41 protein-coding genes (2 of these 41 only partly in view) are annotated in these 57671 nt (G+C 71.0%); 18 read left to right on the forward strand and 23 right to left on the reverse strand.

Annotated elements, in window-relative coordinates; genetic code table 11:
• The 3 genes in view from WME82_RS26800 to WME82_RS26810 are tightly spaced (at most 3 nt apart) and all read right to left on the reverse strand, a layout consistent with a single transcriptional unit that may run on beyond the window.
• A protein-coding gene (locus WME82_RS26800; RefSeq protein WP_438037616.1) for a hypothetical protein crosses the window boundary here: on the reverse strand, nucleotides 1-48 show its start. Its footprint begins 972 nt before the window's first position; 48 of the gene's 1020 nt are visible here — the first part of the coding sequence; it begins with the start codon at nucleotides 46-48; its stop codon lies beyond the left edge, outside the window.
• A 3-nt stretch (nucleotides 49-51) separates the two neighbouring features.
• A complete protein-coding gene (locus tag WME82_RS26805; protein WP_438037617.1) occupies nucleotides 52-1350 on the reverse strand; it encodes a FecR domain-containing protein in 1299 nt (432 codons plus the stop codon).
• Nucleotides 1347-1982 carry an RNA polymerase sigma factor gene (locus WME82_RS26810; protein WP_437739324.1) on the reverse strand — a complete coding sequence of 212 codons (636 nt, stop codon included), beginning with the start codon at nucleotides 1980-1982 and terminating at the stop codon, nucleotides 1347-1349. Before WME82_RS26810 ends, WME82_RS26805 begins: the two co-directional genes overlap by 4 nt.
• A gap of 136 nt (nucleotides 1983-2118) precedes the next feature.
• Here WME82_RS26810 and WME82_RS26815 point away from each other — a divergent pair, with 136 nt between their 5' ends.
• Nucleotides 2119-3852 (forward strand): hypothetical protein, encoded by a 1734-nt coding sequence (locus WME82_RS26815; RefSeq protein WP_438037618.1) that lies wholly within the window; start codon nucleotides 2119-2121, stop codon nucleotides 3850-3852.
• A gap of 170 nt (nucleotides 3853-4022) precedes the next feature.
• Here WME82_RS26815 and WME82_RS26820 read toward each other — a convergent pair whose 3' ends face one another.
• Entirely contained in the window at nucleotides 4023-4817 is a 795-nt protein-coding gene (locus tag WME82_RS26820) for a hypothetical protein (RefSeq protein ID WP_438037619.1), read from the reverse strand.
• A 514-nt stretch (nucleotides 4818-5331) separates the two neighbouring features.
• Entirely contained in the window at nucleotides 5332-5598 is a 267-nt protein-coding gene (locus WME82_RS26825; RefSeq protein ID WP_438037620.1) for a hypothetical protein, read from the reverse strand.
• A gap of 325 nt (nucleotides 5599-5923) precedes the next feature.
• Here WME82_RS26825 and WME82_RS26830 point away from each other — a divergent pair, with 325 nt between their 5' ends.
• A complete protein-coding gene (locus WME82_RS26830) occupies nucleotides 5924-6898 on the forward strand; it encodes a GAF domain-containing protein (protein ID WP_438037621.1) in 975 nt (324 codons plus the stop codon).
• Entirely contained in the window at nucleotides 6895-7092 is a 198-nt protein-coding gene (locus WME82_RS26835; RefSeq protein ID WP_437707496.1) for a hypothetical protein, read from the forward strand. The genes WME82_RS26830 and WME82_RS26835 overlap by 4 nt, the downstream gene beginning before the upstream one ends.
• Before the next feature lie 228 nt (nucleotides 7093-7320).
• Here the strand turns inward: WME82_RS26835 and WME82_RS26840 are convergent, their stop codons facing one another.
• Entirely contained in the window at nucleotides 7321-8124 is an 804-nt protein-coding gene (locus tag WME82_RS26840; RefSeq protein ID WP_438037622.1) for a hypothetical protein, read from the reverse strand.
• On the opposite strand from WME82_RS26840, the gene WME82_RS26845 reads away from it, so the two are divergent.
• Both WME82_RS26845 and WME82_RS26850 read left to right on the forward strand, forming a co-directional pair.
• Nucleotides 8078-9046 (forward strand): glycoside hydrolase family 5 protein, encoded by a 969-nt coding sequence (locus tag WME82_RS26845; protein ID WP_438037623.1) that lies wholly within the window; start codon nucleotides 8078-8080, stop codon nucleotides 9044-9046. The two genes, WME82_RS26840 and WME82_RS26845, sit on opposite strands and share 47 nt — an antisense overlap.
• A gap of 654 nt (nucleotides 9047-9700) precedes the next feature.
• Nucleotides 9701-11869 (forward strand): cytochrome-c peroxidase, encoded by a 2169-nt coding sequence (locus WME82_RS26850; RefSeq protein WP_438044936.1) that lies wholly within the window; start codon nucleotides 9701-9703, stop codon nucleotides 11867-11869.
• 480 nt (nucleotides 11870-12349) lie between these two features.
• Here the strand turns inward: WME82_RS26850 and WME82_RS26855 are convergent, their stop codons facing one another.
• Nucleotides 12350-13168 (reverse strand): TetR/AcrR family transcriptional regulator, encoded by an 819-nt coding sequence (locus tag WME82_RS26855; protein ID WP_438037624.1) that lies wholly within the window; start codon nucleotides 13166-13168, stop codon nucleotides 12350-12352.
• A gap of 276 nt (nucleotides 13169-13444) precedes the next feature.
• Between WME82_RS26855 and WME82_RS26860 the strand changes: the two genes are divergently transcribed.
• From WME82_RS26860 to WME82_RS26875, 4 genes are read left to right on the forward strand one after another with little or no spacing between them, the layout of a single operon-like run.
• Nucleotides 13445-14293, forward strand: a complete 849-nt coding sequence (locus tag WME82_RS26860) for an urea amidolyase associated protein UAAP1 (protein WP_438037625.1) — start codon at nucleotides 13445-13447, stop codon at nucleotides 14291-14293.
• On the forward strand, nucleotides 14290-14964 hold the full coding sequence (locus tag WME82_RS26865; RefSeq protein WP_438037626.1) for an urea amidolyase associated protein UAAP2: 675 nt from the start codon (nucleotides 14290-14292) through the stop codon (nucleotides 14962-14964). The genes WME82_RS26860 and WME82_RS26865 overlap by 4 nt, the downstream gene beginning before the upstream one ends.
• On the forward strand, nucleotides 14961-18731 hold the full coding sequence (locus WME82_RS26870; RefSeq protein WP_438037627.1) for a 5-oxoprolinase/urea amidolyase family protein: 3771 nt from the start codon (nucleotides 14961-14963) through the stop codon (nucleotides 18729-18731). Before WME82_RS26865 ends, WME82_RS26870 begins: the two co-directional genes overlap by 4 nt.
• The gene (locus WME82_RS26875; protein ID WP_438037628.1) at nucleotides 18724-20289 is read left to right on the forward strand and encodes an APC family permease; all 1566 of its coding nucleotides are present in this window, start codon (nucleotides 18724-18726) and stop codon (nucleotides 20287-20289) included. Before WME82_RS26870 ends, WME82_RS26875 begins: the two co-directional genes overlap by 8 nt.
• 228 nt (nucleotides 20290-20517) lie before the next feature.
• Here the strand turns inward: WME82_RS26875 and WME82_RS26880 are convergent, their stop codons facing one another.
• From WME82_RS26880 to WME82_RS26890, 3 genes are all read right to left on the reverse strand, one after another.
• Entirely contained in the window at nucleotides 20518-22107 is a 1590-nt protein-coding gene (locus WME82_RS26880; RefSeq protein WP_438037629.1) for a hypothetical protein, read from the reverse strand.
• 523 nt (nucleotides 22108-22630) lie between these two features.
• Complete coding sequence (gene ssuD / locus WME82_RS26885; RefSeq protein ID WP_438037630.1) at nucleotides 22631-23770, reverse strand: FMNH2-dependent alkanesulfonate monooxygenase; 1140 nt, start codon at nucleotides 23768-23770, stop codon at nucleotides 22631-22633.
• Entirely contained in the window at nucleotides 23767-24057 is a 291-nt protein-coding gene (locus WME82_RS26890; RefSeq protein WP_438037631.1) for a hypothetical protein, read from the reverse strand. Before WME82_RS26890 ends, ssuD begins: the two co-directional genes overlap by 4 nt.
• Before the next feature lie 56 nt (nucleotides 24058-24113).
• Between WME82_RS26890 and WME82_RS26895 the strand changes: the two genes are divergently transcribed.
• Genes WME82_RS26895 through WME82_RS26905 form a run of 3 tightly spaced genes read left to right on the forward strand, consistent with a single transcriptional unit; the run spans nucleotide 24114 to nucleotide 26810 of the window.
• Nucleotides 24114-25157 carry a sulfonate ABC transporter substrate-binding protein gene (locus WME82_RS26895; RefSeq protein WP_438037632.1) on the forward strand — a complete coding sequence of 348 codons (1044 nt, stop codon included), beginning with the start codon at nucleotides 24114-24116 and terminating at the stop codon, nucleotides 25155-25157.
• Entirely contained in the window at nucleotides 25154-25966 is an 813-nt protein-coding gene (locus WME82_RS26900; RefSeq protein WP_437849876.1) for an ABC transporter permease subunit, read from the forward strand. Before WME82_RS26895 ends, WME82_RS26900 begins: the two co-directional genes overlap by 4 nt.
• Nucleotides 25967-25970: 4 nt before the next feature.
• A complete protein-coding gene (locus WME82_RS26905; protein WP_438037633.1) occupies nucleotides 25971-26810 on the forward strand; it encodes an ABC transporter ATP-binding protein in 840 nt (279 codons plus the stop codon).
• A gap of 110 nt (nucleotides 26811-26920) precedes the next feature.
• On the opposite strand, the gene WME82_RS26910 is transcribed toward WME82_RS26905, so the two are convergent.
• Nucleotides 26921-27457, reverse strand: a complete 537-nt coding sequence (locus WME82_RS26910; protein ID WP_438037634.1) for a hypothetical protein — start codon at nucleotides 27455-27457, stop codon at nucleotides 26921-26923.
• A gap of 403 nt (nucleotides 27458-27860) precedes the next feature.
• Between WME82_RS26910 and WME82_RS26915 the strand changes: the two genes are divergently transcribed.
• Nucleotides 27861-29843, forward strand: a complete 1983-nt coding sequence (locus tag WME82_RS26915; RefSeq protein WP_438037635.1) for a hypothetical protein — start codon at nucleotides 27861-27863, stop codon at nucleotides 29841-29843.
• Between the two features lie 161 nt (nucleotides 29844-30004).
• On the opposite strand, the gene WME82_RS26920 is transcribed toward WME82_RS26915, so the two are convergent.
• On the reverse strand, nucleotides 30005-31387 hold the full coding sequence (locus tag WME82_RS26920; protein ID WP_438037636.1) for a hypothetical protein: 1383 nt from the start codon (nucleotides 31385-31387) through the stop codon (nucleotides 30005-30007).
• A 166-nt stretch (nucleotides 31388-31553) separates the two neighbouring features.
• On the opposite strand from WME82_RS26920, the gene WME82_RS26925 reads away from it, so the two are divergent.
• Nucleotides 31554-32858, forward strand: a complete 1305-nt coding sequence (locus tag WME82_RS26925; protein ID WP_438037637.1) for a DUF6688 family protein — start codon at nucleotides 31554-31556, stop codon at nucleotides 32856-32858.
• Between the two features lie 446 nt (nucleotides 32859-33304).
• Here WME82_RS26925 and WME82_RS26930 read toward each other — a convergent pair whose 3' ends face one another.
• On the reverse strand, nucleotides 33305-34225 hold the full coding sequence (locus WME82_RS26930) for a transposase (RefSeq protein WP_438037638.1): 921 nt from the start codon (nucleotides 34223-34225) through the stop codon (nucleotides 33305-33307).
• A gap of 516 nt (nucleotides 34226-34741) precedes the next feature.
• Between WME82_RS26930 and WME82_RS26935 the strand changes: the two genes are divergently transcribed.
• Together WME82_RS26935 and WME82_RS26940 are read left to right on the forward strand one after the other, a co-directional pair.
• Nucleotides 34742-36928, forward strand: coding sequence for a DUF6055 domain-containing protein (locus WME82_RS26935; RefSeq protein WP_438037639.1), 2187 nt, complete (start codon nucleotides 34742-34744; stop codon nucleotides 36926-36928).
• Between the two features lie 7 nt (nucleotides 36929-36935).
• A complete protein-coding gene (locus tag WME82_RS26940; protein ID WP_437739353.1) occupies nucleotides 36936-37640 on the forward strand; it encodes a CTP synthase C-terminal region-related (seleno)protein in 705 nt (234 codons plus the stop codon).
• Between the two features lie 185 nt (nucleotides 37641-37825).
• Here the strand turns inward: WME82_RS26940 and WME82_RS26945 are convergent, their stop codons facing one another.
• From WME82_RS26945 to WME82_RS26975, 7 genes are all read right to left on the reverse strand, one after another.
• Nucleotides 37826-39523, reverse strand: a complete 1698-nt coding sequence (locus WME82_RS26945) for a hypothetical protein (protein WP_438037640.1) — start codon at nucleotides 39521-39523, stop codon at nucleotides 37826-37828.
• Nucleotides 39520-39912, reverse strand: coding sequence for a DUF4150 domain-containing protein (locus WME82_RS26950; protein WP_012237562.1), 393 nt, complete (start codon nucleotides 39910-39912; stop codon nucleotides 39520-39522). The genes WME82_RS26945 and WME82_RS26950 overlap by 4 nt, the downstream gene beginning before the upstream one ends.
• Nucleotides 39913-39964: 52 nt before the next feature.
• Nucleotides 39965-40690: a DUF3540 domain-containing protein gene (locus WME82_RS26955; RefSeq protein ID WP_437739355.1), complete on the reverse strand. Its 726-nt coding sequence runs from the start codon at nucleotides 40688-40690 to the stop codon at nucleotides 39965-39967.
• Nucleotides 40691-40883: 193 nt separating this feature from the next.
• Complete coding sequence (locus tag WME82_RS26960) at nucleotides 40884-41957, reverse strand: pentapeptide repeat-containing protein (protein ID WP_438037641.1); 1074 nt, start codon at nucleotides 41955-41957, stop codon at nucleotides 40884-40886.
• Nucleotides 41954-44626 carry a DUF2169 family type VI secretion system accessory protein gene (locus WME82_RS26965; protein ID WP_438037642.1) on the reverse strand — a complete coding sequence of 891 codons (2673 nt, stop codon included), beginning with the start codon at nucleotides 44624-44626 and terminating at the stop codon, nucleotides 41954-41956. The genes WME82_RS26960 and WME82_RS26965 overlap by 4 nt, the downstream gene beginning before the upstream one ends.
• 6 nt (nucleotides 44627-44632) lie before the next feature.
• The gene (locus WME82_RS26970; protein WP_438037643.1) at nucleotides 44633-47068 is read right to left on the reverse strand and encodes a type VI secretion system Vgr family protein; all 2436 of its coding nucleotides are present in this window, start codon (nucleotides 47066-47068) and stop codon (nucleotides 44633-44635) included.
• A gap of 296 nt (nucleotides 47069-47364) precedes the next feature.
• Nucleotides 47365-48159 (reverse strand): N-formylglutamate amidohydrolase, encoded by a 795-nt coding sequence (locus WME82_RS26975; RefSeq protein WP_438037644.1) that lies wholly within the window; start codon nucleotides 48157-48159, stop codon nucleotides 47365-47367.
• Nucleotides 48160-48231: 72 nt separating this feature from the next.
• Here WME82_RS26975 and WME82_RS26980 point away from each other — a divergent pair, with 72 nt between their 5' ends.
• The gene (locus WME82_RS26980; RefSeq protein ID WP_438037645.1) at nucleotides 48232-49377 is read left to right on the forward strand and encodes a hypothetical protein; all 1146 of its coding nucleotides are present in this window, start codon (nucleotides 48232-48234) and stop codon (nucleotides 49375-49377) included.
• Nucleotides 49378-49627: 250 nt separating this feature from the next.
• Here WME82_RS26980 and WME82_RS26985 read toward each other — a convergent pair whose 3' ends face one another.
• The 3 genes from WME82_RS26985 to WME82_RS26995 all read right to left on the reverse strand — a co-directional run bounded on the left by WME82_RS26985 (nucleotide 49628) and on the right by WME82_RS26995 (nucleotide 55047).
• The gene (locus WME82_RS26985; RefSeq protein WP_438037646.1) at nucleotides 49628-50389 is read right to left on the reverse strand and encodes a YbhB/YbcL family Raf kinase inhibitor-like protein; all 762 of its coding nucleotides are present in this window, start codon (nucleotides 50387-50389) and stop codon (nucleotides 49628-49630) included.
• A 343-nt stretch (nucleotides 50390-50732) separates the two neighbouring features.
• A complete protein-coding gene (locus WME82_RS26990) occupies nucleotides 50733-51398 on the reverse strand; it encodes a pectate lyase (protein WP_437873894.1) in 666 nt (221 codons plus the stop codon).
• 841 nt (nucleotides 51399-52239) lie between these two features.
• Nucleotides 52240-55047 (reverse strand): DNRLRE domain-containing protein, encoded by a 2808-nt coding sequence (locus tag WME82_RS26995; protein ID WP_438037647.1) that lies wholly within the window; start codon nucleotides 55045-55047, stop codon nucleotides 52240-52242.
• 808 nt (nucleotides 55048-55855) lie between these two features.
• Between WME82_RS26995 and WME82_RS27000 the strand changes: the two genes are divergently transcribed.
• A protein-coding gene (locus WME82_RS27000) for a c-type cytochrome (RefSeq protein ID WP_438037648.1) crosses the window boundary here: on the forward strand, nucleotides 55856-57671 show its 5' portion. It continues 110 nt past the right edge of the window; 1816 of the gene's 1926 nt are visible here — the first part of the coding sequence; its start codon is at nucleotides 55856-55858; the stop codon falls past the right edge of the window.

Below are 57671 nucleotides of genomic sequence, written 5' to 3' on the forward strand. Positions count from 1 at the left end.
GACGAGCAGCAGGAGCAGGACGAGGAGCGTTCGCGCCCGCCGGACCATGGATCAGGGCTGAGCGGCGAGCTGTCGAGCCGTCTTGGCGTGGACCCCGCTCGGATAGAGGCGCAGGTAGTCTTGCGCCACCACGCGCGCGGCGGCCGGTCCTTCGAGGCTCTGGACCGCGCGCATCTTCCCCGCGAGCGCTTCGGCGGCAAAGGCGCCGCCCGGCGCCTCGCGGAGGGCCGTCTCGTACCAGGTCCTGGCGCGCGCGGCGGCGCCGCGGCTCTCGTGAAGGCGCCCGAGCAAGAAGGCTGCACGGCTCCCCGCGGTCGATGCGTAGCGCGCGCGCAGGGCAAGCAGCGCCTGCTCGGCGAGCTCGTTCTGCCCCACGTAGCGAGCGGCGTCGGCCAGGGCGTTCAAGTCGGCGGCATCACAGGAGGTGAGACAGTTCTGGGTGCCCCGCGCCTCGGCCTCCTGGACGACGCGCCGGAACTCGCCCTGGGAAACGAGCTTGCTCCAGGGGGGTCTGGTGCTCGGCGAGGCGACCAGGGGCGCCGGGGTCTCAGCGGAGCTCGGCGCCGGGGGAGCAGCGGGCTCCGGCGCCGGCGCTGCGATCTCGGCGAGCTGTCCCTGCGCCGCGGGAGGCGCGGGCTCGGAGCCTTGCGCCGCCGTGTCGGGGCCCTGCGCCGCCGTGTCGGGGGCTCGAGCCGTCGTGTCGCTGACGTGCAGGGTCCTCGCCTGAGCGTCCCCCACGAAGCGCTGCCCCGCGCGCACGCTCACGGCGCCAGAGCCGGAGTAGCCCTCCACCTCGACCGCCCCCTCGCGCAGGATCACCTCGAGCCGCTCGCGGTCAGCGTCCCACAGGAGCTCGAAGCGCGTGCCCACCACGCGGACCACGAAGGGACCCGCGACGAAGCGCCAATCGCTGTGCCCGGTGTGCGTGACCTCGGCTTCGACCCGGCCGCGTTCGACCGAGATGCGGGCGCCACGCTCGTTCTTGGTCTCGTCGATACGAAGCCGCGTCCCTGCCGCGGCCCGGATCCGCGTTTGATCGGAGAACGTGATGGCGGCCGGGTGATCGACGGGTGCGCGCACATAGCCGCTCTCGTTCACCGCGCCCTCGACGACGTAATCGAGACCTCGCTCCGTTCGCCAGAGGAAGAAAACGACCATCAGCACGCTCGCGGCGAAGGCGAGCGGAGCCGCCCAGCGAACGACCACCCGCGTCTTGCTCACGCGAGCCTGCTCCTCGTCGACGCGGCGCAGGAAGGCGGCGCGCGCCTCGCGGCGCTCCGTCTCGCTCAGCTGAGCGGCGCGCTGCAGGAGGGCTGCGACGGGATCGAGCTGTCGTTCGGGTTCGCTCATGGCCAAAATCCTTCACACCGGGACAGGAACTCCTGGAGCGCTGGCTCGCGCGCCTTGAGCAAGAACGCGCGCGCGCTCTCGAGCTCACGGCGCACCGTCGACTCGGACACGCCGAGCGCCGCGGCGGTCTCGAGCATCTCGAGGCCTTGCACGTGGCGCAGCACGAAGGCCATGCGCCGGCGCGTGCTCAGCTTGTCGAGCACACGGTGGAGGGCGCTGAGCACCTCGCGATGCTCGAAGTCGACGCGCTCGAGGGCGCGCTCGGGGAGCTCGCCGCTCGGGGAAAGGCCCACCCAGCGGCGTATCTTGCGCTTCCGGATCTCGAGCGCTGCCTGCCGCGCCGCCATCGACGCGAGATAGCCACGGAGAGCCCCCCCGTCCTGGATGCGCGCGGCCCCCTGGATCAGCCCCAGGAAGACCTCCTGGACCAGATCTTCGAGGCTCGTATCGGGACCGAGGGCGCCATACAGCACACCTCGCACGAGACCCGAATACCTGTCCCAGATGACGGCGAGGGCCTCCCGCTCTCCAGCGGCGGCGCCAGCGACCAAGCTCGCGTCCGACCGCTTGTCGGCGGGGAAGCGGGCCAAGGTGGGTCCGGGCGGCGGGGCAGAGCGCGTGGGTTGAGCCACTCTCTCCTAGTTACTTGGGGGCGTCGCGAGCCTCCAGAAAAATTCGCCCGCCGCCAGGACGCTGGATCGGAGCAGGCGACTCGGAGCATTTGGGTTGCGCTCTCGGGCGTCGCCCCGCAGCTTTGCCCTGGTCGCCATGCGCCTCTCCTGCCGCACCTGGCTCCCCCGAGTCGCCGCGCTCTCGGCCTTGGCCTGGGGGCTCTCCTGTGAGGATCAGCTCATCCAGACGGCCACCCGCGCCCCGGGGAACGCGGGTGTCGGCGGCGGCTCTCCTACCCTCACGGAGCTCGCCTGCGACGGCGAGCCGCCCGCGGCGGAGCTCCCTCCGGGGGCCGCCTTCGGAGAGGGAGAGGAGCTCGCGAGTTCGCCGCTCGTCAGCGCGAGCTACGGCGCGCTCGAGGGCCCCGGTCTCTCCATCACGGGGCGCGATACCTTCCGCGTCCACGTCAACGGGGATCTCATCGCCGCGAGCGAGTCGGCGCGCGCTCCGATCTTCGTGCCCCTCTCCTTGCTTCCGGGAGAGAACGTGATCGCCGTGAGCGTTCATGCCGCAGCGGGGACCCCCGCGGCGCTCGTCCACCTCGACGAGCTCGAGCGCAGCCATGGGAGCGGCAGCGACTGGAAGCTGAGCACCGCGCCGGAAGGAGACTGGACCGCGCCCGGCTACGACGACAGCGGCTGGGCGGCGGCCCGCGAGCTGGGGAGCGCTGGAGATCTGCCGGGCTGCGATCCCGAGGCGGCCTTCCCCGCGAGCACGGAGGCTCGCTGGATCGGGCCCGCGCCGGGGGCGCGGGGGCCCATCGCCCTCCGCAAGGTGATACGGGTCGAGGCGATCGGCTTTGGCGAGGGCGCCACGGGGGGCGCGGGGGCGACGCCCGTGCTGGTCTCGAGCTGGACCGAGCTCGAGACGCTCGCCCGCTCGGACGAGCCGGCCGTGATCTTGCTCGCCGAAGGCCTCTACGACTTCCGCCGCACAGGCTCGGAGATCCAGGACATCGAGGTCTGTCCCAGCACCTGCTCGGAGGAGCCGGAGAAGACGTTCTATGAGGTCCTCACCGGGGATGCGACCTGCGAGCGTCCGCTCGTCGGGGCGACGCGGAACCATCGCGTCGTCCAGTTCGGTTCCAACAAGACCCTCGTCGGGCTCGGGCGCGGCGCGGCGCTGCCGGGCGTGAACATGGATCTCAACCAGAGCGAGAACGTGATCATCCGCAACCTCGCCCTCTACGATCTGAACTCGAACGTGCACGAAGCGGGCGACGCGTTCACGCTGACGCAAGCCTCCAGGGTCTGGATCGATCACACGACCGTCCAACGGATCAGCGACGCCTTCGCCGACGTCCACGCGGGCACGAGCGGGGTCACCTTCTCCTACGGCCACTTCGACGGCAGCAACGAGGCCGAGTGCGGCGGCCGCGAGCGCTGGGCCTGCACGATCACCGACGCCGAGGTGACGATACACCACTGTCGCTTCGATGAAGTGAGGACGCGCGCCCCCCTCGCCACCGGATCCCGAGCGCGCGCCCACCTCTTCAACAATGTGTTCTCGAACATCTCGGACTGGGCGGTCGGCGCCGCCTGTGAGGGGCAGGTGCTGCTCGAGGCGAGCGTGTTCGAGAACGCCGACGCGGCGACGCGGCGCTCGGACTGCAGCGACGCGACGGGCCGGGGACTCCTCCTGGCCGTCCCTGGCTCGAACCTCTACCGCGACGAGAGCGGCGTTCACCTGGGCGGAGACGGGGAGCCAGCGGATGACGTCTTCAAGCCCCCCTACGACTACGCGCCCGAGCGGGCGAGCGACGCGTTGCCCCAGGTGATCTCTCGCGCCGGCGCCGGAGGGCCCTGGGCCCTGCCGCTCGCACGCGAGTAGTCGGCGTGCACGTGGCGTGCGACTGAGTCGACCGAGCCTGGAGCACCGCGGATCCCTCGCCGCTTTCATGACGGGCATCGAGCTCGTGCTCGCCGGCGCGCGACCGCGCCTCGACGCTCACGCCCAGACAGCAGGTCAGCGTTCCCTGAGGTGAGCGCGCCGCTCCTTGCTTATTCGGGTGCCCAGGTCACGGTGGTGATGACCTGAAGATGGCCGAGGTCGCGGACGAAGGTATGCACGCGCCCGCTCGGCGACACGTCGACCGGATCGCCCCAATGCTCCATGTCGGTGGGGTCGACGCCGGCCAGGGCGGGCGGCGCCGCGCCGGCAGCGCCGACGGTCGTCATGCTGTCGAGGTGCTTGTAGATCGCCTCGAGCTGCGTGTAGTCATGCTGATTTGGGTGCTGGTTTTGCCCCGGATCGTTCGAGTAGTCCATGCACGTCCCGGTCGTCGTGCTGAAGTCCTCGTCGTTGTGAGCGAGCCCGAAGAGATGCCCGATCTCCTGGCACGTCACGGAGGCTCTCCATGCCGGCGTGTTGTACCTGGCCGTGTCGAAGTAGGTGTCGTTCAGCCTCACCGTGCCCTGGGTGATGTGCTCCCCGTCGGCCCAGACCGAGGCCAGTCCGAGCCACCCGTTGGCGCCATATCGCGCGTTGCAGACCTCAGCCCTCCCGCTGGTGGGCCGGCATCGCCTGCCGCCCCCGCCGGCAGCGACGGTGGCGTCGAGCACCGACGACCTGGACCAATCGCTGGCGGCGACCGAGAGGTGCTCGGCCCACGCGGAGGACACGTTGTTGCCGAGCTTGATGGTGAAGGGGTTGCTCGTTCGTGCCCAGTGGTATTTGCCCCAGGCGTGTGACGCCAGCGCGGCGCGCTCGACGTCCTCCACGTCGGCTGCGCAGCCGACGTGGAGGAGCGAGAGGACCGACACGGACAGGCGCAGGGCGAACCGCTTCTTGCTCATGTGCGAACCTTCCTGCCGAGGGCTCAGTCCGGCCGAGCTGGGCGCCGGCGAGCACTCGCCGTCGTGGCGTTTGCGCGGATCCCGGACGTTATCGTGGGCGAGGCGCAAACGTGGCCTGACGCAGCAGCAACGGCGTTGTTCGTCAGGAACGACCCTCTGCGCAGCGCGATGAAAGCGCTGTTTGACCTCGCGCGTCGCTCTCGAAAAACCGAATGAGCGACGGCGCACGATATCCTCTGTCGTGCCCCTGTCAAGGATGGCTTTCCCTGTTCGAGAGGCGCGATCACATCTGCACACCGGCATCGCGGTGATACGGCCCGACGCCGGTGTGGTCGCCTCGGACGTCCGGGGCGCGTCTCGACGAGATCACGCGTCCCTCCAGGACCACGCCCCAGGGAGCCCGCATGGAGGATCTCTGTCACATGAGCTGCCAGAGAAGCGGGATCTCCCAAGGGCGACACAGATGCGCCCCGCCATCGCCGCGGCCGCGGAGCGCATTGCTCCCGCTATTCGGTCACGATCGTGATGGGGTTGAATAGACCCTGACACCGGTCTTCGACCCCGCCTCATTTCCCTTCGTGTCGCCGACGTAGTCCAGCTTGTTGACGAGGCTCTCCGGCGCGAATGAGAAGATGTCATGGGCGTGGTCCGTGTCCGTGTAGGCGTGGTTGAAATCGACCGGGCCGTCGACATCCACGATCGGGGCGGGCGCGATGTGCAGGCGGTACCAGGTGGTCCCGGCGGCCCGGGTCCAGTCGCTCCTGGTCTCGAGCGCGTCCATGGAGACAGCGGCCCAGAGCTCGTTGCCGTTGAAGACGCTGAGCTCGGGTGGCCTTCACGCCGCCGTTTCCGCGCCTCACTCCGTCATCCGGAAGGCGGGAGAACAACCCGACAGAGGATCGATCGCGATCTGCGCCAGGGCGGGACAGCGAAGCCGCCGGCCCGCAGGTGGACACCGGTGCGGTCGTGTCTCCTGGAGCGCGGAGCCGATGAAGCGCTCGCGGGGGCAGCTCGAGGCGCCGGGTTGCGGTAAGGTCGTGGGCCGGGCGCAGGCACGGCGGCGCTCGCAGTTGAGCCCGCCCTGTCGCCCCGGCAAGAACACTTCCATGGCCGATTTGAACGATCCCGCGCGCCTCGCCGAGCTGCACCACGTGCTGCTGCGCGACGACGCGGACGCCATCCTGGACGCCTGCGTCGAGCGGGCGGCCGAGCTCGCCCGGGCGCCGATGGCGCTCGTGAGCCTGGTGGTCCGACACATCCAGCTGTTCCGCGCGCACCGCGGCCTGCCGCCCGACCTGAGCGTCAGCTGCGCGACCTCACGGAGCAGCTCGTTCTGTCAGCTCGTGGTGCGCCACGAGGCGCCGCTCGTGGTCGAGGACGCCGTTCACGACGAGCGCGTGCCCAAGGAGCTGGTGGAGCGTTATGGCATCCGCGCGTACGCGGGTGTGCCGGTGCGGGTGCGCCGGCATGTGGTCGGTTCGCTCTGCGTGATCGACCTCGTCCCGCGCACCTTCGAGCCGGGCGTCGTCGAGGGCCTCCATCGGCTCGCCGCCGAGGCCGGCGCGCGGCTCGAGGCGCTGGAGAGCGACGCGCCGCCGCCGAGCTGCACCGCGAGGGAGCGCCTCGCCCGGTTCGGGCAGACCGCGCGTACGCTCGAGCGCGCGCTCATGGCCATCGCTCCCGTGATCGCCGAGGCGCAGCGCGCGGCGGCGACGCTGCCGGAGGCGCCGCAGATCGCGCCGAGCCCGGACGATCTTCGCGCGGCGGTCGACTGCTACCGGGACATGTTCGCGATCGCGGCCGAGCTGGCCGACGACGCCATGGCCCTCTCGCGCTCCGCTCCGGCCGAGGCCGCGTCCGAGCTCGCCCAGGCGACGCGATCCCTCACGCGGGACATGGTCGAGATCAGCCCGCTCGTCCGGCTCGCCGAGAGCGTGCTCGGAGGCACGCTCGACGAGGGCGCCGCCGCGAGGGCAGCGCACGTCGTGCGGGACGCGTTCGCGGCGCACGAGACCGCGACCGCCGCGGTGCGCCGGATCATCACCACCGTCGAGCGCGGGCGGACAGGGGAGGCGTGGTGAAAGGCCGAGCGTACCAGCTGCTCCGCTCCTGCCTCGGCGACAAGGACCCTCCGAACGCGCGCGACGCGTTCATCTATGCGCGGGTCATCATGCGCGCGCGCGTCGTGCCCGAGGAGATCACGCCGGCGCTCGACGACCCCGCCATCGAGCGCCGACTGGAGAGCGCGCTGCAAGACATCGTCCGCCGCGCGTAGGGAGGGGCCGCCGGCCCCTCGCGCCGGCAGGGGCCGAGAGAGACGCCCACGAGTGGGGTGCAGGGTGATCCCGCGAGCGCGAGGAAGCGCGCGGATCGCGAGTCGTGCGGATCGCGCGTGCAGGCGTGCAGGCCTCGGTGGCTCTCCCACTTTCACCTTCACCCATCGCGCCAGGCCTGCTATGCAGCGGATCGCCTTCTTTGCCGATGTCCTTGCTTGATGCCCGCGCTAGAGGCCGGGCGCGCCGTGCGAGGCGCCTTCCTTGGAGATTACGATGAGCCATGACTTGACCCCTGGACTGTTCACCGGGCCGAAGTGGACGCGCGGTCTTCTGCAGCTCGCCTTGCCGGCGATGGTGCTGCTCGCGTGCGGAGGCCCGTCGGAAGACTCGGCATCAGGGGGCGGCGACGCATCGACCGTGGCGCCAGCGTCGGCCTCCTCCGGCGGCGGCGTCGACGCGACGGCGTCGGCCTCCTCGGGCGGCGATGGTGGTTCGGGCGGCAACGGCGGCTCAGGAGGCAACGGCGGCTCGGGCGGCAACGGCGGCTCGGGCGGCAACGGCGGCTCGGGCGGCAATGGCGGCTCGGGCGGCAACGGCGGCTCAGGAGGCAACGGCGGCTCAGGAGGCAACGGCGGCTCGGGCGGCAACGGCGGCGACGATGCGTCGACCGTGGCCTCGTCGTCGGCGTCCTCGGGCGGCACGAGCGGCGCTGGCGGCACAGGAGGTGATGACGCGTCGACCGCCGCGTCCTCGTCGGCGTCCTCAAGCGGTACCGGCGCGTCGACGTCGACCGTGGCCTCCTCGAGCAGCGCCGGTGGCACGGGCGGCGGCGATGCCTCGACGTCGACCGTGGCCTCCTCGTCGGCCTCGTCCGGCAGCGGCGGCGCGGGTGGCGGCGATGCCTCGACGTCGGCCGTAGCGTCCTCGTCGGCCTCCTCGAGCGGCGCTGGCGGCATGGGTGGCGGCGACGCCTCGACGTCGAGCGTGACCACCACCGCGAGCGGCACCAGCTCGACCACCTCGACCGGCACCGGCCCCCTCGCGAGAACGCCGGTGGAGCGGCACGGCCGCCTGAAGGTGATGGGCAACCGCGTCGTCGACGAGCACGGCGAAGAGCTCCAGCTCAAGGGCATGAGCATGTTCTGGAGCGTCTGGGAGGGCGAGAAGTTCTACAACGCTTCCGCCGTCGACACGCTCGTGAACGACTGGGATGCGACCGTCGTCCGCGCCGCGATGACCGCCAACACATCGGGGCTCGGCTACGTCAACAACCCGGACGCGGAGAAGCGGAAGGTCAAGGCGATCGTCGACGCCGCCATCGCCAGAGGCATCTACGTGCTCATCGACTGGCACGATCACGACGCGGTCCAGCCCCGGAACAAGGAGGCTGCGAAGCGCTTCTTCCGGGAGATGGCGACGGAGTACGGCGATGAGCCCGCCGTGATCTTCGAGGTGTTCAACGAGCCCGACACCGAGACCTGGGCGCAGGTGAAGGCGTATGCCGAGGAGGTGATCCGGGAGATCCGCGGCGCCGGCTCCGACAACCTCGTGATCGTCGGGTCGCCGAACTGGTCCCAGGACGCGGACGTCGCCGCCAACAGCCCGATCACGAGCTACGACAACATCGCCTACACGCTCCACTTCTATGCGGCGACGCACAAGGATGGGCTGCGCGCCAAGGCGACGACCGCGATGGCCAAGGGCCTCGCGCTGTTCGTCACCGAGTGGGGCACCTGCTCCTCCACCGGAGACGGCGCGCTGGATCTCGCCGAGGCGCAGCGGTGGCTCGACTTCATGGCCAGCAACAGCATCAGCTGGCTCAACTGGTCGATCGTCGACAAGGCCGAGTCCTGCGCCGCGCTCAGGCCCGGCGCGAGCGCCGGCGGCCCGTGGTCGGATGGCCAGCTGACCGAGTCGGGGCGCTGGGTGAAGCAGAAGATCCAGGCGCCTTGACGCGGGAAGCCCGCCGAGGAGCGCCGTCGAGGACGAGGGCGCTCCGCCCGGGTCGGTCGCGCGGCGCCACGTCGCCTCGGGCGCGGACACCGAAGCTCCCGCGGCGCGCTTTCCGTTCCTTCGAGGCCTCCTCGAAGACCAGAGTCTAGCTCTCTCGCCTTCGCCTCGTTCACCAGGCGATCCGCGCTCGATCGGCTCACTCCCGCGCCTCCTCATCGACGACATTGCCCGAACTCGGTGGATGAGTCAGGGTTTCGGCGACGCGCACGGCCGCGCCTGCTCGGCGCGGTGACGGCACGATGAAGGGATATGTCCTGTCCCTTCATCCCACTTCGTCCGGTCCTCGACAGAGGTCGTCTTCTCCCTCGAATCCCCCGCGCGAGCCGATGCGCTCGCGACACGGGGAGACGCCCGGCCTAGACGAGACAGGACGAGACGTCGATGCGCGCCCTGGACACGCGCTGTCTTTCTGAAGATCGGATGACTTGAAGAGACTCGAACGATGCCGGGCGGAACCCCGTCGAGCGTCGGCGCTCGCGACATCCGCTCATCGCAGGACGGACGAACATGACGGCGACCCGCGGTGTCCCGCGAGGACGCTGGCTCGCGCCGCCTGTCATTCACTCGCGCAGCAGCGAAGGAGGCTTCCTCGTGATGGTTAGAGCTCGTTCTGGAGACCCGCGCACGGGCGAGATCGGGGCGTGGATCCTCGGCGTCCTGATGGGTCTATCGTCAACCACCGGCTGCTGGCCCGAGGGACGCGAGCCTCCGTGCTCGGGGTGCGCGAGGCCCGGACCGTCTTCGTCGCTCGGGGACGGCGGGGCTTCGTCGCTCGGGGACGGCGGCTCATCGTCGCTCGGGAACGGCGGCTCATCGTCGCTCGGGGGCGGCGGGTCCTCGTCGCCGGTCACGCCCGGGAGCGGTAACCCGCCGCCGTCGGATCCGCCGGACGACGGCGCGACGCCCACGCCAGCCACTCCGCCGCCATCCCTCGGCTCGCTCCGAGGCGTCGCCGTCCCGGAGCCGCGCGAGCTGTCCCGGTACGTCAAGAGCAGGGAGACGGCCGTAGCGCTCGGAAAGGCGCTGTTCTGGGACATGCAGGTCGGCAGCGACGGCGTGGCGTGCGCGACGTGCCACTTCCACGCCGGCGTCGACCACCGCAAGAGAAACCAGATCAACCCGGGTATCAACAACCAGGATCCCGAGCGGCGCGCGCGGTTCGAAGCCACGAGGTCGGACGGGAAGGGCGGACCGAACTACGCGCTCGTGGCGAGCGACTGGACTTTCCGACGCGACTTCCCCGCGGATGCCGACGACGTCATCTCTTCGCAGGGGGTGTTCCACGCTCGATTCAACGGCATCGTGCCCGGGAGCGAGAAGGACGACTGCACGCTGCTGCCGGACGTCTTCCAGGTGCAAGGGGTGAACGTGCGGCGCGTCGAGCCGCGACAGACGCCCACCGTCATCAACGCGGTGTTCAACTTCCGCAACTTCTGGGACGGACGCGCGAGCAACCATTTCAACGGAGTGAACCCGTTCGGCAGGCGAGATCCTGACGCCGCCGTCCACGCCATGCGCGACGGCGTCCTGGTCCGCGAGAGGGTCGACCTGGAGAACTCGAGCCTCGCATCTCAGGCCGTAGGCCCGCCGATCAACCCCTTCGAGATGTCGTGTGAGGGGAGGACGTACGTTGACCTCGCCGCGAAGCTCTTGCCGCGCAGGCCGCTCGCTGGCCAGATCGTGGACCCCACGGACAGCATCCTCGGCGAGCTCCGCGATTCGAGCGGAAAAGGGCTCGCTCCGTCCTATGGGGAGCTCGTCCAAGAGGCCTTCGTGGACGCGTACTGGCGGTCGGATCAGCGCGTCGGCGATCGGTCGCTCGTGGAAGCGAACTTCTCGCTCTTCTGGGGCCTCGCCATCCAGCTCTACGAGGCCACGCTCGTGTCTGACAACAGCCGGTTCGATCGCTTTGCCGACGGGGACAGCGCCGCCCTGAGCGACGAGGAGCGCGCGGGGCTCGCGATCTTCCAGGGCAAAGGCAGGTGCATCAACTGCCACCATGGTCCCGAGTTCACGAGCGCCGCCACCCGCCTGCAGCGCGAGGAGCAGGTGGGCGGTTTGATCTCGCGGATGCCGGTCGGGGACGGCGGCGCCGCGCTCTACGACAGGGGCTACTACAACATTGGCGTTCGGCCGACCGAGGAGGACATCGGCGTCGGAGGGGTCGACCCCTTCGGTCATCCGTTCTCGTTCGCGCGGCAAGGGAAGCAGCTCGCCGGGGGCGAGAGCGCCCCGGACGTATTCGGCATCGACCCGGCGTCGTTCGAGGTCGAACCAGGGGTGCCGATCGCGCGGCTCGAGCGCGATGCGGTCGATGGCGCCTTCAAGGTCCCGACGCTCCGGAACATCGAGCTGACGGGCCCCTATTTCCACAACGGAGGCGCGCTGACGCTGCGGCAAGTCGTCGAATTTTACAACCGTGGCGGCGGCCGGCGAGAACGGGAGGGCGGCGACACCACCGGGTTTGGGCCCAACGGGACGAACCTGGCTCCGAACATTCAGCCGCTCGGGCTGACGGAAGATGAGAAGAAGGCGCTCGTGGCGTTCCTGGCGACGCTCACGGACGAGCGGGTCCGGTTCGAGGAGGCGCCGTTCGATCACCCGCAGCTGTTCGTCGTCGACGGTCACTTCTGGAACGAATGGACCGTGGTGGATGACGGCACGGGGCGTGCTCGCGAGAAGATCAAGGAGGTCCCGGCGGTCGGCGCCGCAGGGCGCAGGCCGAAGGACCTCCCTGGGCTTGCGCCTTTCAACCCGCTCTGAGCGCCCCGGGGCGGCGGCGATCCCAACCTGCGGCGATCCCAACCTGGGTCGGCGGCGGCGATCCCAACCTGGGTCGGGGCGATCCCAACCGGGCGATCCCAACCTGGGTCGGGTCGCCCGGTCGCCCAACCTGGGTTGGGTTGCTGCGGCCGCACCCTGGGTGGGGTCGCCGCCGGTTCCGCTTAACCTGGGTCGGGTCGCCTCAACCTGGGTCGGGTCCGCTCCGCTCAACCTGGGTCGGCTCAACCGGGTCGGCTCAACCTGGGTCGGCTCCCCCTGCAACCTGGGTGGGGTCGCCGGCATGGGTGGGGTCGCCGGTTCCGCTTAACCTGGGTCGGGTCGCCTCAACCTCGGTCGGGTCCGCTCCAACCCGGGTTGGGTCCGCTGCTCCGCTCAACCTGGGTCGGCTCAACCTGGGTCGGCTCCCCCCTCAACCTTGCTCAACCTGGGTCGGGTCGCCTCAACCTCGGTCGGGTCGCCTCAACCTCGGTCGGCTCCCCCTGCCTTCCTCCGGAGCGCCGCGAGCCTCGACGGCCGCACCAGCAGCCCGCCCACCGTCTGATCCGCGACGAGCTCCGCGATCTGCTCCGGCCCGTAGCCCAGCGCCGCCGGATCGCTGGCCGCGAGCGGATGCACGCGCGCTCCTCCCTCGGGACGGCACCAGTTCTGCACGCTCTCGTCCTGCGCCAGCACCGTCAGCGCGCACAGGTAGGCGTCCACCTCGCGGAACCTCCCCTCCCCTATCCCGCGCCCCACCATCGCGGCCACGGCCTCGGTCAGCGCGCGCCGCTCGGCCCAGTACGTCGCGAACGCCGCCGGATCCCGCTCGCTGAACCGGTGGATCTCCGTGATCTCCAGCGGAAACCCGCACACCGTCTGCACGTCGAAGCGCACGAAGCGCCATAGCTGCACGTCCGCCGTCTCGCCGGTCGCCTCGAGGCTCCGCGCGTACGACAGCGGCAGCCGGTTCACCTGCTGCAGGATCTCCGCGACGATCAGCTCCTTGCGCCGGAACCAGTAGTACAGCGACGACTGCCGGAGCCCCGCCGCCTGCGCGACCTCCAGCATCGACACCTCGGCCACCCCCCGCTCGGCGAACAGCCGGCCCGCCACCTGCAGAATCTGCTCCCGCGGCGCGAGATCGCTCCGCTGCGGCGCCTTGCGTGGCCGGCCCATGCGGCGCGGGCTCCCCTCGGCCTTCTGCTCGCCTCCGGCGTTCCGCCCCCCTTCCGCCGGCGGCCTTCCTTCGGCGCTGTGCCTGCCGTCGGTCTTCGGAGGAGGAGCCATCTCTGTCTTCATCGTCATCGTCCGAGGTGGCCATCACGCAGCCGCGCGATCGCCGTCGCGCCCTCATGCCGCCTCGCCCTCCCGCGCGTCAATCGGCTCCGCGCTCGCCCCTCTGCGCCACCCGCTCTTCATCACCCAATCCACCACCCACACCGCCACCAAGAAAATTCACCACTTCCGGGAAAAAGCGCTCGCGCCCTGCATTTTACCCTCACGAAACAGCCTGGAAACCCTGGCCCCGGATAGTCGACCCGTAGTTTCGATTGTCTATCGAAAGTGAGGCGGGCAATGTCTGAAACGGCCACAACGTACGCCGCGCGCGAGCACGCGCGCGCCCAGGAAGGCAGCGTCGTCGAGACGCAACCCACCGTGCCGAGCACGTCGATCGGCGATCCGCCGGCGGGCGTCGAAGCGCGCGACGTCCTCTGGGAGGAGACCCTCGGCGCCGGCGGTTACGCGGCGCGCACGCTCCCCGTCGGCAGCCGGCTCCGGCTCGTCGACCTCGAGGGCGACACCTGCGTCGCCCTCGTGCTCCACCGCGCGGACCGCTCCATCGAGCGGCTCTGCCTCCCCGACACCGTGAAGCTCCAGTGGCAGGCCTATCCCGGCCCGGGCTACCTGCTCCTCTCGGACATGGGGCGCGTCCTCGCCTCCCTCCTCGAGGACACCGCGGGCCGCCACGACACCTTCTGCGGCACCTCACTCCCGGCCGAGATCGAGTCCCGCCATGGCAGCGACGCCCACGGCGGCGCCCTCCGCTCCGGCCGCGAGCGGCTCCTCCTCGCCCTCGCCAAGCACGGCCTCGCCGAGCGGGACCTGCCCACGGCCATCAACCTCTTCAAGGGCGTCCGCATCGAGGCCGACGGCGCCATCACCTTCCTGCCCGACTCCTCCCGGCCGGGCGCCCACGTGCTGCTCCGCGCCGAGCAGGACGTCCTCGTCAGCGTCGCCGTCGTGCCCCACCGCCTCGACCCGCACCCGACCTACCGCGCCGGCAAGGTCCGCCTGACCGCATGGCGCGGCCGCCCCGCCGCCGACGACGACCCCGTCCGCAACGCCACCCCAGAGGCGCGCCGCGCCTTCGAGAACACCGCCGAGGAGCTCGCGCTCGGCCTCCGGGCAGGAGGCGCGCGATGAGCCCCGCCGCCACCCCCGGGAAGCCGGTCGCCGCCCTGCGCGACCCCGCCCTCGCCGGCCTGTCCGGCGCCCTCGTCTCCGACGAGATCGTCCCGGCGCGCGCGCCGTGGGCCAAGATCGTCCGCGCCGGCGAGATCCTCCGCGTCATCGACCTCGAGGGCAACCAGGCCGTCGACTTCCTCGCCTACGTCCTCGCCGACACCGCCGAGCGCTACAGCGCCGCCGACACGATCGCCGCCCAGCGCAACATCTTCCTCACCACCGGCGCGCGGCTCCGCTCCAACCGCGGCCGCGTGATGATGACCGTCACCGACGACACCTGCGGGCGCCACGACACCTCGGGCGGCGCCTGCTCGTGCGAGTCGAACACCGTCCGCTACGGCCACCACACCAAGCACCAGCACGCCTGCGTCGAGAACTTCCTCCTCGCCGCTGCGCCCTACGGCCTCGGAAAGCGCGACCTCGTCGGCAACATCAACTGGTTCATGAACGTGCCCGTCGAGGCCGACGGCACCCTCGGCATCGTCGACGGCCTCTCCGCGCCCGGCAAACACGTCGATCTCCGGGCCGAGCTCGACCTGCTGCTGCTCGTCTCGAACTGCCCGCAGATCAACAACCCCTGCAACGCGTTCAACCCGACGCCGATCCGCGCGGTGGTGGTGCGGCCATGAGCGCCATGGCCCCGCCCTTCCGCCGCGTCCTCGTCGCCAACCGCGGCGAGATCGCGTGCCGGATCCTCCGCACCCTGAAGCGCCTCGGCGTCGCGTCGGTCGCCGTGTTCTCCGACGCCGACCGCGCCGCCCTCCACGTGCGGCTCGCCGACCAGGCCGTCCGCCTCGGCGGCCAGACCCCCGCCGAGAGCTACCTCCGCGTCGACGCCGTGCTGGACGCCGCCCGCCGCGCCGGCGCCGACGCGATCCACCCAGGTTACGGTTTCCTGAGCGAATCCGATGACTTCGCGCGCGCCGTCGAGGACGCGGGCATCGTCTTCATCGGTCCGACGCCGGGCCAGATGGCGGCCTTCGGGAGCAAGCACCGGGCGCGGGAGATCGCCGTCGAGGCGGGCGTGCCGCTCCTGCCGGGCACCGGCGTGCTCCGGGACGCGGACCACGCCGCCGCCGAGGCCGCGGCCATCGGCTACCCCGTGCTGCTCAAGGCGAGCGCCGGGGGCGGCGGCATCGGCATGGCCCGCTGCGACGGGCCGGCGGAGCTCCCGGCCGCGTTCGAGCGGGTCCAGCGCCTCGCCCGCTCGAACTTCGGCTCGGGCGAGGTGTTCCTCGAGCGCTTCCTCGCCGCGCCCCGGCACGTCGAGGTCCAGATCGCCGGCGACGGCCGCGGGAACGTGCTCGTCCTCGGCGATCGCGACTGCTCGGTCCAGCGCCGCAACCAGAAGGTCCTCGAGGAGGCGCCCGCGCCCGACCTGCCGCCGCGGCTGCGCTCCGCCCTCGCGGAGTCGGCCCGCGCCCTCGCCGCGAAGGTGGCCTACCGCAACGTGGGTACGGTCGAGTTCCTCGTCGATCCCGCCCGCGCCGAGCACTACTTCCTCGAGGTCAACACGCGCCTCCAGGTCGAGCACGGCGTGACCGAGCTCTGCGCCGGCGTCGACCTCGTGGAGTGGATGCTGCGCATCGCCGCGGGCGACACCGCGTTCTTCGCCGGCGGCGACCCGGCGCTCCGCGGCCACGCGATCGAGGCCCGCCTCTATGCCGAGGACCCGGCGCGGGGCTTCCTGCCGAGCGCGGGCCTCCTCACCGAGGTTCGCTATCCCGAGGGCGGGGGCGTGCGGGTCGACGGGTGGGTCGAGACCGGCACCGAGGTCTCCGCGCTCTACGATCCGCTGCTGGCCAAGCTCCTCGTGCACGGCGCGGACCGGGCCGCGGCCGTCGCGGCGCTGCGCGGCGCCGTCGAGGAGACCCGGATCGGCGGGATCGAGACGAACCGCGAGTGGGTCGCGGTCGCGCTCGATCACCCCGATTTCCGCGGGGTCCGGCACCACACGGGCACGTTCGCGTCGCTGCCGTTCCGCCCGCCGACGATCGAGGTGACGGCCTCGCCGGGCGCGGTGACCGTGCAGGACTGGCCCGGGCGCCTCGGCCTGTGGTCGGTCGGCGTCCCGCCGAGCGGGCCGATGGACGACCTGTCGTTCCGGCTCGGCAACCGCGTCGTGGGCAACCTCGGTGGCGCCGCGGGGCTCGAGTGCGAGGTGCACGGGCCCACGCTGGTCTTCCACCGGCGCGCTGTCGTCTGCGCCGCGGGCGCCGCGATGCGCGTGCTCGTCAACGGCACCGAGGTTGCGCCGTGGACGCCGGTCGAGGTCGCGCCGGGCGCCACCGTGGCCTGCGGGCCGGTGCGGGGGCCGGGCGCGCGCGCCTACCTGCTCGTCCGCGGCGGCATCGACGTGCCGGCGCACCTCGGCAGCCGCGCCACGTTCACCCTCGGCGGCTTCGGCGGCCACGCCGGCAGGCCGCTCCGCCCCGGCGACGTGCTGCGCCTCGGCGAGGAGGTCGACCCCTCCCTCGACCCCGGCGCGCTGCCGCCCGAGGCCCGGCCGGAGATCGGCAGGTCCTGGGAGCTCGCCGTGCTCGACGGGCCGCACGGAGCGCCGGACTTCCTCACGCGCGACGGGATCGAGCAATTCTACGAGGCCGAGTGGGAGGTCCACTACCACTCGGCCCGCACCGGCGTCCGCCTCGTCGGGCCCGCGCCCAGATGGGCGCGCACCGACGGCGGCGAGGCCGGGCTGCACCCCTCGAACCTCCACGACAACGCCTACGGGATCGGCGCTGTCGACCTCACCGGCGACATGCCCGTCATCCTCGGCCCCGACGGCCCGAGCCTGGGCGGGTTCGTGTGTCCGCTCACGGTCGCCGCGGCTGAGCGGTGGAAGCTCGGCCAGCTGAGCGCCGGGGACAAGGTCCGGTTCCGATCGATCGTGCCCGCGGAGGCCGACGCGCTGGCGCAGCGGAGCGACGCCCTCGTGGCCCTGCGCGACGGAGCCACGAAGGAGGCGCCCGCGCCGCTCGCGGCCGGGGCGAACGGCGCAACCCCGGTCGCGGCGACGAACGGCGCGGCGAACGGCGCAACCCCGGTCGCGGCGAGGGCTGCGCTGGCGCCCGCGCCGCTCGCGGCGGCCGCGACGCCGACCGCACCGAGAAGGCCGCGCGGCGAGCCCGTGCTGGGGCGCGTGCCGGCGCGCGACGACCGCCCCGCGGTGGTCTTCCGCCAGAGCGGCGACCGCTACGTGCTCGTCGAGTTCGGCCCGCCGGTGCTCGACATCGACCTGCGCGTGCGCGCGCACCTGCTCATGGCGCGGCTCGAGGAGCTCCGCCTACCCGGCGTCGTCGACCTGACGCCCGGGATCCGCTCCCTCCAGGTGCACGTCGACGGCGCGCGCCTCACCGTGGCCAAGGCCCTCGACCTGCTCCGCGAGGTCGAGGCCGACCTGCCCGCCCAGGCCGAGGTCCGGATCCCGAGCCGCGTCGTCCACATGCCCCTCAGCTGGGACGACCCGGCGACGCGCGAGGCGATCGAGCGCTACATGCGCGCGGTCCGCGACGACGCGCCCTGGTGCCCGAGCAACCTGGAGTTCATCCGCCGGGTCAACGGGCTGCCGGACATCGCGGCGGTCCAGGAGATCTTCCTCGCGGCGAGCTACCTCGTGCTCGGCCTGGGCGACGTGTACCTCGGCGCGCCGGTCGCGACGCCGCTCGATCCGCGCCACCGGATGGTCACCACAAAGTACAACCCGGCGCGCACGTGGACGCCCGAGAACGCCGTCGGCATCGGCGGCGCGTACCTGTGCATCTACGGCATGGAGGGGCCGGGCGGGTACCAGTTCCTCGGCCGCACGGTGCCGGTCTGGAGCCGCCACCGGCCGTTCCGGCAGACGACGCGCGAGCGGCCCTGGCTCCTGCGCTTCTTCGACCAGCTCCGCTTCCACCTCGTGTCGGCGGAGGAGCTGCTCGAGCTCCGCGCCGACATGGTGGCCGGGCGCGGTGAGGTGCGCATCGAGGAGACCACGTTCGACCTGGGCGAGCACCACCGCTTCCTTGCCGAGAACGCCGGGCCCATCCGCGCGGCGCAGGCGCGGCAGCGGGCGGCGTTCGACGCCGAGCGCGCCCGCTGGGAGGCGGACGGCGAGTTCGACCGCGTGCGCCGCGCGGGCGCCCGGATCGAGGGCGCGCCGACCGCCGCCGAGGACGCCCTCCCCGCCGGGGTGCTGCCGGTGACGGCGCCGCTCACCGCGTGCGTGTGGAAGGTCGACGTGGCCGAAGGGCAGCGCGTCGAGGCGGGCCAGCGCTTGGCCGTGCTCGAGGCGATGAAGATGGAGTTCCCCGTGGTGGCCGACGTGGCCGGAGCCGTCGGCTGGATCGGCTGCCGCCCGGGCCAGATGGTCAGCGCGGGCCAGCCGCTCGTGGGGGTGTCGGCCGATGCGTGACCCCATCTCGACCGCCGCGCCGGCGTCGGCGCTCGTCCCGGAGGACCGCGGCGACGCCGAGGACCTCGCCCGTCTCGGCTACCGCCAGGAGCTCCGGCGGGACCTGGGCAGCCTGTCCGCCTTCGCCGCGGGCTTCTCGTACGTCTCGATCCTCACGACGGTCTTCCAGCTCTTCGTGATCGGGTACGCCTTCGGCGGGACCCGGTTCTTCTGGACGTGGCCGGTCGTCTTCCTGGGCCAGCTCGCCGTCGCGCTCAACCTCGCCGAGATGGGCTCGCGCTACCCGGTCGCCGGCTCGGTGTACCCGTGGGGCCGCCGCGTCTGGGGCGGCGCGCCGGGGTGGCTCGCGGGCTGGTTGAAGCTCGTCGGCGACGTCGTGAGCGTCGCCGCGGCGGCCATCGCGCTGCAGGCGATCTTGCCGAGCGTTTGGAGCGGGTTCCAGCTCCTTGGAGGCGACCCGTCGCTCACCTCGCGCGACGGCGCCGCGAACGCCGTGCTGCTCGGCGCGGGGCTCATCGTGCTGACGACGGCGATCAACATGGCCGGGGTGAAGGTGATGGCCTGGGTCAACGACGTCGGCGTGATGGCGGAGCTCGGCGGCGTCGCGCTGCTGCTCGTGGCGCTCTTCCTGAGCGCGGTGCGCGGCCCGGGCGTGGTGCTGGAGCCCATCTACGGGCCGCCGTCGTCGCTGGGCACGGGGGTGGCGGGCCTGCTCGCGGCCGCGCTGATGCCGGCGTACGTGCTGTACGGCTTCGACTCGGCCGGCTCGCTGGCCGAGGAGACCCAGAACCCGCGGAGGATCGTGCCAAGGGCGATCCTGAAGGCCGTCGTGGCCTCCGGGGTTGGCGGCGCGCTGCTCCTCGTCGCGGCGCTGATGGCCGCGCCGAGCCTGACCGACGGCCGCCTCGCCACGGAAGGCCTCGCCTACGTGGTCGTCGGCGCGCTCGGCCCGGCGCTGGGCAAGGTCTTCCTCGTCGACGTGGCGCTGGCCGTGTGCGTCTGCACGCTGGCGATCCAGACCGGCGCCTCGCGCCTCGCCTTCTCGATGGCGCGGGACGGCGCGCTGCCGTGCGCGCCGGCGCTGTCGCGCGTCTCGCCGCGCACGAAGACGCCCGTCGCCCCGGCGATCGTCGTCGGCGCGCTCGCGTGCGGCATGCTCGTCGTGAACTACGGCGAGGCGCAGCTGTTCGTGCTCATCACGGAGACGGCCGTGCTGCTCGTGAACCTCTCGTACCTGGTCGTGACGGCGGGGATGCTCCTCCGCCGGCTGCGCGGGTGGCCGGGCCTCGCCGGGGCGCCGGCCGGGGTGTTCTCTCTGGGTCGGGCCGGGCTCGCGCTGAACGCCGCGGCCGTGGCCTGGGGGGTCGCGCTCATCGCGAACATCGCCTGGCCGCGACCCGACGGCGCCGAGGCGACGTGGATGGAGTACTTCCCGGTGCTCGGGGTCGCCGCCACGCTCGTGATCGGGCTCGGGGTGTTCGTCGCGACGCAGCGGCCGGGAGGAGAGCGGGTTGCCATCGGCCAGCCCGGGGAGCGCTCGGCCTCGCTGACCTCCTGAGGTGGGCTGCTCCGGCGGCGAGCTCGATCGGACCTGAGCGGAGGCCGCCGGAAGCGCCGAAAGGGGCGTGCGCCGGGCGCCCCGTTCACGAGAGCGCGACGCGGATCAGTCCTCACGGTGACGAGCCGCGCCCCCGAGGGGCGCTCGCGAACGAAGAGCGACGGAATCCAGGCGAGCGCAATCCAATCCACAGTTGCATAGGGGAGCTCGGGCCAGGGGCGCCCGCGATCAGGGAGCGGGCGTGACGCTGAGCGCGCCCTTGGCGCTGAGGGACGCCTTGTAGCTCCCGGGCGCAGGATAGGTGATGTGAAACACGGCGCTATTGGGCGAGAGGGTCTTCGTCTGGCCCGACGCCAGCGCGCCGCCCTCCGGCTCCCAGAACTGCGTGCACGCATCCGACTGCCCGGCCGTGTGCGTCTGGACGAGCACGCAGGCGTCTCCACCGCTCTGGTTCGCGATCGCCTGGCTGACCTGGTACGTGAGCTCGAGGGCATCGCCGACCGCCGCGAGCTCGGTCGCCGCATTCCATGAGGTCACGCCGGTCGCACCGCACTTCAAGTACCAGTGGCTGGGCGCGTCGGCGCAGGCTGGGATCGGCGCGGCCGTCGTGCCGCGGGTCACCTTGACCTTCGCCTCGGACGGCGAGACCCCGAGCAACGAGATGGCCAGGTTCGCGTCGCGATCCACGAACGTATGACCCCAGGGGAGCGCCTCGCGCGAGGCGTCTGCCTGAAGATGAGCGAAGTCGATGATCGGCCACGAGGGCGTCATGTTGACGATGCCCGTCGGGCTCCCCTCCAGCGGGCCTCGGTGCACGAGGATCCCGCGAGCGACCGGCGCGTTTGCCGTGAACCCGTCGACCCTATCGGGGGTGGACTGACGATATTGGTCGAAGCCGATCGGCTGACGATATTCGACCTGGTACGTCTCGTCCCCGCCGGGGATGGGGATGACGAGCCGCTGCACGCCCGTCGAGATGACCTCGATCGGCTTGACGCTGACGATGGAGGTCCCGCTCGCGCTCACGGTCGCCGTGTTCTCCGGATCGAACCAGCCGAACAGCGCCTTCTCCGGAGCACTGTAGTGCATGTACCCCCCACCCACCGGGCTGAACGAGTCGCCCATATCCTGGACGCAGCTCGTGTTCCCCGCGTTGAGCTGGCCGGGGTTGGCGCACCAAGGCAGATTGGGCTGCGCGCAGCTCGTGCTCATCGGCGCCCAGTTGCCAGCGCTGTCGGCGCAATTCAGCACATTGGCGTGGCCCAGGCCCATGCTGTGCCCCAGCTCGTGCGCATACGTGCCAGCGTTGGTGGGGCTGGGAAACCACGTGTAGGGGCCCAAGGAATAAGCTCCGGCACAGCTCGACGGAAACCCGTTGAAAAAGTGCATCGTGTTATCGTAGTCGGCCTCCACGTAGCCCCCGAGGTTCGCGGCCGCTTCCCTGCCCAGCTCCATGTGCAGGCCGAGATCGCAGATCGTGGGCATCTCCGCGTTGATCGTGTACCAGCCGTAATAGTCCCCGTCGGGGTTGATGTGGCCGGTCAGGCTCATCTTCCCGTAGGAGGCTTCAGTAAAGAAGTTGCTGGCCGAATCCGGGTTGTTGAAGAGGCGGTCCCGCACGTCATTGATGGTGTAGGTCGGAGCCGGGCTGTTCTTGAATCGAATGAAGATCGCCGCGACCTTGAAGCCGCCGACGATAGCCGGCTGCTGGACGGCGGAGATCGACTCGACCTCCTCCGCCTCACCCTCCTCCGTCGCAGCGCCGCAGGCGGAGAGCGCGAGGCAGAGAACAAGAAACCCGCTGCGATGGGTGGACAAAACGTTGCGCATTGTGCCTCTGTGATGTCGGAAAAAGCGCGTGACAACAGCGGACGCGAGCGTGTCTGGAATCACGGACTCCAGACCTCGAACCCACGCGCAGGCTCGGGGCTCACGACGTGACGATCGGCCAGGCCGCCCTTGAACGAGTCCTCGAAGGCAGCGAGCCCGGGGGAAGGTCCAGACGCTTCGGGGCCGTCAAGCCCCAGCCGCGGGACCTGCGTGGACCAGGTTCATCGAACCCTCTTCTGCTCACTGGATGCGGCCAGGCCCTGTCGCCCTTCACGAAATCGTGACGGCCCCGCCGATTCGCGGGAGAATCCACCGCACAGGGGGCGCCGCGGTCCCGTCCTGAACCGCCAGGCCGCGCAACGCGTTCATCGAGAGCCCCGACCCGGCCCTCCTCGATGCCTTTGCGTCGTGCGTCGAGAGGGCGATGAGCGACCTCGATCTGCTGCGGCGCGCCCTCGACGACGCCGACCCCGAGGAGCTCGAGTGACGTCTCGGCGCGGGGCCTTCCGCCTCAGCTCTGCGATCGGTGCGGGACGATGTCGTTGGCGATGATCTCGCCGAACGGCCCCGTGAGGTTCGGGCGGACGCCTGCGGCCCTCCGCTCGACGGGGAGCCGCGGGAAGAGCAGCTCGGCGACCCGATAGGCCTCTTCGAGGTGCGGGTACCCCGACAGGATGAACGTCTCGATCCCGAGCTCCGCGTACTCCTTCATGCGGCGCGCGACCGTCTCCGCGTCGCCCACGAGCGCCGTTCCGGCGCCGCCGCGCACGAGGCCGACGCCGGCCCAGAGGTTCGGGCTCACCTCGAGGGCGTCGCGCCGCCCCTTGTGCAGCGCCGCCATGCGCCGTTGCCCCTCGGAGTCGAGGCGCCCGAAGGCCTGCTGCGCCGCGGCGATGGTGCTGTCGTCGAGGTGCCGGATCAGGTCGTTCGCGGCGGCCCACGCCGCCTCGGCCGTCTCGCGGACGATGACGTGCAGGCGGATCCCGAAGCGCACCGTGCGCTGCTCCGCGGCCGCGCGGCGGCGCACGTCCGCGATCTTCTCGGCCACGGCGGCCGGAGGCTCTCCCCAGGTCAGATAAACGTCGACGTGGCGCGCCGCGAGCGCGTGCGCCGCGGGCGACGACCCCCCGAAGTAGAGCGGCGGGTGCGGCGCCTGGAGCGGCGGAAAGAGGATCTTCGCGCCCTTCACGCGCAGGTGCTGCCCCGTGAAGTCGACCGTCTCACCGGCCATGACGCGCCGCCAGATGCCGAGGAACTCGTCCGTGACGATGTAGCGCTCGTCGTGCTTCAGGAAGACGCCGTCCCCCTCGGACTCCGCAGGATCGCCGCCGGTCACGACGTTGACGAGCAGGCGGCCGTCCGACAGGCGATCGACCGTGGACGCCATGCGGGCGGCCCACGTGGGCGAGACGACGCCCGGCCGCACGGCGACGAGGAAGCGAAGCCGCTGCGTCAGCGGGATCATGGCCGACGCGACCGCCCAGGCGTCCTCGCACGACCGCCCGGTGGGGACCAGCACGCCGTGATAGCCGAGATCGTCGGCGGCCTGCGCGATCTGACGAAGATAAGGGAGCGTGACGGGGCGCGCGCCCTCGGCGGTGCCAAGGTAGCGGCCGTCCCCGTGCGTCGGGAGAAACCAGAAGACGTTCATCGATGGAGAAGCTCCTCGCCCGTGAGTCGCCGGGTCAGGCGCGCGAGAGCACGATCCGCACCGCGCCGCCGCGCGCTGGAGCCCGCGGCGCCAAGGAACGTCGCCGGGCAGTCCGCCGCGACGCCGCTGCTGCCCCAGCAACACCAACTGCTGATCGACTGCTGATGAAGCAGCAATCGACCGCTCCTCCACGGGTCCTCCCCGGCGGAGCGCCGCGCCTCGACCTGGCACAGGGGCTGCTGGACCGAGGTCACCACCTCCCATCCGTCATAGATGCAATTTTGCATCAAATATAGAATCCTTACGCGCTGACGTGGGTTGTGGAGGAGGCGAAAGAGCCCTCATGATCAGGTACATCTCGTTCACGACGGTCCGCTCCGCGCTGCTGGGCTGCGCAGCTCTCTCGAGCTTGTTGCTGCTCGGGTGCGGCCGCGACGGCGGCGAGGCGGGCGCCACGGGCGAGAGGGCGGCGAACGCCGGGGGGGCGGCCGAGGACACGCGGGCGGCGGTGGTGGTCCGGCTGGGGTACCAGAAGATCGGCACGCCGTTTCTCCTCAAGGAGCGCGCGGAGGCCCTGACGAAGGCGCTCGAGGCGAGGAACGCCCGCGCCGAGTGGGTCGAGTTTCAAGCCGGCCCTCCGCTGCTCGAGGCGATGCGCGCGGGCGCCGTGGACGTCGGCCATGTCGGCGAGACGCCGCCGGTGTTCGCGCAGGCGGGCGGCGTGCCCTTCGTCTATGCCGCCACCGACGCGCCGGCGCCCAGGGCCGAGGCGATCGTCGTCAAGAAGGACTCTCCGATCCGCACGCTCGCGGCCTTGAAAGGCAAGCGCGTCGCCCTCAACCGCGGCTCCAACGTGCATTACCTGCTGGTTCGGGCCCTCGAGAGCGCCGGGCTGACGCTGGACGACATCCAGGTCGTCTTCCTGGCGCCCGCCGACGCGCGGACCGCGTTCGAGGGTGGCAATGTCGATGCCTGGGTGATCTGGGATCCGTTCCTGGCAGCGGCCGAGCTCGCCGGGGCCCGTGTCCTCCAGGACGGCGAGGGGCTCGTCGACAACCGCCTCTTCTATGTCGTCCGGCGAGAGTTCGCGGAAGAGCAGCCGGCGATCTTGCAGATCGTGTTCGACGAGTACCGCGCGCTGAGCGCCTGGGAGGACGGGCACCGCGAGGAAGCCTCGCAGATCCTCGCGAGATCTTCGGGGATCTCGTACGAGGCGTTCCTGCGGTCCGAGCACCGGCGCGCGTTCCAGATCCTGCCGATCACGCCCGAGATCGTGCAAAGGCAGCAAGCCATCGCCGATACGTTCCACGAGCTCGCGATCATCCCGCGCGACATCCGCGTCGAGGAGGCGCTCCTGCCGGGCGCCGCGAGCGGAGGCGCGCGATGACGGCCGGCGAAGCGCCGATTCGAGGCGGCGCGGTGCGCGGGTTCGGCGTGCGCATCGCGCCCTGGCTGGCCCCGCTGGCCCTCGTGATCCTCTGGGAGGTCCTGTCGCGGCTGCAGATCATCCCGAAGAGCCTTCTGCCGTCGCCCGTCGAGGTGCTCGTGGCCGCCTCGAACGCCACGAGGAGCGGCGAGCTGCCCGCGCACCTCGGCGTGAGCGCGCTGCGGGCGGCCGGCGGGCTCGTCGTCGGCGCGGCCGTCGGGCTCGCGCTCGGCCTCGGCACGGGGCTCTCGCGCCCGCTGCAGCTGGTCATCGACGGGCCGCTGCAGATGCTCCGGGCGATCCCCGCGCTGGCGCTCGTGCCGCTCGTGATCCTGTGGTTCGGGCTCGGCGAGACCGCGAAGCTCTTCATCGTCGCGATCACGGTGCTGTTCCCCGTCTACCTGAACACGTTCCACGGCGTGCGCAGCGTGGATCCGCAGCTCATCGAGATGGCGCAGGTCTATGACGTGCGGGGGTTCGCGCTCTACCGCGAGGTCATCTTCCCGGGCGCGCTCCCCTCGATCCTCGTGGGTCTGCGCTTCGCGCTCGGGCTCTCGTGGCTCGTGCTCATCGTCGCGGAGACGCTCGGCGCGAGCCAGGGTCTGGGCTATGTCGCGATGAACGCCCGAGAGTTCATGCAGATGGATCTCCTGGTGCTCACGATCGTGCTCTGGGCCATCCTCGGCAAGCTGGCCGACGCCCTCGCGCGGTGGCTCGAGCGCCGGCTCCTGCCGTGGCAGCCGCCGCTGCAGCGGCTCGAGGCGAGGTGAGCGAATGAGCGGTTCGGGCGATCAGACCACCGGCGCGCGCGTCGTGCTGGAGCAGGTCGACAAGCGGTACGGCGACCGGCTCGCGCTCTCGGGCATCGAGCTCGACATCCACCCTGGCGAGTTCGTGACGATCGTCGGGCGGAGCGGCTCGGGCAAGAGCACGCTGCTCCGCGTCCTGTGTGGCCTCGAGCAGCCGACGCGCGGTGCGGCGCGCGTCCTGGCCTCGAGGGAGGTCGCGGCGCGCGAGGCCGTGCGGGTCGTCTTCCAGGAGCCCCGGCTGCTGCCCTGGCGCACGGTGCTGGAGAACACGTGCATCGGCGGGCCGAGAGGGCGCGACGCGCGCGCGCGCGACGTGCTCGACCGGGTCGGGCTCGGAGATCGGCTGAACGACTACCCGGGCGTGCTCTCGGGAGGTCAGCGGCAGCGGGTCGCCCTCGCGCGCGCGCTCGTCCACGACCCGAAGGTGCTGCTGCTCGACGAGCCGTTCGGCGCGCTCGATGCCCTGACGCGGATCGGGGCGCAACGCCTAGTCGAGTCGCTGTGGGCGCAGCGCCGCTTCACGGCCATCCTGGTGACGCACGACGTGGAGGAGGCGGTCCTGCTCGGAGATCGCGTGCTGGTGTTCGACGAGGGGCGCATCGTGGAGAGCGTCGCGGTGGATCTGCCGCGCCCCCGTGCCAGGGAGGTTCCGGAGGTCGGCCGCCTCGCCGGCGTGCTCCTCGACGCGATCTTCAGGAGATCGCCGGAAGAAGGAGGGCTGTCACGGCGCGCCTCGCGCGAGGACGTTTCCAGGCATCCCGTGACCCTCTTGGCCCCCACCGGCCTCGAGGTAGCTCGCCATTGACTGGATGCCTCGCTCAGGCGCCACACGCTCGATCCATCGCACGACGTTCGGGTAGTCACCGAGCGAGGCGCAGCGGTGTTCCTTTGCGCTTTGCACAAAGGTGCGAAAGGTCAGTATGCCTTCGGCCGGTTTCCCTTGGTCGTTCGGCGCACGAGCTTCATCCGATCGGCTCCCCGAAACTCGAATACGAGCGTCTCGGTCCAACCCCAGGACTTGCCGCCAGGCCCCGTCGTGCCGGCAGCCGTGTAGTCGACGGTCGTGCGCGTGCCCACGGTAGCGAACGTGAGCTCGACAAGGACCTCCTGCTGATAGGCTGTATCCGGCTTCTGCGAACACCTGCTCGGCATGTCTTCCTGGAACCAGCGACGCAGGAACTCCCGGTGTTTGTCCTCGCACTGATAGCCAAAGCCCAGGGCCGAGGTATACGGGCAGTCCAGGTGACCTCTCGCGTCGTCGGTCGGCAGCTCGGCCCACTCGCAGTGGCTCACGAGCTCGGCCGACACATAACCGACGGCCGCGCGCTCAGCCTCCGAGAGGCACGCGACCACGTCCTTGGCGACGACCGGCGTGCAACACCCCTCCGTCCAGTACAGCTTCGTGGGTCGGTCGTGCGGCGTGCACGACGACGCATCGGCGGTCGCGCTCAACTCGGGCGCTGACGGCGGCGTCGCGTATGGGTGCGGGGCGGAGCTCGACGATTGGATGGGGATCGATGTCTGGGCAGGCGCTCCGGACGAGCGCTCTGGCGTGCACGCCGCGACGCACGCTGCCGCGACCAGGATGGCAAAGCGCCTTCGCTCCACCGCGGTCCGTGGAGCCCACGCGCCCGTCACGTCGCCTGCGCGCCGAACGTCTGCGCGCCTTGGCGAGGAGCGGGCGTCGCCTGCAGCTCGTTTGCCGCATTGGCTCGCGGGGCTCGGCGTTCGCGACGTGCGCACGAGTCCATGTCAGCAGATGGCCGAGGCGATGGCCAGCGCGGCGCCCCCGAGCGCGCCGCCTGGTGATCCTCGTCGGAGAGCCTGGTAAGGGGGACCAGGAGATCCTCCCTGCATGATGGCTTCGCGGCTCGCGCTCCTCCCCCTCCCGCTTCTCGTCGCTTCGTGTGGTCCCGCCGCCGGGTCGGCCCCCGCGGCGCTCGCGCCGGCTTCGGTCGCCATCCCGCCCGCCCCGCTGGAAGCGCCCGCGCGCGCCGCGGGCGCGCCGGCCGTGGATCCATCGGCCCCGCTGACGTTGCCGATCGCCGCGATCCCGCCGGCAACCTGGGTCGAGCCGCCCCTCGGCGAGCAGGAGCGGGCGAAGGCCGGTCGGGACCCGTTCCGCGAGCACACCGAGATCGCCCTCGGCGAGCGCGTCGCGATCTTCGCTGCGAAGGGAGGCGGTGCCGACCCCGCGGGCGGAGCCTTCGCGGTCGACGAGAAGCTCGGCGTCGTTGGCCCCCTGAAGCTGCCCGCTCGCTTCACCTGGGTTGGCGTCGCCGGCCCGCAGATCGACACGCTCTATGGGGCCACGCCGGAGGGCGTGCTCCACCGCGCTGCCGGCGTCCTCGATGCGCTGAGGCCGGAAGGCTTCGTACCGCGTAGCAGCGTGCCTGGCGCGACGGCCTGGGACGCCGCCGGCACCCTCATCGCGGCCGCGGCAGGAGAGCGCGTCAGCGTCTCCGCCGACGAGGGCCGCAGCTTCACCTCGGCCGTGGTCGCGCCCGGCAAGACGGTGCGCGCGGTGCTCGTGCGACCCGACGGCGTGCTCGCGGCCGTGGTCGAGGCGCCGGCGCGCGGCCAGCAGCCGGCGGCGCCCGACACGTTCCTCTCGCTGGATCGCGGGCAGACCTGGAAGCGCTCCGCGTTCCAGCCGCGATCGATCGAGCGCGCAGGATCCTGGATCTGGAACGGCAATGCGAGCTGCCCCGCCGTGCTGAGCCGCGACGGCCGGGCGTGGACCAGGGCCGCTGCTGGCCTTTACACCCGACCCACGTTGGGCATCGCGCTGCACCTCTCCCCCGCGATCCGCGCCATCGAGGCCGGCTCGTTCCGCTCGTCCGTCGCCCCGCCAGCGCCCGAGCCGCCCCGGCGCGGCGACATCGCGGTCGGGCGGGAGCCGCCTTGCAAAAGCGACGACGGGGGCGTCGTGGGCGGTATCGGGCTCATGGGCGCGGCTGGCGTCTCGTGCGGAGGCGCGCTCTGCCTGCTCGAAAGCGCCACGCCGCGACCACAGCCGACGCGCACACGGATCGCGACGTTCGGCGACGGGATCTGCGGACCGACGAGCGCGCGACCGCCCGGCAGCGCCTGCGCCGCGCACCTCACGCGGCCACCGACGTTCGCGGTCGTCGACCACATCGCGAGCACCGTGACGCCCGTCGCGGCGCCCGAGGGGTGCCCGCAGCCGGTCGCGCTGCACAACGCGGCGGGCATCGGCGTGCTGATCTGCCGCGGAGGCAGCGGGGGCGCGACCCTCTTCGTGCGGGGCGCGCAAGGTGCATGGCACGCGGAGGGGAGCCAGGCGACCGCGGCCGAGGCCCTCAAGTGGATCGCCGCGGCGCCGGATGGCACGCTGCTCCTGCTCGAGCCGACGCCGCCCGCAAGCGCCCGGCATCGCGAGCCGCTGCAGGCGCTCGTGCGAAGTCCGCTGCCACTCGGCGCACCGCAAGCGTGGCGCCGGATCACGGCGCCGGACGGCGTCGCGGCGCTTCCCACTCCCGGCGGCGCGGCGCTCCTCGCGAGCTCGCCCGCGACCTCGGCCGGCAGACGCCTCGATGTGACGCTGGATCGCCCAGGGCAGCCGGCGCTCACCCTGGCGCGCGACGTGGAGGTCTCCCAGGACCTGACGCGGATGGAGATGCGGGACGGGCAGGTGCGATTCCGCGTGCGTCCAAATCCTGCGCCGGACGTCAAGGGAAGGCTGCGGCCCTCGCCGCCCGAGCCGCGGGGTGCGCGCTGGCACGTGCTGACCCACGGCGGCGAACTCGTGCTGGAGACGCCCACCGGGCCGACGCCTCCGACCGAGGGGCGCCGGCTCGACCCTGCGGGGCGCTAGCGCCGCGTCCGCGCGGTCCCTCGCGCCGCGGGACCCAACCACGTCACGGGCCCTGGGCCGTCGCGGGACCCAACCACGTCACGGCGTCGTCCGCCGCCGCGGGACCCAACCACGTCACGGCGATGGGATAGCCGTAGACGCCCCCGCCGCCGTCGCCTGGGTCAGCGGTCCCGGAGAAGCCGGACCATCCGCCGACGAAGCTCCTCGTTGCTCTCGCGCCTCGCAGCCTCGCTCAGCAGCTCGATCGCCGGCCCGCGCAGGACGGCGGCGTGCTCGATCGCTTCGATCGCCAGCCTCCGGGCGATCTCACACGACAGGGACAGCGCCGCGCTCCACACCGCGCCGTCGTAGAGACAGCCGCGCAGGCCGGTCAGGAGCGGCCTTGCGGCGGCAGCGTCGTCCCTCGCGATCGCGCCCCTGAGCCTCGCCGTCAGCCGCATCTTCGCCTGATCCGAGCGCGTGGCCCCGCACGCGGCGATGGCCAGCGCCGCGATCTCCTCGTCGGGATCGGAGGTGAAAGGCCACACCGCATGGAAGAACGGGGTTCCGCCGGTCGCCACGGCCCCGAGGGCGCGGAGCAGCGCCTTTTTCCGGGCGAGAGACGCGGTCTGGAGGCGCGGGAGCAGGAGCGCCTGATCCAGGGAGAACTCCCGTCCAAGCCTGTCGAGGAACGCAGCGCAGTCCTCGTCGGGCACGCGGTCGAGCTCCTCGATCCGCGCCTCGGGAACCGGGGGAAGTGTGGCCTCCTCCCCGGACTCGGGCGCTTCCTTGGCCCGATCGATCGCCTCGGCGAGCGCCCTCCGGACCGAATCCTTGTCCCAGGCCTCCGCCGCCCGCGCTTCCAGCTTCAGCGCGGCCAGCAACGCCTCACCGGCGCGCCTGTGCTGCCCCGGATTCCTGACGACGAGGGCCGCCATCACGGGGGCGCGCCGCCACGGATCCGGAGCGGCGAGGGCACGCTGGAGCGCCGACTCGGCCTCGGGGACGCGGTACTCGCGGAGGACGAGCGACGCGGCGTGGAGGTCCCGCAGCGACGCCGACCGCTCGATGAACCGCTCGATCGAGGCGATGACGTGGGGATCGCTGGGTTCGTAGCCCGAAATGACGTGCTGGAGCACCGGCAAGATGTCGCTATCCAGGCCGTCCGGGTCCTGCGCTGCCAGGAGCGACACGAGGAGCGGAGCATCGCCTGGGCGACCGGCTACCCACAGGACGAGGAGCGCGCTCCTGTGATTCCTGCTGTGTTGCCCGGGCGGGCCCCTGAGCGCCTTGATCGCCTGGACGCGCATCGCCCCGGCGATCTCGTGCAGGGGGTTGTCTTGTCCCCACCGGGTCTCGGCCTGGCGTCGCTGGAAGTACTGGAAGAGCCGGTTGATCGCCTCGCGGGAGCCGGACCTGAGCACGATGCGCGCGAGCCTCACCCGCTCCTCGTCGCTCATGGCCGACGTGAGGAGCTCTTCGGCGATCGCGTGCGCCCGCCGCCGGAGCGGCCGCCCTTCGGCAGAGATTGCAGGGCGCCGACGGCGCTTTCGGTCCGGGCTCATGCCAGAGCCCATGGATCCTATCAGCATCCGTTCGACGCGACAGGGGTTCCCTGCGCGAGCAGCCAGCACGGCTCACGCTCCAGCGTGCGACGCGGCTCGTGAAGCACGCGCGCTCCACCTCGCAGGATGGATCTCCTGGGACTGGAGCCGTTAACATGGTGGATGCATGCCGCAGCAGTCATCGCCCGAGCAGCAGCAACCACCGTCCGAGCAGCAGCAGTCGCCGTCCGAGCAGCCGCAGTCACCGCCCGAGCAGCCCTTCTCGCTGACAGACGGCGCCCTCGCCGCGTTGGTGGCCACCGGCTACGGCGTTCCGGCGCTCGCGGCGCTGCTCTTCGGCGCGGGCCAGCTGGTCCGACTCGATGCCGCGATCTTCGTCGCTGGAGCGCTCGGGCTGGCCGGTTGGATCGGTCTGACAGTATGGACATACCGCGCGATACGGCGCCGGGGGCGCGCCCCCTTCCAGGTGGCGGCCGAGGTGCTCACGCTGCTCCTCCTGCCCGCCTGGGGCATGGCATACAGCCACGATGCCCCCGGGACGTGCGCTGTCCCCGCATGCGACGTCGGCACCACGGCGTTCCGGCCGCTCGCCGAGCCGGAATTCCACGGCTTGATCGCGCTGCACGCCCTCACCGCGCTCGCCTATGTCGTGTCACGGCGCCGGAAAGAAGCGCTGCCTGGCCCTGCAGAGCTCGTCGTCCATGCAGCGCTGCTCGTCGGAATTGCGCTCCACGTCCTGCTGGCGGTGCACTTCGGCCCCTGGGTCGCGGCCGGCCTGCTCGTGCCGCCGCTGCTCCTGCCGTGCGTCGCGCCGGTGTTCACTGTCGTCTTCTATTCCGCCGAGCTGCGCGCTCGCCTCTTGAGGCGGGGCGTCGAGGCCAGCGCGCCCGCTCCGTTGGCCGCTGGCGATCCCGCCTATCGCGCGGGGCCGCCGCAAGTCCCGCTCCCGCCGCCGCCCGCGATTCACCGACCCACGTTGTGGCGCGCCCTCGCGGCTACCCCGCTGCTGCTCGGGGTTCACGCCGTCCTGCACGCGGCCTGGCTGGGGCATCCGGCAGCCGCCCTCCAGGTCTTCACCCGCACGTGCGGGTACACGCTGTCGCAGCTCCCGATCGTAAAGCTGCCCGGCGATTGCCACTATTTGTGCACCGTCGCTGCGCGCGGCCACGCCTGGCTTGTGCGCCCGATCCGGCTCGGACGGCGGGGCGGCACGCCGATCCTCGTCAATCGCCAGCTCGCCATCGCCAACGCCTTCGAGGATCTGCTGCACGAGCGCTGGCCTCGCTTCGGCCGCTCGGCGCGCCAGCTCTACGACCGGATGGGGCTCCCCGTGAGCCGATACATCGGCGCCGCTTGGGCCGCCGATGTCATCTATCTCGCGATGAAGCCGCTGGAGTGGGCGTTCTACCTGACGCTCCTGCTACTCGACCCACGCGCCCCCGAAGAGCGGATCGACCGTATGTACAGGTGAAAGCGGCCCAGCGGCTCGACCCACCCGGCCGCACCCGGCCGACCCAGGTTGAGCCATCGCAGGTTGAGCCATCGAACCATCGCACGACCCACCCGGGTTGAGCCATCGGAGTCATCGCACGAAAGCATACGCAAGAGGAAACTCGACCCGGGTTGTCGGTCACCGGATCTGCGCCCCCCCAATCTATGGGTTGCCCCGGGTTAATTCAATCACTCCGCATCACCTATCGGCCCATAACCGTCCCGCTCTGTCAGTCAGAGCCTATCTAAAGTCACCGTTCCAATCACCGCATACGCACTCGACCCGGCATACCGCATTCTTAGGCGTACGCGCAGCGCCAGACAAACGCTCCGCCTTCTTCAGGCGGACGTTCTCCACAACACGACACAACGTGTCGAACCCGCTCCCGCGCTTTTCGCATCGCTGAGAAGGGCGCCACGCGGTATCTACACCACGAGCCTGAGGTCCGTCACGCTGGCGCCGTGGAACGTGCGCATCCACCAGGTTCCCGCCGGGAACACCACACCGCGTACCCCGGCGCGCCACCGTTCAAGCGCCGCGCGGTACGACGCACGAAACGCCCGCACCGCAGCACCAGCGATTCGCCGTACATCCCCTTGCTCGCGGCCAACCGCAAAGGTCGGATTGCGTTCGCCCAGCGCCTCGAAGCTCGTGATGCGCTCGTACGGGGAGATCTTGCTGACTCGCTCAGCGCCAAGGAAGCGACGCCCTTGCCGCTGCAGCGCCGCATGGGCCTGCGCCTCCTGTTCCTTGAGCGCGGCGGCGACCAAGTGCCGAAAGCCATCGATGCCGTCCTGCTCGACCGCCGGTGGCACCGCGAGAGGCAGCATCGCTTCCTCGGGCCACTGTGGATTTTCCGGGTCAAGATACGCCACAGGACGCGCCGCACGCAGCACGCCGCAGCCGAGCTCTCTCACATCGACTTTCGCCCCCGGCCACTCACGCGCATGCCGGACGAGGCCAGCGGCCACAGGGTTCGCGAGCACGTAGGCGATCTTCTCCACGACAGCAGCGCGCGTCAGGAGGCGCACAACGCTCGTGGCTTCGTGGTCCCATACCGGTCCTTCCCACGCGCGAAGCACCTTGGTCCCGAGCGCCACAATGCGATGAAAAAACTGCAAGAAGCGCGGCAAGACGCCATTCACGTCCGTCACGACCAGGTGTAAATGCGTTGACATCGCGCAGAACGCGTGTACCTCGATCCCGAAGCGACCAGCCGAGACCGCGAGGGCGTAGACCAAGAGCTGGGTGATCGCTGCGTCGGGGCGCAAGAGCAGGTGCCGACGCAAGACGCGACGGGTGATCATATAGGTAGCGCCGGGCGAGATCTCGCGGGGGTGGCTCATGGCCCGCCCATATCAACAAACGCTGTGCCAGAGATTGTAGTCAATCATTTCAAGCACTTGCCACGCCCCACAGGTGGCGATCACTGCGCCAGAGGTGGCGGCCGCCATGCCGTCTTCCACCTCGGATGTTATATTCACCACCTCCAGACATCGCCGCCCATCCCCTTCCACCCCCTCCACCAACCTCACCCCACCCCAACCTAGGCTAAGATTTGGGTGGAGATTTGGAAGCAAATTTAAGTCTGGTCTTGGGACGACCTGCGTCGAGTCTCCGACCTGGGTCGGGTCTGCGGGTCCAATCTGGATCAGGTCTCAACCTGGGTCGGTCTGTTGGTCTGTGGATGAGCCCAACCTGGGTCAGGTCTGGATGGGTCAGGTCTGGATGTGGATGGGGTCGGATCTGGATCGGTCCAACCTGGGTCGGGTCTCAGATCTGGATCGGTCCAACCTGGGTCGGGTCTCACCCCGGCTTTGTTTCCTTTTGCATGGAGAGCGCGCTCCGAACGAGAATACAGCATGCTCGACCCAGCTTATGACTCATCCGCGATACACAAACACGCAGCCCGTGAGAGCTTCACTTACACATTCCGCACCCCCGCGGGCGTTCGTCGCGCGACTTACACATTGTTCCAGCAGCTTCTCGTGAACGGCTCGGCGCTCGCTGTCGCCGCGCTCCTCGCTGCGTGCGGTCCGGCGCCGGAGGAACCTGCTCCGGGATCGGGGTCCGGCGGCGGCACGACGGCGACATCAGGCGCAGCCGGCACCGGCAGCACCGGCAGCACTGGCAGCACCGGCAGCACCGGCAGCACCGGCAGCACTGGCAGCACCGGCAGCACCGGCAGCACCGGTGAATCGACGGGCGAGGCGGCTGGAACCGGCGGATCGACCGGGGCTGCAGGCGGCAACCCCGGTGCCTGCGAGCAGGGCACGACGAGCACGGCGTGGGCGACGAGCTGCCAGACCACGGGGGCCAGCTGCACGGCAGGCACCTGGAGGGCGCCGCGCGACGGCGGCGAGACGCGCGCGCCGCTGCGCCACGAGTCGGCGCACTTCGCCTTCTACTGGCCCGATGGGACGGACATCAACCTGAGCCAGGTGGAGGAGGCGGCGGACTCGCTCGAGAGCATCTGGAGCGCGTACTTCGGCAGCCCCATCTTCTTCCCCGAGCCGTACTGCAAATCAGCGGACAAGTGGAAGGCCGCGGTCCATTTCGACAACAGCTTCCCGCTCTGGGGCGGCGGGTGGAGCCGCAACGGCGTCAATTATATGGGGATGTGGATCGGCCCCGGCGCCGCCAGCGACCCGTGGGGGCTCGCCCATGAGTTCATGCACGGCGTACAGTCGACGACGCAGGCGTTCCCCGATTGCGGCGGCGACGGCTGCTGGATCTTCGAGAGCCACGCGAACTGGATGCCGCATCAGATATGGCGGGACAACGTGCACTGCTCGGACATGCTGCCGAACATGCCGCACCTCTACTACGGCAACACCCGGAACCGCTATTGCAACTGGCAGTTCTTCGAGTTCCTGAAGGACAAGCACTGCTACAGCGCCGTCAACGACATGTGGGCCTACGAGGCGCCGCGCGGCCAAGGGGACCCATGGCAGAAGCTCATGCTGAGCCGTGCCTGGGACATCGAGCGGCTCAACGACGAGTTCGGCGAGTGGGCGATGCACAACATCACCTGGGACTACAAGGACCCTCCGCCCACGGACGGACGCGATCCCTCCGGCGTGTATCGACAAAAATACGGCTCGATCGAGGCCGACATGACGTCGAACGGCCGCACCGATCGCCGGCTTCGTCTCACGCGGCTCGAGGCGCTCGACGCGGACTGGGCGCAGAATCGCCGCTTCGTCTCGCCGTATCACTGGGCACCGCAGCGCTGGGGTTACAACATCGTGCGCCTGCACCCGAAATCGGACGCGACCAGCGTGCGCGTTGTGTTCCGGGGCGTGACGCAGGCCGGCGCCGACTCCGGCTGGCGCTGGGGCCTCGTCGCGACGGACCCGGAGCTGACCACATCGCGCTACAGCCCCCTGCAGCGGGGGAGCGACGGCGAGATGGACTTCTGCGTCAGCCCCGGCGAGAACGTCTACTTGGTCGTGGTCGCGACGCCGACCGAATACCAGAAGCTGGTCTGGACGAAGCCCTCGGACGGGCCAGCGTACCCCTCGATCTATCGCTATCCATACATGGTGGAGCTCGACGGAGCGTGGCCCGCAGGCTTTCAGGACGGTCAGCTCGACGCGTGTCCGCGGGGCACGACGAGGCACGCGAACGGCGGCGGCTGCGCGCCCGCGGGCACGCCGTCGAGCGTCTACGTCGGTCCTTACGCGACCATCCTCGGCGGAGAGGTGAGCGGCGACGTCCGCGTCGAGGATCATGCGACCCTCGTCAACGGCGTGATCTCCGGCGGCCGTGTCGGCGCGCTCAGCCTGGTCGGGCAACGCGGCTCGGGCATCCAGGCGCGCGGGTTCAACGTGAGCGGCTCGGCGAACGTGCAGACCACCTTCTACCCGCTCGGCTGGTTCGGCGATCGCCAGTCCGTCTCCGGAACAGCAAAGCTGCTCGGGGATGTCGAGCTCGTCGCCACATCGAAATCGAGCAACACGTTCTACGGGTTCGTCCCCGACGACTGGGCGGGCGTCTCGGCGGTCACCGAGGTGACGGCCGCACCGCCGTACACCTGGCGGCGTTGAGGCTACGATGCAGACGATGCTTCATGTTGGGCTCATCGGTGACCGCGACGACGCTGTGACGGCCCACCGGGCCATCCCGGTGGCGCTGCGGCTGGCGGGAGAGGCGCTATCCGTGCCGCTCTCCTTTGAATGGGTGCCGACCGAGGAGGTGACCGACGCCTCGCGGGTGGCTCGTTATGACGCCCTGTGGTGCGTTCCGGCAAGCCCGTACCGGAGCATGGATGGCGCGCTGCGCGCGATCCGCTTCGCCCGCGAGCAGCGGCGCCCGTTCCTCGGCACCTGCGGGGGCTTCCAGCACGCGGTCGTCGAGTACGCGCGCCATGTGCTGGGCTGGTCGGACGCCGAGCACGCGGAGACAGCGCCAGAGGCGCAACGCGCGGTGATCGCGCCGCTTGCGTGCTCGCTGGTCGAGGCCACCGGCAAGATCCGCTTCAACGCCGGAACCCGCATCGCGCGGGCCTACGGCCGCCCTGAGGCCACGGAAGGATATCGGTGCCGCTACGGCCTGAACCCGGAGTTCCAGGCCGCGCTGGTCTCGGGCCCGCTGCGCATCGGCGCCGAGGACGACGCCGGCGACGTGCGCGCCGTGGAGCTCGACGGCCATCCGTTCTTCGTCGCCACGCTGTTCCAGCCGGAGCGTGCTGCGCTCGCCGGTCGGCTGCCGCCGCTCGTGGCCGAGCTCATCCGAGCCTGCTCGAGCGCCGCCGGCTGAACGCTGGCGCCGGCACATCGTTCAACGAAGGAAGGATCCGCCAGAGCGTCAACGACGCCGAGATCTGGATCTCTTCCTGGCGTCCGGCGCCTTGTGGTCTCGAACCTCGGCCGGCTTCAGCGCTCCGGTGCGCCTGCTGCTCCACGAGGTGTTTCTGCGAGGCGCTGCGCGTGCGGCGCCGGCGCTCAGCGCGATTGCAGGAAGTACCTGCGCGCGGCCTCGCAGAGTTCGGGCCAGCGCTGGGCAAGCGCGGGATCTGCTGCAAAGCGGCCTGCCCAGAAGGCGTCGAGGGCGGCGCGCGCCGCGGGGGTCGGCACCCCGTAGCGTGCGTTCGTGCTCTCCACGTAGGCGGGGTACATCTCGCACGCGACGACGAGGCCGGCGTACTGGTTGAGCGTGAGCGAGGGTGGCGGGCGCGCGCTGAGCGGGTCGCTCACGCTCGCGGGGGTTGGCGTGGAGGCTGGCGGGACACTCGGCGTGGCGGCCGGCAGCGCGCCCGACGCGGAGGCCGGCAGCGCGCTCGGCGTGGCGACCAGCGGCGCGCTCGACGCGGCGACCGGCAGCGGGCTCGCCGTGGCAGCCGCCTGCGCGCTCGACGCTGTGACCGGCAACGGGCTCGCCGTGGCAGTGGCCTGTGCGCTCGGCGTGGCCGCAACGGAATGACGCTCGTCGTGGAGCGGCACCGCCGGGGAGTGGTGCGCGGGCGCCGGACCAGGTTCGCGCACCGGCTGTCCATCGGGGCTGGCGACGGGCTGAAACGGCAGCGCCGAGTCGAAACGAGCGACGGACGGCCGAGGGCGCTCTTCGGAGGCCACCGGGATGAAGGGCAGCGCGGAGTCGATGACCCGCGGCGTATCGGGGAGCGTCTTGCTCAGAGGCTTCGACGCCGCGCCGCTCACCGGCGGGTCCGTCCGAGGAACCGACGCAGGCGCGGGAACAGGCACGATCGCGGGCTGGGTGACGGATTGGGGTGCGGGTGTGGAGGCAGGCGCCGGGGCGGGCTCGGGATCGGCCACCGGTGCGGGCGCGGCCACCGGTGCGGGCGCGGCCACAGGTGCGGGCGCGGCCACAGGTGCGGGCGCGGCCATCGGTACTGCCATCGGTGCCGGCGCGGGCACTGCGATCGGCGCGGGCACTGCGATCGGCGCGGGCACACCGAGCGGCGCCAGCGCGGACACACCGAGCGGCGTGGGCCCAGGCACCGCCGTCGACGCCAACACCGGCATCGGCGCGGGCATCGGCGCCGCCATCGGCGCTGCCGCCGGCACGAAGGGCAGCCCCCCGCCCAGGCGAGACAGCGGCCCCTGCGCCTCGACCAGCGCCGGCGCGCTCGTCGTCGCGGTGACCTCCTCCGCTTCATGCTTCGCCGCGGTCGGCGGCACGAAGGGCAGCCCTCCGCCCAGGCGAGACAGCGGCCCCTGCGCCTCGACCAGCGCCGGCGCGCCGGTCGTCGCGGCGGCCTCCTCCGCCGCGCGCTGCGCCGCCGCCTCGTCCTCCGCGCGCTGCGCCGCGGCCCGCTTCGCCTCCGCCAGCCGCTCGTCGAGCGCCCCGTGCGCGTCCTTGAGCACGACCAGCGCCTCGGCGCTCTCGCCCTCCGGACCGAGGACGCGGCCGATCGCCAGGAGCATCTCTCGCGCGGCGCGCAGCGCCGCCTCGTCCGCCGCGCGGTCGGGCAGGTGCCGCCTGGCGAACGCCGTGAGCTCGTCGTCCTCGCATCGAACGAGATCCGCGAGCCGGGCCGCCACGCGGCGCCGATCCGGATCGACGCTGCTGCCCGACGGCCTGCGCATCGCCGCGTCGAGCTTCGCGAGCGCCTCGGTCAGCGCGCTCTTCTCCGGCGCCGTCCCTGAATCCGTGGCGGACCCCTTGCTCGCGACCCTCACGGCGCGAGCACGAGGACGGTGGTGACGCTCGGTACGATGGCCATGCCCGGCGCGTTCGTGCTGTTCTGAATCGAGATGCTCGTCAGGCGCGTCATGGGCGCGCAGCCGACGATCACCGTGAAGGCCGCGGTCACGTTGCGCGACGGGCCCATCACCATCCCGGACGCGACGCCGAGCGCGACGCCCGGGTTGTCCCCCATCGTGAGCGGCGCGACCGTCAGCATGTTGTGCGCCGGCGCGCACGTGACGAGCACGTTCGGCACGAAGAGCACGCTCATCGGATGGAGCGAGATGTTCGGGTACGGGATCGGCACCGGGGCCGGCGTCGGGGTCAGGCACACGTCCGGGAACGCCAGGCACATCCCCCCTGCGGTCGTCTTCGCGAGCATCGCTTCACCCCTCGTCGTTGCTGGCGCCCCCGGCCCCGCGCGGCGCGCCCCTTCAGCCGATCTTGACCTGCTCGCCGTCGAGCTTCGCGAGCGTCCGCGCGGCGACGATCGTGTTCTCCCCGCGGATCGCCGCGAGGCCCTCCGCGCGGAGATCGAAGACGCCCGCGCGCACCTGCTCGAGCGCCTCGACGAAGCGGAACGCCTGCTTCGCGCGCTGGACGAGCCGGTCCGCGCGCGCCTCCATGCGCTCGGCGACGACGACGGCCTTCTGGACGTGCGCCTCGAGCGACCGGCCGACGAGCCCGATCTCCTCGATCGCCGCAGCCGCCGCCTGCGCGCGGATCTGGAGCTTGCCCGCGAACAGCCCGACCTCCCTGGCGGCGGCGATCTCGATCTGGTCGCCGGCGCCGAGCCCGAGCCGCCCCGTCGCCTGCACCTTCATATCGCCCTCGGCGACGATCCGCGTCGTCGCGCCCGCCTCGCCCTCCAGCACCGCGAGGACGAAGACCTGCTCACCGTCCACCGCGCAGAGCACCCGATCCCCCGCGTCCGGCGCGACGAGGCAGCTCTTCGCGCGCCGCGCCGCGACCGGCCCGCCGCCGAGCTCGACCACGAGCCCCGACGCCGTGCCCCGGACGACGCCCGTCTCCAGCGACGGCACGCGTCGCGGCGAGGGCGAGCGCTCGATCGCCGGCAGATCCACCGCGGCCAGGAGGTCGTCCTGCGCGCTGTCGTCGTGTGCCACCGTCAGTGGCTCGCGGGCCGCCATGCTCTGCATCTCGGGTCTCCTCGGCCTGGATCCGCCCGGTCAGGACGTGCGCGCCGCAACGCTAGTTTCAACGATTTCACGGCAAAAATCAACGGATTTCATGGAACGCGGCCTCTCCCCAGGTCTCACGGGTCGCGGTCTCGTGTCTTGCGTCTCGTGTCTTGCGTCTCGTGGTTCCGCACGGCGCGCGCAGCAGGCACGGTCACGCGCGCTGCCCATCGCGCTCGCCGCCGCGGCGCGGCTTCCAGTCCTCGATCGCGGCGAGCTTCTCGTCGTCGCCGAGCCAGCCTGCGCCCGCCGGCACCTTCGCCCCGTCGCGGCGGGCGCGGTGCAGCTTGGTGCGGAACATCGCTGCCTGCGTGAAGTCCGCCCCCGAGAGGTCGCAGTGCGAGAGGTCCGCGTACGCGAGCTTCGCGCCGACGAAGCGCGCGCCGGCGCACGACGCGAAGGCGAGGTACGCCTCGACGAGCTCCGCCCCCGAGAAGTCGGCCTCGGCGAGCGCGGCCCGCTCGAAGATGGCGTTCTGCAGCTTCGCCCGCGAAAACCGCGCCTTCGCCGCGTTCGCATCGCCGAAGAGCGCCTGCGTCAGGACCGCATCGGAGAAGTCGCAGTCGGACACGTCGACCCCGGTGAAGTTGCACTGCGTCGCGTCGCAGCCCGCGAAGCTCGAGCCAGCGACGCTGCCGCGCATGAACTGCGTGCGGAACAGCTTTGTTCCCTGGAACGCCCGCGCGCCCAGCGCCGCCTCGACCAGCGTCGTGAGCGTCAGGTTCGCGCCGTCGAGCAGCGCGGTGCGCAGGTCGAGCTTGTACAACGTCGCCTTCTCGAGGTTCGCGCGAGAGAAGTTCGCGCCGCCGGCCTTGACCTCGACGAGGTTCGCCCGGTCGAGGTTCGCCCCCTCGAACGAGGCGCGCTCGAGCGAGCACGTCGTCCAGGTCGCGATGGGCGCCTCCGCGCCCGACAGCGCCGCGCCCTCGAACGTCGACTCGATGAAGCTCGCGCCGACGAGCCTCGCCCCCGAGAGCGTCGCCCCGTCGAGGCGGCTCCGGAAGAAGGTCGTCAGGTGCAGGTCCACGCCCGCCGCGTCCACGCCCGACAGATCGCACTCGGAGAACGTCGACTCCTTGACGAGCGCGCCCCGCATCGCGCGCGGCATGCGGACCCGATCGAACACCGCGCCCGAGAGATCCGCGCCCGTCAGGTCGAGCCCGGAGATGTCCACGGCCTGGATCGGGTCCCCGTGGCGGACCTTGTCGAGCACCTCGTCGCGGTTCATGTCGCGCCTCCAGGAGCCGGCGCCGCCTGCCGGTCGAACCGGGTGAACTCGACGCTCGCCTCGGCGAACGTCGTCCGGTTGTCGCCGCGCGCGCGGCTGAAATCGGCCCGGCAGAGCTGCGCGCCCGTGAAGTCGGCCCCCGCCAGGCGCGATTTCGAGAGGATCGCCTCCGTCAGGTTGCACCCGCGGAGCGACGCGCGGTCGAGGTTCGTCCGGATCAAGAGGGCGTTCTTCATGACGGCGCGGTCGAAGGTCGCGCCCGTCGCGTCCGCCTCGGAGAGATCGGTCATCGTCATCTGGGCTCGATCGAACCGCGCGCCGCGCAGGTCCGTCGTCCGGAAGCAGGTCTTGTCGAGCACGGCGTCGCGGAAGTCGGCCTCCGGCAGGCCGCTCTTGTGGACGGCGACCCCCTCGGAGAAGCGCGCCCCCGCGAAGCGCGCCTTCGCCCCGGTGCAGCTCATCAGCGACGTCTTGTGCAGCCGAGCGCCCGAGAAGTCCGTGCCGTCGAGCGAGCACTCGAGAAGCATCGCCCGCTCGAGGTTCGCCCCGGCGAGGTTCGCCCCGGCGAAGCTCGTCTGGAGGAACGAGCAGAGCGAGAGATCCGCGCCCGAGAGATCCACGCCACCCCAGCTCACCTGGAGGGCGTCGGCGCGCTCCAGCTTCGCCCGCTTCAGGCTCGCCCCGGCGAGCCTCGCGCCCATCAGGACGGCCTCGGTCAGATCGGCGTCGTCGAACACCGCGCCCTCGAGGTTCGCCTTGCCCAGGTTCGCGCCCCGGAGCCGCGCGCCCGTGAGGTTCGCGCCAGAGAGGTCCGCCTTCGCGAGCACGGCGCCCTCGAGCACCGCACCCGAGAGGTCGCAGCCGCGCAGGTCGGCCCCCTCGAGGAACGCGCGCGCGAAGCGCATCCCCCGCAGGTCGACGCCGCGGAAGTCGGCGCCGGTGAGGTCGCGCTCGTCGAGCGGCTCGCCCGCCTCGCGCGCCGCATCGACGACGACACGCGCCATCTGCGAGGCCTCGGCGGTCATCGGCAGGGCCGCGGATCGCAGGTGCGCCGAGCCGCGGTAGCCCTCGCGCGCCGCCTGCTCGAGGCGGAGCAGCTGCTCGGGGAAGCCTGGATCCGCGAGCATCGCCTCCAGCTCGAGGTTCGGCACGCCGCCGAGGCGCGCCGCCTCGGCCAGCTCCGCGTACTGCTGGAGCTGCGCCTTGGCCGAGAAGCGCGGCGGGCCGCCGGGCGGCTCCTCCCCGGTCTGGCCGCGCCGGAGCGCCTCCTCGGACACGTCCATCTCGGCGGCCTGCGCCTTCATGCGCTCCTCGGCCTCCTTCTTCAGGCGCTCGGCCCGCGCCTTCTCCTCGTCCATCTTCCGCGACGCCGCGTCGAGGTACGTCACCAGCGCGTCGAGATCGTCGACCGGCGGAGGCGCTTCCTCCTCCGGCAGCGGCGCGTCCAGGCCGAAGCGCGCCGGGTCGATGCCGTCCGCGAGCAGCTCCTCGCGGCGGCGCTCGCGCTCCCGCTCCGCGCCGCGCCGCAGGTTCTGCATGGCGAGGTTCTCGCTCTTGAGCCACTGCACCATCTCGATCCCGGCGACGTTCGCGGCGACGCCCGACTCGCGCGGCGGCATGAGATCGCTGTCGCTGAGGGACGCGATCGAGCCCCGGTCCTTGTCGATCCGCCGGGCGAGCGCCTCGCGGTAGTGCTCGATCGGCCGGGGGCGGCCGATCTCCTCGCAGGCGACGACGAGGTCGACGATCTCCCCGGCGTCGTCGTCGGCCACGGGCATCGAGCCGTGGAAGATCACGACGCCGAGGTTGGCCGAGGGGAAGAGCCACACCGTGTCGCAGCGGACGGGCAGCTCCTGGAACGCCTCCCCGCTCGCGTCGCGGCGGGTGACGAGCACGCGCGCGGCGAGGCCGGGGAGCGCGCCCTCGATGCGCGGGCGCGTCGGGTGCATGTTCTCCACGAGGAACGCCTCGTCGCCGCGGAGCGGCTCGGCGATCCATTGATCGCTCGGCGCGACGTTGAAGAAGGCGGGATCGACGTCGGGCGGCAGGCCGGGCGCCCACTTCTCGGCGTAGTCCGCGCCGTACGTCCCCGCGCGGGCGCGGCGCTGGGCGAACGTCACGTCCATCGCGAGGAAGGACGCCGGGCCAGGCCGGTCGCCGGGCGAGCGGATCAGCGCGCCGTAGTGCTCCACGTTCGGCAGCGGCCGGACGCGCTGCCCGCCGCGCTCGACCTCCTCGATCCCCTTCCCGTACGGATTCGCCGCGTCCTTCGGCCCGCCGAGCGCGCGCGCCCAGTCGATGGGCATCTCCGAGAACGGCTCCGGCTCCGTGAAGCCGTGGCCGCTCCAGCACCGGTCGCCCAGCACGGCCAGGCGCTTGTCGACGGAGCCGAGCCGCGCGCGGACGAACGACGCGCCGACGCGGCGGCCCTCCGGCGCGTAGCACCGGCCCGCGACGAGCAGCTCGCCGCGCGCCTTCGTGATGCCGTCGTCGAGCGGGAGGCTCCCGAGCGCCGCCGTCGCGGCCTGCCAGAACGACATCTCATCGACGAGCGCGCGCGGCGCGTCGAGGGGGAACGCCATCATGGCGCCCACGTGGAACCTGAGGCGCCGCGCGACCTCGACGACGCGCGTGAGCGCCGGGACCTTGAGGGGTTTGACGACTCGCATCCGCGCTCAGATCTTCGTGAAGCCGCTGTTCCACGCGATGAGCCCCGCGAGGGTCAGGGCGATCGCCTGCTGCTTCAGGTAGGTGCCGAACTGATCCATCTTCGCGCCGACAGCCTTCTTGTCCATCGCGGCGAAGTCGAGCTTGATCAACGACGTCTCGAGCTTGAGCAAGTAGGCCTGCTGGGCGAGCGCGGCGTGGTCCGTCTTGATGACGCCGGTCGCGCCCTTGTAGAAGTAGAGCTCGTGCTTGTTCGGCGTGAGGTCGAACGTCAGCCCGAGCACCTCCCACTTCAGGTTGGTGGCCGTGATCTTCGCGTTGGGCGCCTTGATCAGGAAGTTCGTGTCGGACTTCAGGTCGACGTCCCCGCCGAAGTGGCCTTTCCAGGTGGTGGCGACCTCCGTCTTCCAGCTCTTGTAGTCGTCGAAGTTCTCGGCCGTGACCTTGTGCATCCACGGCCCGGTCACCGTCGACGAGCCCTCCGGCTCGATCGTCTGCTCGAACTTGCCGTGGACGTCGTGCTTCATCCCGCCGCTCGTGATGGTCAGCGTCATCCCGTCGGTGATCGTCTGCTTCATGCCGCCGGCTTCCACGGTGTCCACGCGGCCCGTCTTGATCGTGGTCGTGCGCGTCGCGTAGTAGGTCTCCTCCGCCGCGGCGGTGACCTGGAGCGTGTACGTCCCGCCGACGCCCGCCCAGAGGTTGCAGACCACCATGCTGAACTTGTTGCCGCTGACGTTCTCCCAGGAGTCGCCGCCGATCCATGAGCCGCCGTCTCCCGAGGTCGTCTCCAGGTAGCTGAAGGTGACGTCGACGAGCGCGCTGCCGGCGATGGCCGGGTCGGCGTTCTTGGGGGACAGGAACGTGCCGACCTGCGTGTCGCCGTCGCCCGTGTAGACCGCCCCGTGGTTGCCGCTCGGCGTCCCCATGTAGATGCCGGTGCGGTTGTTCGGCGTGTGGAGGAAGATGAACTCCTTGCCCTGCTCGTCCTCGAGCACGAGCTGGTTGCCGCTCCCGGTCCGGATGATGTTCTGGCTGAGGTTGCGCTCCGCGACGACGCTCGGCCGGTGCGCGTTGGGCACGACGCCGGCGATGAAGGGCCGGTCCGGGTCGCCGCCGAGGAAGGCGATCATCACCTCGGTGCCCTTGCGCAGCGGGAAATGGAAGCCCTCCGTCGTCCCGCCGTGCGGCTGCATCATGCGCACCCGCGTCGAGATGCGCGCGTCGGGCAGGCCGCTCGTGTCGAACTCGAAGCGCACGAGGTAGCGGCCGTCGGCGTCGATCTGCGCGTACTGGCTGTCGGCGGGGCCGCAGACGATCGCGTTCTCGAACCCGTAGATGCGCGGCCACTGCGTCGCCTGCGGCGCGCGGAACTGCACGTCGGCCGGGATCGCGAGCAGCTTGATCGCGTAGATGTCCTTGCCCGAGAGCCCCGTCAGCCGCGCGACCTCGGGCGTGATCCCGGCGATCGACGCGCTGTGCTGCACCTCCAGCGCGAGCCACTGGTCGACGATGTCGGCGGGCTGATCGTCCAGCGAGAACCGGTATCCGGCCCGCGGCCCGAGCGCGTCGCCGCTCCCGCGCAGGGTCACCTCGCGGCAGCCGATCGACTGCGCGCGCACCTGCGCGAGGCGCTCGGCGTCGCTCTGCACGAAGACGCGGAAGCCGTACTCGCGGATCGCGCCCACCCCGTTCGCGGTGATGCTGCTCTCGCCCTTCACCGACGCGGACGGGTTCGAGTAGTTGTAGTCGGCGATGGTGACCGTCTTCGGCAGCCACTGCACGTTCTGCTCGATCTGGTGCAGGCCCGGCGGCGCGGTCACGTCGTCGCCGAAGAGCGGGACGTAGCGCACGACCCCGCCGCCCGGGAAGTCGTCGTGCAGCCCGCGATCGTCGACGATGACGAGCACCTCGCCGGGCCCGTCCTCCGGGTGCTCGAAGAAGTAGTAGAGGCCCTCCCGCTCGAGCCACCGGTGAAAGAACGCGAGGTGCGTCTCGCGGTACTGCGCGACGAACTCCTCGACCGGGTAGTCGCCGTCGTTGATCGAGAAGCGGAAGTCGCCGCCCGCGAGCCCGCCGTTCTGGAGCGTCGCGGAGAGGAACTCCTTGACGGGCTGGTTCGTGAAGACGTGGCTGCGCCAGAAGTGGCGCAGGAACCAGAGCTTCGGCACGAGCAGCGCCTGGTACAGCGCCCGCTCCGCGTTCTGGTGCAAGAGGCGAACGCTCGCGATGACGCCGTGCACGACGAGCGGGTCCTTCCCGTCGCCGCGGCTCGCGCGCACCGTCGCCCGCTCGCCCACCGCCTTGCGCACGTCGGTGCTCGTCGGGACGGAGAAGAAGAGCTCGAACTCGTACGGCTGCGAGACGTGCTCGGTACCGCGGAAACCGATGAAAGCAACGCTGGCGAGTGCCGAGCACGAGAGCGAGAAACCGTCTGGGCGCATGGAGAGCCTCCCCATCCCTGGCCTGGTGTTGAGGGCGGAATCTCCGTGCATCGCGTCGCGGTGTCAACGTCTGCATGCGCCACGAGAGTGCTGTGGAACAGCGGATCCGGTGGTGGGACGAGCGCGCACCTGTGCGACGTCCGCCGAGCAGCGCGGGCTCGACGGCGCGCGCTTGCCGAGCTCGTTGCGCTCGGGTGCCGCGCCGTCACCGCGCGTACGCCGCGCCCGTGTGTGCCCTGCGCGCGTACCGTGTGTGCCCTGCGCGCGCACTGCAACCGTACCGTGTGCGCGTCCCGTTATCGCGCCGCTGCACTCGTGAGCGCGGCGATGACGCTGCGGGTGAAGCCGCGAAGGCGCGCGACGTCGTCGGGGCGGAGGGCGAGGGTGCGCGCGTCGCAGTAGAGCCTGCGGGCGATCTCGATCTGGAGCGCGTGGACCCCCTCGTCGCGGCGCGCGTGCCGCTCGAGCGCGTGGCCGCCCGGGAAAGGATCGTCGAGCGCGAGCGAGAGGCCGTGCGCGCGCGCGACCTCGGCGACCGCGTCGCGCGCCCAGCTCGCCGCGCTCTCGCCGCGCCGGGTCCCGAGCACGACGTCGGCGGCGCCCTGGAACATGACGTCGGGGTACGTGTGCCCGGAGACGAGGATCGCGACGCCGTGGCGCGCGCGCGCGTCGGCGAGGCGAGCGGCGATCTCCGCGTGGTACGGCTCGAACACGTCGCGGACGCGGCGCTCGACCTCCGCGCGGGGTGGTGAGCTCTCGAGCCACTGCTCGCCGCTCGCGGAGCGCCGCCGCACCTCCCGCAGCCCGTAGGGGAGCTTGTCCTCGTAGGGCGTGGGCACGCGCGGGGCCGTGTTGAGGTCGATGACGAAGCGGCTCGCCGTCGCGACGACGAGCGCGGCCCCCTCGAGCGTGACGTCGCCGAAGAGCGCGTCCGCCGCGACGTCCGCGTCGGCCGCGAGGGCGCGCTCCGGCACGCGCGTGAAGCGCGCCGCGAGCTCGTCCACGACGAGGCTCGCGTGCGGGACCTCGACGACGATCGGCCCCGCCGTGTCAGGCTCGTGGACGCGGAACGGAGGCGGCGTGGCAGGCATCGTTGCTCCGGAAGGTAGGCGCGCGCCGGGTTTTTCGCACGGGTGCGCCGGTTTGCGCTCTCATGGCGGGCCATGGAACCCCGGATCTGGCTGCTCGTGAGCCGATACCACCTTGACGCCGGGCTGTCGTCGCTCCTGGTGGACGGCGTCGCGACGGCCTGCTTGCTCGTCCTCGCGGCGCTCGCGCTCCGGCTCTCGCGCCGGCAGCGCCGCGCCGCCGCGCGGGCCGAGGCCTCGTTCATGCCCGGCGCCGCGCTCGCGCCCGGCGAGGCCGTCGTCGTGGGCACCGTCGAGCGGGAGCAAGGCGCGGACGTGGCGGTGCGCGTCGAGGTCGAGCAGGAAGGGTCCGAGTCCGAGACCTCCGGGGTCTGGACCCACCAGTGGGTCGAGACCGGCCGCAAGCTCCGTGTCCACCCCTTCTATCTCCGCCACGCGTCCGGCGCGCGCATCCGGGTCGAGCCGGGCGAGCACGTGCAGCTCGTCGACGCGCTCGACGGCATGATCCGGGTCGATCTCACCCGGCGCGTCCGCGTGGCCGAGCTCATTCCAGGCGAGAGGGTCTTCGCGATCGGCGAGCTCCGGCGCGCGCCCGATCCCGAGGCGCAGGCCCAGGGGTACCGCGAGCAGGCGCAGGGATACCTGCTCGTGCCCCCGCGCGGGGGCCGCATGCTCCTCTCGTCCGAGCCGCTCGGCGAGCGGTTCGCGCGCAGGGCGGCGTTCCACCAGCGGTGGGCCATCACCGCGGCCGTCGCGTCGCTCGTGTTCAACATGGCGTTCGCGGCCTTCCACGCGCGCCGCTGGCTGGGCGAGACGGTGGACGTCCGCGTGACGCAGCTCCAGGAGAACGAGGACGGCGACCACACCCGCTTCGAGGTCACGATGCGGGGCGAAGGCGGCGCCGCCTTCTCCGACGAGGTGTCCCACGGCGCGTTCGCCCGGCTCCGCGAGGGCGAGACGGTGAAGGCGCGTTATGTCCCCTCGTGGAGCTCAGCCAGCGCGATCGGCCCCGACGTGACGGCCCACTCCGTGGCCTACGCCGCCTTGCCGCTCCTCGGCGTCATCGCGCTCGCCTATCTCGCTCGCGCGCAGGTCACGCGGCCCTGGTACGAGAAGAAGCTGATCGAACAGGGGAGCGGCAAGCTGGCAGAGAGCCTGTCTTCCCCGCAGCAGGCCCCGAAGCGTCGGGAGGGCCGCCGCCGGGACCCCGCTTCTGGATGACGGACGGCTCGAGTCGACAGGCGCCGCGCGTCCGACGACGGTCATCGAGACATCGCACCTGTGACCCCGGGGTCAGGCTGTGGAGCTGACAATCCCCTCATTTCGTTGGCATTCTGGGGGAGAGAAACTTGAACAGGCAGGCGGGGAGGCAGGGAGATTCATGGGATTCTACTCCCGCCTCCCCGCCTCCCTGTGAATCTTCTCGAAACATTCGAGAGGATGCTTCAGGACCGAGAAAGCAGCTACCGCTTCATCGAGTCGAGAAGGCGTTGGACGTGCCGGTGAGCTTCGCGCTGCCCAGGTTCTTCGCCTCGAGCTTGGTCTCCGCGTCCCTCACTGCAGCCGTGCCGGTGCCCGTGATCGTGATCGACTCCTCGGCGAGCGCGTAGATCGTGAACTCGTAGGTGTCGGTCTTCGTGCCGGTGCTGGAGCCGAAATTGGGGCAAGGCCCGAGGTAGTTCGAGTTCTGCTTGGCGCCGAGCTGCGTCGCGTCCGCCTGCTTGAACCCCTCGGGCAGCGAGGTGGTGGTGGGAGGAATGTTGTACAGAACCCAGTGATAGCCGTTGGCCTGCGACGGCGTCGCGTGCGCCAGGGTGACATCGATGAAGGTGATGGCGTAGCTCTTCGTGCCCGCAGGCCCCGGGGTCCAGTGGAGCTCCGGCATGACGCTGTTCTGGAAGCCGGCGGTCTGGCAGGTGTACTTGTCGGCGAACTTGGCGCCTTCCGCGTGATTGGTGCTCGCGAGCGCGAACTCCTCGGAGGGCGCACCGCCGCTCCCTCCGGAGCCGCCCTCTCCGCTCCCACCTGCTCCCGTCGCGCCACCCTCTCCGCTGCCCCCGGCCCCCGACGTCGTGGTGGTCGCGGGGTCGCCGCCGCTCGAGCTCGAGCTGTTGGCGCTGCTGCTGGCGCTGCTGCTGCTGGCGCTCGGGGAGCCGGAGCTCGCCGCGGTCCCCCCGCCGTCCCCCGACACATCGGGATCGCTGCTGGAGCAGTTCAGGATGGCGAATGGCATGGCCGCAAAGGCGAGGTATCGAGCGCTACGTGTGAGCCTATCCGTGATGGTACGCATTGGCGTATGATGCCACACCGGCGTTTCTATCGCGATGACAGTCGCTTCTCCCCTTGCGACAAAGATCCGCAATTTAGCGGTACATTTCCCGGAACAGTGAGTGATCGAAGAATGTGAACGTTGACATGAGCGCGCCTGGCGCGACACATCGCTCCAGGTCTCTCGCCTGCTCGCCAGAGAGGAAGAGGCGGAGCGGAGGGCCCTTGACCCTTGACACCGCGCAAGAGCGAGCAGGAGCGCCCGCGAGGACGCTCCTGCCCTGGCGGAAATGTGCAGGACCGCCGGGTCAGTATTGCGTGTTGTTGGACGTCGTGATCTTCGAGGAGCTCACGCCCATGAAGAGCTCCTTGCCGATCCCGCTGTAGCGGGTGTTCGTCATCGTCACGCTGCTGCTGCTGCTGTCCGTCCTGAAGATGGACTCCTTCATCTTCGAGATGTCGCACCGGTCGATGAAGACGTCGACCTTGAAGTCGGTCCCCCCGTTCTGCCGGATGAACTTGCCGGCGTTCTGCGCCGTGAAATTCGACACCTTGAACGTGCTGGCCGCGTTGATCTGGAACACCTTGTCGTCGCCGTTCTTCGCGGAGCCGCCGTTCAGCACCACGGTGCCTGACTTCTTGACCGTCAGGGCGTCTTCGCCGATGTCCTCCCAGACGATGTTCTCGAGCGTGACGTTGCCGTACGTGTGAATGCCGTCGGCCGCCGGCGCGCCGAGGACCACGTTCTTCAGCTTCGCGCCGTCCTCGAGCTTGAACACCGGCTTCTGGCCCTCGGCCTGGCTGCCGTCCCCGAGCGTGTTCTTGTCGGCGATGTACCGCTTGCCGCCGCCGTCGAACGTCTCGCCCGCCTTCACGATGATCGTCGAGCTGACGACGCCGCCGTTCCCGGCCGTCGTGGTGCCGCCGCCCGAGCTGCTGCCGCCCGAGCTCCCGCCAGAGTCGCCGCCGCCCACCGGCACGAGCTCGATGTAGTCGACCTTCAGGTCGTACCCCGACGACGAGGAGTTCTTGCCCTTGCACGTGAGCGCGAACTCGACATTGCCAGAGAGCGATTTCTCCCCGAGCGTCGCGGTCGTCCAGCTGTCGCCGGTGGAGGAGCCATAAGCGTCGAAGGACTTCACCGACGATCCCTTCACGGCGAGCTCGTACTTGCCGTACACGTTCCGCTTGGCGTAACGAACGACGATCTTGTACGTACCGGACGCGACCGACGCGGAGAACTTGAAGGTGTCCCCGCTCTGGTTGGCGCGGAGCTTCACGTTGTCCGCGTTGTCTTCGATCTTGTCGCCCGACGAGATGGACCAGTTCTGGTTCTCGGCCTCGATCCTGACGGCGCTGAGCGCGTCGCTCGCCGAGTCCACGTCCACATCCAGGTCGGCGCCGTCCGCCGCGAGGCAGCCGGCGAGACCGAACGACAACAGGGCACCGAAAGCATAGGTCAATCTCAAGCTCATGATGTTATCCCTCAATCGTTAACGTTGCGCGCGACCGACGACTCCCACCCTTCACCCCCTCCGCGCACCCCTCCCCCGCGGGTCGTCATGTCCTCGCGATGTCTGCGTGATGTCTTGTCCTGTCTTCATCTTCACGTCAGAGCAATGCCCAGGCCACAGCGCGCCATCACCCGGGGCCGCAGATCAGGGCACCATGATTGCATTTTTCCGCTGAAGGACGGCGTTTCACCCGCTTCGGCGAACAGGCACGCTCGCCGCTGTCATGGGCCGCCGTCAACGACGTCAACCGGCGGTTGACACATGAGCCCGCAGACGCCCGCCGGGGCGTCGCCGTGCGCAGTCACTCTGCGTAGCAGACCTCGAGGCGCGGGCGGCGCGACGCCGTGGTGTCTTCGCTGGCCCGCCACTGCGTCGCCCCCGCCACGTCCTCTTCCATCACGAACCCGTAATTCGGGAGGACGCCGCTCACCCAGTCCTGCACCAGGTCGGTGAGGTTGGCGGTCCGATCGCCGGAGCCGTTGACGGTGACGATCGACGCGAAGCTGAGCGGCTCCCAGCTCTGGTTGTAGCTGGACCAGCTCACGGTCGTCTCGCCCCAGGGCGCGAGGGCCTCGTGGAGACGAACGGTGGTGACCGACGCCTTGTACACCTGATTGATCGTCAAGGTGGCCGAGTAGACCGGCGCGCCCGCGGGGATGAACGAGAGGTCGAACCAGACCAGCGCAGCACGGAAGCCCCCGGTGCCGGCTCCGCCCGTATAGATCGACGGGTACGACCCTTCCTTGTAGGTCGGCGAGGCCGACCAGAGCGTCGCGTCCCAGACCGTGCCGAAGACGCCGCGCTGCACGGTCCTGCACACGGGCGTGCCTCCGGAGCCGGCGCCGCCCGCCCCGCCCGAGCCGGTGCTGCCCACGCTCATCGCGCTGCTCATCATGACGCTGCCTGTGCTCGTGATCGAGGCGCTCGAGCTGCTGCTCGTGCTGGATACGCTCGTGCTGCTGCTGCTCGTGCTGGATACGCTCGTGCTCGAGGCGCTCGAGCTGCTGCTCGTGCTGGACGAGCTCGAGCTGCTGCTGCTCCCGCTGCCGGGTGGCGCATAGGTGAGCGTCAGCTCCATGTCGAAGGACAGATCGGTCGAATTGGGGGCCGATTGCTTGACCATCACGGCGAGGATGTTGCTTCCGACCACGAAGGAGCTCGGGGAGAGCGTCGCCGTGGTGAGCTCGTCGTCGCGCGACTCCGCGGACGCATAGTCACCGTAGGCCGTGTTGGTCACGCGCTTCGATGCCACCTGGGCGCCGTTGAGCCAGACGACGACGCCGTCGTCGTGGATGAGCTTCATGGTCGCCTGCGCGACCGGCCCGTCGATCGGGATGATCTTGCGGAAGTAGGCGGTGGGATACGACGGCGTGGCCCGGTAGAGGGCCGTGCTCTCCCCGCCGTCGCCGTAGCCGAGCTGCCCCCAGCCCCCCTTCCACGAGGAGTCGTCGAACGTGAGGTTTCGCCAGGCCGTACCCCGGTCGACGCCCAGGTCGTCGTAAACCCAGTAATCGCCGAAGTAGACCGCCGTGCGGGGGAGGCTCTGGATCGTGAAGCCGGCGTTGCTCTCGTCGGAGAGCAGCGGGTGCTCGGCGTCGGAGACGCGCACGAGCGCCGTCGTCGTGTCGATGGAGGGGACCACCCAGTTGTAGCGGCCCGTGTTGGCGGCGCTGTTCGTGATCGTGGTCCAGGTCGCGCCGTCGTCGGTCGTGTACTCGATCCGAACGGTGGGGATGTTCCCCACGGTCGCCCAGCGGATCGGGAAGATGCCGCCCGGCGGCAGGCGCTCCCCCCCGTCGGGCGCCGCGACGTCGAGGGCCGTTCCCTTCACGATCGCGAAGCGATCGCTGATCACGCCGTCGTAGCGAACGTTGGACATCGTGAGCCGGTTGTCCTCGACGTCGAGGAGGCACGAGCCGCTCTGCGCCTCGTTGAAGTACATGAGCGGGTGGCCTCCGGAGCCGCCCACGTACGTGCCGTGGCCGGCGACGACATGGACCGCCCCTTCGTGGCTCCCCTTGCCAGGGAGCTTCACGTAGGGGCCGTCGCCGAGCGGCTTGCCGTCGTGCCCGTCGACGATGTGCCCGTCCGCCGTGGTCGGCGTATCGTAGGCGCCGTCCACGAGGAACGAGCGCTCGTAGTTGTGCGAATGGCCCGCGAGCACCAGGTCGACCCCGCCCGCGTCGAGGAGGGGCGCGAGGTACTCCCGGTGCTCGATGATCAGCCAGTCATCGTCCGAGTCGTGGGTGCCCTTCGTGTACATCGGAAAATGCATGTACGCGATGATCCAGTCCTGTTCCGTCGCGGCGAGATCGGCGGCGAGCCAGGCCGCCATCGCGCCGGTCGAGTACCGCGAGGAGCCATAACCGTCGAGCACGACGAAGTGGACGTTCGCATAGTCGTACGAGTAGTAAGCTTCCGTACCCGAGGGGACCCCGCCGGCCTCCCCGGCGGCGGGGAGCACGTAGGCGGTGTAGTAAGGACCGGTCTGCGTCGCCGAGTCGGAGCTCAGGCCCTCGTGGTTGCCGAACGTCGGCCACACGACCGTGTTGCGGAGGATCGCCGCGTACTGGTTGAAGAAGCCGTTGGTGAACTCCTCGGTGGTGCCGAAGTTGTACGCCATGTCCCCCATGTGCAGGAGCAGGTTGGGGCGGTACGCGCCGACGGCGTTCAGCATCGCGTCTCGCGTCGCCCAGGGCGCAGTGCCGCCGTAGCCGGTGTCTCCGATGATCCACGCCCGGAACTTCTTCGGCGTGGACACGGGCGGCGCCGTCTCGAAGTAGAAGGAGGAGGAGCCGCCGGCCAGCACCGCGCTCGATGTACCGACGCTGTAGTAGTAGCGGGTGTTCGGCGTGAGCCCGCCGATGAGCACCTCGTGCTGGGTCGCGAGCGCGCCGAGATCCACCGTCTGCGTCAGATTCGCCGGATCGGTCCCGTAGCGCACGCGGCTGTCCGTGCCGACGTCGGTCGTCCACACCACGTAGACCGAGTTGGGCGTCAACGACTGCAGATAGGGCTGCCTCATCACCGACTGGGCGGCCGCCTGACCGGCCCACGCCATCGTCACTGCCACCGACGCTGCGGCCAGATGTCCGGGGTTCAATTTCATTGCTTCACCCTCCGAGCTTCCTGATTCATCCCGCCTTGCCTCCAACAAACGCTCGCCATGCGGCGAGCCGGGCGCCTGCCCGGCACGGTCACGCCAGCGATCGCATCGCGCCTGATACCGTGTGCGATCAGCGTATCGGACGTGAACGCGCTGCTACCATCTTACCGAAACCATACATGAGAGATCATCTTAAATCGGAGAGCCTCGCGCCGGCGGCAGACCACTCCGGTCTCTGTCTCTGAGCGGCGCCGGAAGGCAGCGATTGCCGGGGCGCGCTCAAGGCACAACAGAATTCCGTCGCGACTGTCGAGCGAACGCGCCAACACTGGCCAACACGGACTACGTGCCCGGCGCCGACGGTCGGCGCTCGTCGTCCCAGCGCAGTCGCGTCCGCCGCGTCCGCCGCGTCCGCCGCGTCCGCTCGCTCTTGCACGGATGCTCGCATGGAGGATGGACGCCGGGGCCTTCGCCCGTAGCCGCCTCGCGCGACAGCGGTAGGTCAGTCTTGCAAAGCCTTTCTGCTCCCTGGCCAGCTGGTGCGGCGCCCCTGGGCGCCACGCGGCAGGATCATCATCAGGAGGACCTCAAAGCATTGTCGTCGAGCAGCGGGTCGCTGAACGATCGAGGGAAGCTAGCATGAACTCTTTTTCAATTGTATGAGGGATATGTGTCATCGCGATTTCTGACTTTCCGCGCGGGGCCCGGGCGCATGATCGCGACGGGGGTGCGCGGTGGATCGCCAGCGCGGGCCGGCTCCACCCCGCGATTCCCGAATACTCCGCGAGCAACGACGGCCGGGCTCACCGCCATGGCGGCGGTCAGCGCGGCCGCCATGGCCGCCGTCCTGCTCCTGGGCGAGCGCCCTGCGCTGGCGGATCCGGGGGAGCCGGCCGAGGTCGAGGCGCGCCGCCTCGTCCATGTGCTCGGCTACGTCGCCATGGACTATGGGGGGTGCGTCGCGAACGGCGCCGTCACCAGCGTCATCGAGTATGACGAGCAGCTGGCGCTGCTCGGCGAGGCGATCCATGTCGCCACCCGCATCCAGCCGTCCGCGCTCGAGAGCGGGGCGGGCGACCTCGCGCAGGGCATCGTCGGCGTGCGTGAGCTCGTCGAAGCGAAGGTCGCTGCGGATCGAGTCGCCATCGCGGCCAGGGGCGCGCGCGACCGGGTCGCGTCCGCCTTCCGGCTGGCGGAGGCGCCGCTCTCGCGGCCCGACGCGAAGCGCGGCGCGGCCCTCTACCAGGAGAACTGCGCCACCTGCCACGGCCCGACGGGGCACGCCGATACCCGGCGCGCGGCGAGCCTGGTCCCGCACCCGGCGAACTTCCACGACGCGATCATCGCCGAGCAGCTCGCGCCCATCGGTGTCGAGTCCGCGGTTCGATTCGGCGTCAGCGGCACGGCCATGGTGCCGTTCACCTTTCTCTCCGCCCGCGACCGCTGGGACCTCGCCTTCCACGTCGCCGGCCTCCACCACCCCGAGCCCGGCGAAAGCCCGAGGCCGCTCGATCTGCCGGACTACTCCATGGTCGAGCTCGCGGTCCGCTCCGACGGGGACCTGCGCGCCGAGCTCTCCGCGCGCGGGATCCCCGCCGAGCGGCACGCGGCGCTCCTCGCGGAGCTCCGGCGGCGCGTCGCCTATGGCGGCGAGGCCGCGTCACACCCCCTCTCCATCGCGCGCGCCGCGCTCGACAGGGGGCGCGCCGCGCTGCGCGAGGGCAGGCTCGTCGACGCGCGCGAGGCGCTCAGCACAGCCCAGCTCGACGGCATCGACGTGGCCGAGGCGAGCGTCCGCACCGTGAAGGAGGCGCTCGCGGACGACCTCGGTGACGGCGCCTTCGCCCTTCGAGCGGCGCTCGCGGCAGGCGCGACGACAGACACGCTCGACGCGGGCATGGCCACGCTCCTGCGCGACGCGACCTACGCCGAGGTCGCGCTCGCGCGGTCCGGGGGCGCGCCAGGTCGGCTCGTGGCCCAGGTATCGAGCCGCTTGGCGCTGCGCGAGCTCGCCGCTGCGGCGCTCTTCCTCGCCGCGCTCGCCGCCGTCGCGTCGTCACGGAGCCGGCGTGTCGTCCACGTCGCGTCGGGCGCGGCGCTGCTGCTCGCGCTCGCCGCCTGGGTCGCGGCGGCGCTCGGGCACATGGCCGGCTTCTGGCGAACGCTCACGGCAGGCGCGACGATCTCCCTCGCGCTCGCGGCGCTCGCGGCGCTCGCGGCGCTCGCGGCGCTCGCCGGCGCGGCGGCGCTCGCCCGGCGGCGCGGCGCGCGGCAGGTGCGCTCGCACGATCCATTGCATGGCGGCCTGTCGCGAGGCCGCGGAGCGGCCGTGTTCGCGGCCGCGCTGCTGGCCGGCTTCGGCGCGGCGTTCTCGGCGCTCGACGCCGCGCTCGGGGTGTCGCTCCCCGTCGCCCCGCCCGCCGTGGCCGGGGTGTTGTTCACGCTCGCGCTGCTCGCCGCCGGCGCGGCGCTGGTCGCCCGTGCGAGCCGGGCGGCCGCGCGCCGCTGGGCGAGCCCTCCCGCCTGGCTCGCCTGTCTGCTGTGCGTCCCGCTCGCCGGCCGCGCCGTGGCCGCCTTCCAGCTCTGCGGGTTGTTGCCGCTCCACCGGCTGCCGCTCCCTCGATTCA

The organism is Sorangium sp. So ce128 (assembly GCF_051525245.1).
Taxonomy (GTDB): domain Bacteria; phylum Myxococcota_A; class Polyangia; order Polyangiales; family Polyangiaceae; genus Sorangium; species Sorangium cellulosum_B.

What these genes read in the sequence shown, in the direction of transcription:
- WME82_RS26805 (WP_438037617.1), bottom strand. Translation starts at nt 1,350, where the DNA reads ATGAGCGAACCCGAACGACAGCTCGATCCCGTCGCAGCCCTCCTGCAG.
- WME82_RS26815 (WP_438037618.1), top strand. Translation starts at nt 2,119, where the DNA reads ATGCGCCTCTCCTGCCGCACCTGGCTCCCCCGAGTCGCCGCGCTCTCG.
- WME82_RS26820 (WP_438037619.1), bottom strand. Translation starts at nt 4,817, where the DNA reads ATGAGCAAGAAGCGGTTCGCCCTGCGCCTGTCCGTGTCGGTCCTCTCG.
- WME82_RS26825 (WP_438037620.1), bottom strand. Translation starts at nt 5,598, where the DNA reads ATGGACGCGCTCGAGACCAGGAGCGACTGGACCCGGGCCGCCGGGACC.
- WME82_RS26830 (WP_438037621.1), top strand. Translation starts at nt 5,924, where the DNA reads ATGGCCGATTTGAACGATCCCGCGCGCCTCGCCGAGCTGCACCACGTG.
- WME82_RS26850 (WP_438044936.1), top strand. Translation starts at nt 9,701, where the DNA reads ATGGTTAGAGCTCGTTCTGGAGACCCGCGCACGGGCGAGATCGGGGCG.
- WME82_RS26855 (WP_438037624.1), bottom strand. Translation starts at nt 13,168, where the DNA reads ATGAAGACAGAGATGGCTCCTCCTCCGAAGACCGACGGCAGGCACAGC.
- WME82_RS26860 (WP_438037625.1), top strand. Translation starts at nt 13,445, where the DNA reads ATGTCTGAAACGGCCACAACGTACGCCGCGCGCGAGCACGCGCGCGCC.
- WME82_RS26865 (WP_438037626.1), top strand. Translation starts at nt 14,290, where the DNA reads ATGAGCCCCGCCGCCACCCCCGGGAAGCCGGTCGCCGCCCTGCGCGAC.
- WME82_RS26870 (WP_438037627.1), top strand. Translation starts at nt 14,961, where the DNA reads ATGAGCGCCATGGCCCCGCCCTTCCGCCGCGTCCTCGTCGCCAACCGC.
- WME82_RS26875 (WP_438037628.1), top strand. Translation starts at nt 18,724, where the DNA reads ATGCGTGACCCCATCTCGACCGCCGCGCCGGCGTCGGCGCTCGTCCCG.
- ssuD (WP_438037630.1), bottom strand. Translation starts at nt 23,770, where the DNA reads ATGAACGTCTTCTGGTTTCTCCCGACGCACGGGGACGGCCGCTACCTT.
- WME82_RS26890 (WP_438037631.1), bottom strand. Translation starts at nt 24,057, where the DNA reads ATGCAAAATTGCATCTATGACGGATGGGAGGTGGTGACCTCGGTCCAG.
- WME82_RS26895 (WP_438037632.1), top strand. Translation starts at nt 24,114, where the DNA reads ATGATCAGGTACATCTCGTTCACGACGGTCCGCTCCGCGCTGCTGGGC.
- WME82_RS26900 (WP_437849876.1), top strand. Translation starts at nt 25,154, where the DNA reads ATGACGGCCGGCGAAGCGCCGATTCGAGGCGGCGCGGTGCGCGGGTTC.
- WME82_RS26905 (WP_438037633.1), top strand. Translation starts at nt 25,971, where the DNA reads ATGAGCGGTTCGGGCGATCAGACCACCGGCGCGCGCGTCGTGCTGGAG.
- WME82_RS26915 (WP_438037635.1), top strand. Translation starts at nt 27,861, where the DNA reads ATGATGGCTTCGCGGCTCGCGCTCCTCCCCCTCCCGCTTCTCGTCGCT.
- WME82_RS26920 (WP_438037636.1), bottom strand. Translation starts at nt 31,387, where the DNA reads ATGAGCCCGGACCGAAAGCGCCGTCGGCGCCCTGCAATCTCTGCCGAA.
- WME82_RS26925 (WP_438037637.1), top strand. Translation starts at nt 31,554, where the DNA reads ATGCCGCAGCAGTCATCGCCCGAGCAGCAGCAACCACCGTCCGAGCAG.
- WME82_RS26930 (WP_438037638.1), bottom strand. Translation starts at nt 34,225, where the DNA reads ATGAGCCACCCCCGCGAGATCTCGCCCGGCGCTACCTATATGATCACC.
- WME82_RS26935 (WP_438037639.1), top strand. Translation starts at nt 34,742, where the DNA reads ATGCTCGACCCAGCTTATGACTCATCCGCGATACACAAACACGCAGCC.
- WME82_RS26940 (WP_437739353.1), top strand. Translation starts at nt 36,936, where the DNA reads ATGCAGACGATGCTTCATGTTGGGCTCATCGGTGACCGCGACGACGCT.
- WME82_RS26950 (WP_012237562.1), bottom strand. Translation starts at nt 39,912, where the DNA reads ATGCTCGCGAAGACGACCGCAGGGGGGATGTGCCTGGCGTTCCCGGAC.
- WME82_RS26955 (WP_437739355.1), bottom strand. Translation starts at nt 40,690, where the DNA reads ATGCAGAGCATGGCGGCCCGCGAGCCACTGACGGTGGCACACGACGAC.
- WME82_RS26960 (WP_438037641.1), bottom strand. Translation starts at nt 41,957, where the DNA reads ATGAACCGCGACGAGGTGCTCGACAAGGTCCGCCACGGGGACCCGATC.
- WME82_RS26965 (WP_438037642.1), bottom strand. Translation starts at nt 44,626, where the DNA reads ATGCGAGTCGTCAAACCCCTCAAGGTCCCGGCGCTCACGCGCGTCGTC.
- WME82_RS26970 (WP_438037643.1), bottom strand. Translation starts at nt 47,068, where the DNA reads ATGCGCCCAGACGGTTTCTCGCTCTCGTGCTCGGCACTCGCCAGCGTT.
- WME82_RS26975 (WP_438037644.1), bottom strand. Translation starts at nt 48,159, where the DNA reads ATGCCTGCCACGCCGCCTCCGTTCCGCGTCCACGAGCCTGACACGGCG.
- WME82_RS26980 (WP_438037645.1), top strand. Translation starts at nt 48,232, where the DNA reads ATGGAACCCCGGATCTGGCTGCTCGTGAGCCGATACCACCTTGACGCC.
- WME82_RS26985 (WP_438037646.1), bottom strand. Translation starts at nt 50,389, where the DNA reads ATGCCATTCGCCATCCTGAACTGCTCCAGCAGCGATCCCGATGTGTCG.
- WME82_RS26995 (WP_438037647.1), bottom strand. Translation starts at nt 55,047, where the DNA reads ATGAAATTGAACCCCGGACATCTGGCCGCAGCGTCGGTGGCAGTGACG.